The sequence below is a fragment of the Roseovarius pacificus genome (assembly GCF_900142665.1).
Lineage (GTDB): Bacteria > Pseudomonadota > Alphaproteobacteria > Rhodobacterales > Rhodobacteraceae > Roseovarius > Roseovarius pacificus.
On record NZ_FRBR01000008.1, the window covers coordinates 1 to 57110 of the forward strand.

The 57110-nt window shown below is 63.2% G+C and carries 51 protein-coding genes, 1 pseudogene and 1 other annotated feature (1 of these 53 running past the window's edge); of the genes and pseudogenes, 23 read left to right on the top strand and 29 right to left on the bottom strand.

All coding sequences use genetic code 11. The features are described 5' to 3' along the window. Positions 1–534: 534 nt before the first annotated feature. The gene (locus BUB53_RS13525) at positions 535–1017 is read right to left on the bottom strand and encodes a hypothetical protein (RefSeq protein ID WP_073035314.1); all 483 of its coding nucleotides are present in this window, start codon (positions 1015–1017) and stop codon (positions 535–537) included. A 54-nt stretch (positions 1018–1071) separates the two neighbouring features. Here BUB53_RS13525 and BUB53_RS22505 point away from each other — a divergent pair, with 54 nt between their 5' ends. The 6 genes from BUB53_RS22505 to BUB53_RS13560 all read left to right on the top strand — a co-directional run bounded on the left by BUB53_RS22505 (position 1072) and on the right by BUB53_RS13560 (position 9358). Next, positions 1072–1809, top strand: a complete 738-nt coding sequence (locus tag BUB53_RS22505; RefSeq protein ID WP_159437833.1) for a hypothetical protein — start codon at positions 1072–1074, stop codon at positions 1807–1809. A 197-nt stretch (positions 1810–2006) separates the two neighbouring features. Further along, a complete protein-coding gene (locus BUB53_RS13535; RefSeq protein ID WP_073035316.1) occupies positions 2007–2648 on the top strand; it encodes a hypothetical protein in 642 nt (213 codons plus the stop codon). A 963-nt stretch (positions 2649–3611) separates the two neighbouring features. Further along, entirely contained in the window at positions 3612–3995 is a 384-nt protein-coding gene (locus BUB53_RS13545) for a helix-turn-helix domain-containing protein (RefSeq protein WP_073035318.1), read from the top strand. 65 nt (positions 3996–4060) lie between these two features. Continuing rightward, entirely contained in the window at positions 4061–5086 is a 1026-nt protein-coding gene (locus BUB53_RS13550) for a hypothetical protein (RefSeq protein WP_073035319.1), read from the top strand. Between the two features lie 943 nt (positions 5087–6029). Next, positions 6030–7883, top strand: coding sequence for a tyrosine-type recombinase/integrase (locus BUB53_RS13555; protein ID WP_073035320.1), 1854 nt, complete (start codon positions 6030–6032; stop codon positions 7881–7883). Further along, positions 7883–9358 (top strand): hypothetical protein, encoded by a 1476-nt coding sequence (locus BUB53_RS13560; RefSeq protein WP_143163224.1) that lies wholly within the window; start codon positions 7883–7885, stop codon positions 9356–9358. The genes BUB53_RS13555 and BUB53_RS13560 overlap by 1 nt, the downstream gene beginning before the upstream one ends. A 325-nt stretch (positions 9359–9683) precedes the next feature. Here BUB53_RS13560 and BUB53_RS13565 read toward each other — a convergent pair whose 3' ends face one another. The 3 genes from BUB53_RS13565 to BUB53_RS13575 all read right to left on the bottom strand — a co-directional run bounded on the left by BUB53_RS13565 (position 9684) and on the right by BUB53_RS13575 (position 12473). Then, positions 9684–10499 carry a hypothetical protein gene (locus BUB53_RS13565; protein WP_159437834.1) on the bottom strand — a complete coding sequence of 272 codons (816 nt, stop codon included), beginning with the start codon at positions 10497–10499 and terminating at the stop codon, positions 9684–9686. A gap of 335 nt (positions 10500–10834) precedes the next feature. Then, positions 10835–11596: a hypothetical protein gene (locus tag BUB53_RS13570; protein ID WP_143163225.1), complete on the bottom strand. Its 762-nt coding sequence runs from the start codon at positions 11594–11596 to the stop codon at positions 10835–10837. 88 nt (positions 11597–11684) lie between these two features. Further along, positions 11685–12473, bottom strand: a complete 789-nt coding sequence (locus BUB53_RS13575) for a hypothetical protein (RefSeq protein ID WP_143163226.1) — start codon at positions 12471–12473, stop codon at positions 11685–11687. 339 nt (positions 12474–12812) lie between these two features. Here BUB53_RS13575 and BUB53_RS13580 point away from each other — a divergent pair, with 339 nt between their 5' ends. Then, on the top strand, positions 12813–13181 hold the full coding sequence (locus BUB53_RS13580; protein WP_229709552.1) for a prolyl oligopeptidase family serine peptidase: 369 nt from the start codon (positions 12813–12815) through the stop codon (positions 13179–13181). A gap of 165 nt (positions 13182–13346) precedes the next feature. Here BUB53_RS13580 and BUB53_RS13585 read toward each other — a convergent pair. From BUB53_RS13585 to BUB53_RS13645, 12 genes and pseudogenes are all read right to left on the bottom strand, one after another. Further along, positions 13347–14698 (bottom strand): IS3 family transposase gene (locus tag BUB53_RS13585; protein ID WP_143163227.1). Its coding sequence is split into 2 segments (ribosomal slippage): positions 13347–14362 and positions 14362–14698, totalling 1353 coding nucleotides; the frame shifts between segments, so codons are not numbered across the junction. 77 nt (positions 14699–14775) lie between these two features. Next, positions 14776–15683, bottom strand: a protein-coding gene (locus BUB53_RS22265; protein ID WP_143163228.1) for an IS630 family transposase whose coding sequence is annotated in 2 segments (ribosomal slippage) — positions 14776–15617 and positions 15617–15683 — 909 coding nt in all. Because the reading frame shifts where the segments join, the coding sequence is not laid out codon by codon here. 452 nt (positions 15684–16135) lie between these two features. Beyond that, the gene (locus BUB53_RS13600; RefSeq protein ID WP_159437835.1) at positions 16136–17611 is read right to left on the bottom strand and encodes a tyrosine-type recombinase/integrase; all 1476 of its coding nucleotides are present in this window, start codon (positions 17609–17611) and stop codon (positions 16136–16138) included. A 519-nt stretch (positions 17612–18130) separates the two neighbouring features. Further along, positions 18131–18562, bottom strand: coding sequence for a GNAT family N-acetyltransferase (locus tag BUB53_RS13605; protein WP_073035454.1), 432 nt, complete (start codon positions 18560–18562; stop codon positions 18131–18133). Between the two features lie 108 nt (positions 18563–18670). Then, on the bottom strand, positions 18671–18877 hold the full coding sequence (locus tag BUB53_RS22510; protein ID WP_143163229.1) for a hypothetical protein: 207 nt from the start codon (positions 18875–18877) through the stop codon (positions 18671–18673). Positions 18878–19467: 590 nt separating this feature from the next. Further along, on the bottom strand, positions 19468–22785 hold the full coding sequence (locus BUB53_RS13615; RefSeq protein WP_073035330.1) for a CapA family protein: 3318 nt from the start codon (positions 22783–22785) through the stop codon (positions 19468–19470). Between the two features lie 659 nt (positions 22786–23444). Next, positions 23445–23579, bottom strand: a pseudogene (locus BUB53_RS23205) (IS6 family transposase); the annotation flags it as partial. A gap of 22 nt (positions 23580–23601) precedes the next feature. Continuing rightward, positions 23602–24702, bottom strand: coding sequence for a molybdenum ABC transporter ATP-binding protein (gene modC / locus BUB53_RS13625; RefSeq protein WP_073035455.1), 1101 nt, complete (start codon positions 24700–24702; stop codon positions 23602–23604). After that, complete coding sequence (gene modB / locus BUB53_RS13630) at positions 24699–25391, bottom strand: molybdate ABC transporter permease subunit (RefSeq protein WP_073035332.1); 693 nt, start codon at positions 25389–25391, stop codon at positions 24699–24701. The genes modC and modB overlap by 4 nt, the downstream gene beginning before the upstream one ends. A 9-nt stretch (positions 25392–25400) precedes the next feature. Then, a complete protein-coding gene (gene modA, locus BUB53_RS13635; protein ID WP_073035333.1) occupies positions 25401–26180 on the bottom strand; it encodes a molybdate ABC transporter substrate-binding protein in 780 nt (259 codons plus the stop codon). A 67-nt stretch (positions 26181–26247) separates the two neighbouring features. Beyond that, positions 26248–26619, bottom strand: coding sequence for a winged helix-turn-helix domain-containing protein (locus BUB53_RS13640; RefSeq protein WP_073035456.1), 372 nt, complete (start codon positions 26617–26619; stop codon positions 26248–26250). Between the two features lie 43 nt (positions 26620–26662). Further along, positions 26663–27613 (bottom strand): GlxA family transcriptional regulator, encoded by a 951-nt coding sequence (locus BUB53_RS13645; RefSeq protein WP_073035334.1) that lies wholly within the window; start codon positions 27611–27613, stop codon positions 26663–26665. A gap of 81 nt (positions 27614–27694) precedes the next feature. On the opposite strand from BUB53_RS13645, the gene BUB53_RS13650 reads away from it, so the two are divergent. The 3 genes from BUB53_RS13650 (at position 27695) to BUB53_RS13660 (ending at position 30639) form a co-directional block, all read left to right on the top strand. Beyond that, positions 27695–28609 (top strand): 3-dehydrocarnitine:acetyl-CoA trimethylamine transferase BcoG, encoded by a 915-nt coding sequence (locus BUB53_RS13650; protein ID WP_073035335.1) that lies wholly within the window; start codon positions 27695–27697, stop codon positions 28607–28609. Between the two features lie 97 nt (positions 28610–28706). Next, complete coding sequence (locus BUB53_RS13655; RefSeq protein ID WP_073035336.1) at positions 28707–29219, top strand: lipocalin family protein; 513 nt, start codon at positions 28707–28709, stop codon at positions 29217–29219. A gap of 13 nt (positions 29220–29232) precedes the next feature. Next, a complete protein-coding gene (locus BUB53_RS13660) occupies positions 29233–30639 on the top strand; it encodes a carnitine 3-dehydrogenase (RefSeq protein ID WP_073035337.1) in 1407 nt (468 codons plus the stop codon). Between the two features lie 327 nt (positions 30640–30966). Here the strand turns inward: BUB53_RS13660 and BUB53_RS13665 are convergent, their stop codons facing one another. The 6 genes from BUB53_RS13665 to sfsA form a co-directional block, all read right to left on the bottom strand. Beyond that, positions 30967–32343 carry a TRAP transporter large permease gene (locus tag BUB53_RS13665; protein WP_073035338.1) on the bottom strand — a complete coding sequence of 459 codons (1377 nt, stop codon included), beginning with the start codon at positions 32341–32343 and terminating at the stop codon, positions 30967–30969. Beyond that, the gene (locus BUB53_RS13670) at positions 32343–33008 is read right to left on the bottom strand and encodes a TRAP transporter small permease (RefSeq protein ID WP_073035339.1); all 666 of its coding nucleotides are present in this window, start codon (positions 33006–33008) and stop codon (positions 32343–32345) included. Before BUB53_RS13670 ends, BUB53_RS13665 begins: the two co-directional genes overlap by 1 nt. An 85-nt stretch (positions 33009–33093) precedes the next feature. Further along, positions 33094–34095 (bottom strand): DctP family TRAP transporter solute-binding subunit, encoded by a 1002-nt coding sequence (locus BUB53_RS13675; protein WP_073035340.1) that lies wholly within the window; start codon positions 34093–34095, stop codon positions 33094–33096. Between the two features lie 331 nt (positions 34096–34426). Next, positions 34427–35668 carry a sigma-54-dependent transcriptional regulator gene (locus tag BUB53_RS13680; protein ID WP_073035341.1) on the bottom strand — a complete coding sequence of 414 codons (1242 nt, stop codon included), beginning with the start codon at positions 35666–35668 and terminating at the stop codon, positions 34427–34429. Continuing rightward, positions 35665–37422 carry a sensor histidine kinase gene (locus tag BUB53_RS13685; protein WP_073035342.1) on the bottom strand — a complete coding sequence of 586 codons (1758 nt, stop codon included), beginning with the start codon at positions 37420–37422 and terminating at the stop codon, positions 35665–35667. The genes BUB53_RS13680 and BUB53_RS13685 overlap by 4 nt, the downstream gene beginning before the upstream one ends. Positions 37423–37634: 212 nt before the next feature. Beyond that, the gene (sfsA, locus tag BUB53_RS13690; RefSeq protein WP_073035343.1) at positions 37635–38336 is read right to left on the bottom strand and encodes a DNA/RNA nuclease SfsA; all 702 of its coding nucleotides are present in this window, start codon (positions 38334–38336) and stop codon (positions 37635–37637) included. Positions 38337–38384: 48 nt separating this feature from the next. Here sfsA and BUB53_RS13695 point away from each other — a divergent pair, with 48 nt between their 5' ends. The 6 genes from BUB53_RS13695 (at position 38385) to BUB53_RS13720 (ending at position 43950) form a co-directional block, all read left to right on the top strand. After that, a complete protein-coding gene (locus BUB53_RS13695; RefSeq protein ID WP_073035344.1) occupies positions 38385–39107 on the top strand; it encodes a competence/damage-inducible protein A in 723 nt (240 codons plus the stop codon). Next, complete coding sequence (locus BUB53_RS13700; protein ID WP_073035345.1) at positions 39104–39829, top strand: GNAT family N-acetyltransferase; 726 nt, start codon at positions 39104–39106, stop codon at positions 39827–39829. Before BUB53_RS13695 ends, BUB53_RS13700 begins: the two co-directional genes overlap by 4 nt. Beyond that, the gene (locus BUB53_RS13705) at positions 39826–40398 is read left to right on the top strand and encodes a peroxidase-related enzyme (RefSeq protein ID WP_073035346.1); all 573 of its coding nucleotides are present in this window, start codon (positions 39826–39828) and stop codon (positions 40396–40398) included. Before BUB53_RS13700 ends, BUB53_RS13705 begins: the two co-directional genes overlap by 4 nt. Positions 40399–40403: 5 nt before the next feature. Then, on the top strand, positions 40404–41342 hold the full coding sequence (locus BUB53_RS13710) for an OmpA family protein (RefSeq protein ID WP_073035347.1): 939 nt from the start codon (positions 40404–40406) through the stop codon (positions 41340–41342). 93 nt (positions 41343–41435) lie between these two features. After that, positions 41436–41493 (top strand) — a sequence feature (sul1 is cis-regulatory element that is thought to sense ions involved in sulfur or methionine metabolism; They are found in Alphaproteobacteria). A 75-nt stretch (positions 41494–41568) separates the two neighbouring features. Beyond that, on the top strand, positions 41569–43059 hold the full coding sequence (locus tag BUB53_RS13715) for a SulP family inorganic anion transporter (RefSeq protein WP_073035348.1): 1491 nt from the start codon (positions 41569–41571) through the stop codon (positions 43057–43059). Between the two features lie 33 nt (positions 43060–43092). After that, a complete protein-coding gene (locus BUB53_RS13720) occupies positions 43093–43950 on the top strand; it encodes a universal stress protein (RefSeq protein ID WP_073035349.1) in 858 nt (285 codons plus the stop codon). A 353-nt stretch (positions 43951–44303) separates the two neighbouring features. Here the strand turns inward: BUB53_RS13720 and BUB53_RS13725 are convergent, their stop codons facing one another. The 4 genes from BUB53_RS13725 to fsa are packed head-to-tail and all read right to left on the bottom strand — an operon-like array spanning position 44304 to position 47347. Then, entirely contained in the window at positions 44304–45002 is a 699-nt protein-coding gene (locus BUB53_RS13725) for a CDP-alcohol phosphatidyltransferase family protein (RefSeq protein WP_073035350.1), read from the bottom strand. Between the two features lie 30 nt (positions 45003–45032). Beyond that, positions 45033–45950 carry a tyrosine recombinase XerC gene (locus BUB53_RS13730; protein WP_073035351.1) on the bottom strand — a complete coding sequence of 306 codons (918 nt, stop codon included), beginning with the start codon at positions 45948–45950 and terminating at the stop codon, positions 45033–45035. Continuing rightward, positions 45947–46654, bottom strand: coding sequence for a DUF484 family protein (locus tag BUB53_RS13735; protein WP_073035352.1), 708 nt, complete (start codon positions 46652–46654; stop codon positions 45947–45949). Before BUB53_RS13735 ends, BUB53_RS13730 begins: the two co-directional genes overlap by 4 nt. Before the next feature lie 39 nt (positions 46655–46693). Continuing rightward, positions 46694–47347 (bottom strand): fructose-6-phosphate aldolase, encoded by a 654-nt coding sequence (fsa, locus tag BUB53_RS13740; RefSeq protein ID WP_073035353.1) that lies wholly within the window; start codon positions 47345–47347, stop codon positions 46694–46696. 78 nt (positions 47348–47425) lie between these two features. On the opposite strand from fsa, the gene BUB53_RS13745 reads away from it, so the two are divergent. After that, positions 47426–49642: a primosomal protein N' gene (locus BUB53_RS13745; protein WP_073035354.1), complete on the top strand. Its 2217-nt coding sequence runs from the start codon at positions 47426–47428 to the stop codon at positions 49640–49642. 44 nt (positions 49643–49686) lie between these two features. Here BUB53_RS13745 and BUB53_RS13750 read toward each other — a convergent pair whose 3' ends face one another. Then, positions 49687–50340 carry a pyridoxamine 5'-phosphate oxidase family protein gene (locus BUB53_RS13750; RefSeq protein WP_073035355.1) on the bottom strand — a complete coding sequence of 218 codons (654 nt, stop codon included), beginning with the start codon at positions 50338–50340 and terminating at the stop codon, positions 49687–49689. A 61-nt stretch (positions 50341–50401) separates the two neighbouring features. On the opposite strand from BUB53_RS13750, the gene pdxR reads away from it, so the two are divergent. Continuing rightward, positions 50402–51838, top strand: coding sequence for a MocR-like pyridoxine biosynthesis transcription factor PdxR (gene pdxR / locus BUB53_RS13755; RefSeq protein WP_073035356.1), 1437 nt, complete (start codon positions 50402–50404; stop codon positions 51836–51838). 9 nt (positions 51839–51847) lie between these two features. Here pdxR and BUB53_RS13760 read toward each other — a convergent pair whose 3' ends face one another. Further along, positions 51848–52909, bottom strand: coding sequence for a YeeE/YedE family protein (locus BUB53_RS13760; RefSeq protein ID WP_073035357.1), 1062 nt, complete (start codon positions 52907–52909; stop codon positions 51848–51850). A 188-nt stretch (positions 52910–53097) separates the two neighbouring features. On the opposite strand from BUB53_RS13760, the gene BUB53_RS13765 reads away from it, so the two are divergent. The 3 genes from BUB53_RS13765 (at position 53098) to BUB53_RS13775 (ending at position 55681) form a co-directional block, all read left to right on the top strand. Then, complete coding sequence (locus tag BUB53_RS13765; protein ID WP_073035457.1) at positions 53098–54330, top strand: MFS transporter; 1233 nt, start codon at positions 53098–53100, stop codon at positions 54328–54330. 24 nt (positions 54331–54354) lie between these two features. Then, positions 54355–55227, top strand: a complete 873-nt coding sequence (locus tag BUB53_RS13770) for a 50S ribosomal protein L11 methyltransferase (protein WP_073035358.1) — start codon at positions 54355–54357, stop codon at positions 55225–55227. A gap of 109 nt (positions 55228–55336) precedes the next feature. Then, positions 55337–55681: a hypothetical protein gene (locus BUB53_RS13775; protein ID WP_073035359.1), complete on the top strand. Its 345-nt coding sequence runs from the start codon at positions 55337–55339 to the stop codon at positions 55679–55681. Positions 55682–55802: 121 nt separating this feature from the next. On the opposite strand, the gene BUB53_RS13780 is transcribed toward BUB53_RS13775, so the two are convergent. Next, on the bottom strand, positions 55803–55994 hold the full coding sequence (locus BUB53_RS13780) for a DUF1127 domain-containing protein (protein ID WP_073035360.1): 192 nt from the start codon (positions 55992–55994) through the stop codon (positions 55803–55805). Between the two features lie 219 nt (positions 55995–56213). On the opposite strand from BUB53_RS13780, the gene ruvC reads away from it, so the two are divergent. Together ruvC and ruvA are read left to right on the top strand one after the other, a co-directional pair. After that, positions 56214–56711 (top strand): crossover junction endodeoxyribonuclease RuvC, encoded by a 498-nt coding sequence (gene ruvC, locus BUB53_RS13785; protein ID WP_073035361.1) that lies wholly within the window; start codon positions 56214–56216, stop codon positions 56709–56711. Further along, on the top strand, positions 56708–57110 hold the 5' portion of the coding sequence (ruvA, locus tag BUB53_RS13790; RefSeq protein WP_073035362.1) for a Holliday junction branch migration protein RuvA. Its footprint extends 278 nt past the window's final position; the window shows 403 of its 681 coding nt (coding positions 1–403); the start codon lies at positions 56708–56710; its stop codon lies beyond the right edge, outside the window. The genes ruvC and ruvA overlap by 4 nt, the downstream gene beginning before the upstream one ends.

Here is a 57110-nt window from a genome sequence, read left to right on the forward strand (position 1 = left end):
ATCCGCGTAGATCACCACACCAAGCGACCTGAGAAACTCCGCCGTAGTCTCCATGGAGAAAATCCTTCCTGTTCAACAACAGGGATGACCTCGCACAAAACCAAACAGCAAAAAACGTGGGGCGCGGACACCGTTTACCAACTCCCCGAAATCGCCGGAGATTAAATTTGTGCCGCGCACAAATCCTTGAGGACGGTACCAATCTCTTTTCGAGATGTGGGCATTATGTTCTCATATCGTCCACTCTATAGTTAACGGCTGGGGTTCAATCCGCCCCGGTCCGTTCCGCCGAATTGTGCTCAAGTTCCCCAATGGCTCATGGTGCGCGATGGCGGTCTTTGGGTCGGCTGACAGTCAGTAGCGCAGGCGCGGGTCAAACACGACTGTCGGAAACGAATTTGCCGAGAGGCGCAAGCACCGCTCTGGTCGCATTGCTACCGGGATCTATCGGTCAGAAGCGTTCCGCCCGCACCGAGGGAGGCGAAGGCGGAGCGCTGTTATTTCGGGAAAGGCGTTTGAGACAGTATACCGTGCTCAGGAAACACCCGCGATTTTGCGTGCATCGATCTCAATTTTTGCGCGCTCATGCGCGGAGGCATCCAACGGCATGTCTTGGACTCTGAAGTCCGCCCGCAGCTTTTTCGCGGCATAGAGTTCAGCGGCAATGGTCTGACAAGGTGACAGGTGCACATCGCAGATGCTGCGATCGCCGGACCTAACATGTGCTTCCGTCACCTGCACCAGGAACCAATCCCGGGCTCCGCGCTCAAGGACCAGGTCTGTAGACTTCGCAGGATAACCATAAGAGCTTGCAGAGGGGCCAGCGGGCCGGCATTCGACCCGGGCCCCTTTCCATCCTGCCTTCGGCAGAATGCCCTTGAGCTTTTCTTCGGCGCGCGCGGCATAGTCCCCGAGCACTTCAGGGTTTGTCACGGTAAAGGACTTGGCACGTTTGTTCACCAGGTCCAAAGCCGTTTGGATCTTGGTCGTGTTGGTTTCGGAAAGTTTGATGCGCATCGTTTGGTTCCTTCATGTTCAGAGTTGGCATCGCCGCGATTGCAGCGGCTGAACATGAAATCGGAGCGCTTCCAGAAGATCGGAAGAAAAATCGAAAACTTTTCTGAAAAGCTGCGCCACTTCACGACCTTGCGGAAACATCGAAAATCCCGATCTGATCGCCAGCTTCAAATTTTCGCCAGATTCCGATGTTTTCAACGCCCTATGAAAAAGAAATCTGAAAGACATTCGAATCCTGGTGTTGGGCGCTCAGCACCGGTTGGTGCTCGAGTGGAATGCCCGGGCTGCGCGGAAGGATTCGTCAAAACACGCAGCAACAAGCTTTTCTGCAGTCGTGCCTGCGCGAAAGCCCGTTCGGCACGCCTGGCATTAGAAAACGCCGACGGTGAGTTCATTGAACGACGTCGGCGTCGGAAAGCCGACGAGAACGCGCGGCTTGTCGAGAGACTTGACCAATTGTCGGCGGACTACATCGAAACAGTCTTGCGCGGACAGAAGCCGGACGATGTCAATCGATTGATGGAAGATGTTTTGGTTTCAGCGCGAAGCGGCGGTCCGTTGCGATTGGCATTGCTGAACCGGCGAATGAATGGTGATCTGCCGCGGCCCTCAGGCCTTCAGCGCGGGCGCCGCGCGTACGCGGCACGCATAGCAGGACGTCGTTTGAAGTTCGTCGCGGCACTCAGGCACCATTGCAGCAAAACGCGTGGTGTTCCGCTCGCGCGTTACCTTGCGCGACCGACAAAAGTGCGTCTGACATCTTCAAGAACGCGCCGCGTTAAAAAGAGATAATTGTCTGATACTAATTAGGTATTCGTTCCTTCCCATCATGTATTGAGCCTGACCGCTGCGCGGTAAGAGCGCGCGGCGAGTGATGATTGCGCTTCTGCGTCGATGCTTTGGCGATCGACCCCGGGTGTGGCTCGTGCCACCCGGGGTCGCCGCTGCGCATCTTTGAGGGTGGTTCATCCCAACCGCAGGAGACATCCATGAAACTCTACAGCCCCAATGAATTCAACGTTACGAGCGCGTGGCGGAGCACAGCCTGCAGCGTTGCCAGTACTTTTCCGCGATACATTTCGAACAGAGGCAACACGCTCCATTGTCGCCTGCCGCAGTGCAATGCGGACCTGCCACGCCATGACGTCAAGCCTGGCGATGTTGTTTCCTTCCAATTTCCCCACCTGGACAGCGAGGATGAACGGCTTTCCGGGTGTTTTGCCGACGCGCGACCGTGCCTGGTTGCAGAGATCGATCCGGAGACGGACAGCGCCTTGATCGTCTACGGGACCGCCAGAAATACAAATGCCAACAGAGGATTTGAAATCTGGATCAAAAGGGATCTCGACGCGTGCGGTTTGAACCGACCCACGCGGTTCATATTCTCTCGGCGTTTCCGGGTGCCGCTGAACGATCCGCGCTTCAATGTTCGCGCGCAGGGAACCCCGGTTACCGGGCGCTTGCCGGAGGTTTTGATGTCTCGACTTGAGCGATTGCACGCTCTGGTTTCAGCCAGCTATGGCGGGAACGAAAAACTCCGCCATGTGCACGAATGGATCGGTTCCAACGAAGTCGATGATTGCGACATCGTGGCTCGACTGATGTTCCGACGGTCCCGAGCTGCGTCTTGAGGATCCGACGTGAGGTGAAAGCAATCGGAGGCCATTGCGGCCTCCGATTGCTTACGGAAGAAAGACCCGCCAAATTGCGATACCCGATCCGATTGCAGTAACACCGATTATTTCTTCGTCTCGCCGTCTTCGCCGGACGGCTTTCGCCAGTTTGAGGGGATTGGGAAAGTCTGTATGATCTGTTGCATGTTCATGCCTTGAGTGATGATGCATTTTAACGTACATCTCCTGAAAATCCAAATTATCGAATGGGCTCCGGGGGAATTGCTGGCAGAGATCATGACCACACGCGTGCTGGCCATGTTTCCTGGTGAAGCGCTTCACTTTCATTGCTCTGGAATTGGTTGCTAACCGCATGAAGCTGGTTGTCTTCAAACGTTGAGATAAAGCGCAGCGATAATCGTACGGCGACAGCAGCGCAGCCGCTCATTCGGCGCCAATGTTAGGCGCCCAGCACGCGAGTTGCACGATAGACGGGTGCCATTCTGCTGGTCAATTTCCGTTCTCGCCAAGAATTGGTGTTTCTGCTCCCCCAGAGCTCGACCCATCTGTTGGACAGGGCTTCAACCCTCGTCAGACCAACAAAACGGAAATCGCTATGAGCCCAAAGTACCCACACGTTCACGTGCCGCTCACTGGTGAAGACAGTTCAGCCCCGCCATAGTCTCGCGTTGTCGCCGTGCTGCGCGGCGTGCCGGATTGCCCCAAGCCGAATGTGACGAGTTTACGCGCGCCGCATTCTCCGGAACCTAAGACGACTTGGTTGCAACGGCCATGACATGGTTCAAGTGTTCATGACCACACTTCGTAATCGCCACAGGGAAGCAATCGTGCCGAAACCGTCCAGCTGGCTGGATCGACACGTCCGCAGTCTTGCCGTCCGTCTCCGGGCCGCGTTCTGGGCGTGGAATTTGAAACCTCTCCATCCGGGGCCTTTCTCCTGCGAAAGACCAGGAGAACCGGATGCGACCTTCGACCATTTTCGAACCTGACGCCCTTCGCCTGCTCAGTCGCAGGCGGCTGTTGCAACGCTGGCAGCACGGGAGCGACGCGTTTTTTTGGCGCGCGGAACGCGACGGGCTGCTCGTCCCGCGGCGTGACGGGCGCCGGATTGGCTATGCCGAAGCGGATGTGTTTGCGTTCGAAGGCGGTCAGCCGCCGAAGGGCTTGCTCGACGCATATCGTCTCGATTTGCTGACACCGGAGGAGGTCGCGGCGCGGTGCACGCTGAAGCGGGGAACGATCCTCGAGCGTGCCCGGCGAGGTGCGCTGCCGGGCCGGAGAATTGGCGCGGCCTGGCGCTTTGTTCCCGCCGAGGTCGCAAATTGGTTGCAGACGTGGAGCTGATGCAGGCGCCATAGCGAAACGTCACATCAAACTTTCCGAGTACACTTCAATCAAAGGACCAAACCATGTCGAAACACCCCAAGCATGTCAGTGTCGCCGAGCCGACCCTGATCATCTCCAACGCTCTGCATGTCGGAGCGACATACCGTGTCGCGGCCGACAGGCTCAACGCCGATGGCTATTTGCCGGACGACGATTTCCGTCTTGCGCGCGATGTCCAGGATATTGATCGGCGTCTGCCGGACTTCAACGCCGCCTACCTTCGCGATTGCCATGGTCATGTCATGGCGCTCCGGGATGAACTCTCACCCCTGGGGCGATCTGAAACGCAGACTCTGACGTCGCTTCTTGCAGTTCACGGCAAGCTCGTAAATGCAGCCGGCCAGGGTCCGCTCAATCAGTTCGAAGGCCTCGGCGGTCTCGCGATCGTTGAAGAGGATATCGCCCTTTTGTTCAAAAAAACAGGCACTGAGCGCGCGGGTGCCGCTGCGCGGGCGGTGATCGCATATGCCGCCAATGCCTGCGACACGGCCGTTCTCAGTCGCCGGCACCAGGAGTTCGACGGCCTTGCCGGCCCGGTCGCCGCGAGGTCGGGGCTGTCTTTCACCCGGGTCGTCCACGACCTCTGGCGTCACGGGAGCATCAAGGATGACGACCCGCGGCGGAAGCTCGATCCATCCCGTGTCAAATCACATCCGCTCTTTGACGCCCCTTCGGGGCAATTCCTGGAGGAAGCCTCCGCTTCAATGCGGGATATCATGCCCGAGTTGACCGGCGCCCGAGACCACCCGATCTGGGGACGGGCCATTATCGAGAACGATATCGGGGAGTTCCAGGCCGCGGCCGAGCAGATGCGTACTCGGACCAATTCGGGTCAGAAGGTCCAGACAAAAGTACATGCCCGGGTGATGATGGCCCTGGCAAGCATGATCGAGCGGGCCGGGCTCAATGTGTCACAATTGGCTCCGGCCTCCGGGGCCACAGCGAGCTTGTTTGCGATCTGCGCCAGCGCCTCAGCCCGAAGCCATGTCTATCAGAAGCGCGCCCGCGAGCAGGCCTCGCCGACAAGGCAATCCTCCGCACGTCATTGATCCCGGCGGACGCCGGGGCAGTGGCCACAGGCAACCGCGTCGACCGGGGCGGACATGAGGTCCTCAGATCTGTTTTCCACGAGATTGTGCACTGGCAGGACAAACGGCCATGAGAGAGAAGAGATCTCGAAAAAGAAATGCGCAAAATCAATTGCTTATAAATTTCTCGGGATTTCCAGTTCCGGAAGGGTGTCGCCGAACCCTTATTTTGAGTGTCGGCAGCAGCGAAGCGAGGCCAAGGCCTTGTTACACCGCTCCGGCGCATCCGACTGGGAGATAGGGCAACTGTCTTTCCGGGTTTGCCGCCGAACAGGCGGCTGAGAAGAAAATGGCGTATACCCGCACCGTTTCACGGACAGCGTGGGCAACAATGGACCGGATGTCCGGTACCGCGCGCCAAAACAGTTTGCCGCCGCATAGGCGGCTGAGACATCGTATGCGGTCGTGAGGCCGTGGCGGCTGGCCCGGGCAACGGGCTGGCACCGGACCGGAACGTCCGGCACGGCAAGCCAAAACCCATTGCCGCCGAACAGGCGGTTCGTGTTCCAAACGTCTGGGGCACACGACCTGGAAAGATGGTCTCCTTTTGCACTTGCGGCCCGCAGGTCTCGTTCCTGCGGGTCTTTTTTCGTGTTCCGACCCGCCAATTTGAAACCGGCCCTTCGCGGAGCTTTTTCCGTCTCATGACTTCGATGAAACCCCGGAGAGCCCCATGGAAAACCCTTCCGAAAGCCGACCTCACGGCGCGCAAATGGGTGCGTCCGCGAACCGCCCGTCTGAACGGACAACCAAGCGTTTGAAGGGCATTCAGAGCCATCTGAACGAAACGCCTATCCAGGTTTACGGGCCTTATCTGCACCCCCGTTCCGTTCAGCGAGGCGTGACTGAACGGACGGCGCTGCCGATGAACACTCAACCTTCCCGATGAACGAAAGGAAAACCGATGCAAATCGAAACTCTCCAACATGTCTACCAACTGCTGCCAGATATCTACTCGGAAACCTCGCGGGACGCGTATCGCGCCGCCTTCCGGCGCGCGGAGCGCCTGACGAACAAGAAGCTCTCGCAACTTGCGGCGGACGAGCGGGCGTGGGAGCAAGAGCTCTCGAAAATCGTCTGGGCCGGCGAATTCCGCGCAAAGACTCCGGAAGCTGCCGAGCGCGCGTTCGAGACCTGGGGCGGCAAGATCCCCGCGGCGATCCGACGCGCGCGCAAACATACCGGATCGGGTCCGGCCGGCGATCGCGACGCGCAGGGCGCTTGGGACCGGATCGCGGACTATGTGTCCGACGTGGAGAACTGCTTCGACGAGACGGGCCAGAGGATTCTGCCCAACATGTCGGGCCTGTCGATCGCAAATCTGCGCGCGCGGCTGGGGCACATGCGTCCGCAAACGGTGGACACCGAAGGTGCAATCGAGGCACTGAGGAAGCTCCCAGCGGACAAGACGGAGAGCTATCGGAATGCCGTGCGGTTTTTCAACCGCTTGATCCGCGAACAGAACTGTCACGCGCCCATCGCGGACCTGCTGCCGAATTCACCGGTGGGGACGTTGCCCACGCGGCGCGATGCGCCGATCGACTGGTCACTCTTCTCGCAAGAGTTCCTCGACGCTCGTGACACCGCGCTGGACGAAGCGGTGGGGACCGAGGCCGACAAGAAAAGCTCCCGCGCCGCCCGGATTTCCGCGCGGCGTCAAAACAAGCGTACGCGCCGGCGGCGCGTCTTCAACCCGGACGCAACGCGGAAAAACTACGTCCGGTCGCTGTCCTGGCTTGCACGTCATGCCGAAGCAGAACGCGCGGATGTCTACGATGTCAAAACGCTCGGTGATCTCGTCACGGAAGAACGCGTCGAAGCGGCGGTCAACCGCTTCATTGCGCGCAGCCAGTCGGACGAGGAGCTCCGCGATACGAAACAGACGAGTTCGCTCAAAAGCTACCTGTCAGCTCTCGTGTCGCTTGTGCGCCGCAACGGAATGGACGAGGACCTGGTCTTCGCGCTCGAGGATATCGCGGATGACCCGGACTATGTCTCGGATCGTGCGGGTGAGATGTCCGCGACCCGCGAGGAGTTCATCCGTCTTGTCGATCGCGACCCGGCGATCGTGCGAGCGATCGTCGCAGGTCCGGAGACGCTCATGAAGGAGTCCCGGCGGGGTTTCGATCGCTGGGAGCGGTCGCGTGACTCTCAGCAAGCCGAAACCCTCCATCTTTCGGTCGCGTCTGCCGCGATGGCCGTGCAACTGGCGCGGCCGCTTCGGACGCGCAACGTCAACGAGTTCGACGCGGGCGGACAGGGGGCGGATCTCATCGCCCCGCGCCGCGCGGGCGCCCAGGCCTGGATCGAGATCGATCGAACGAAAGTGAAGAACCGCCGCGCGATCGAGGGCCCGGTGCCGGAGTGGCTCTGGGCGGTTCTGGAAGCCTGGCAGGACGAAGGCCGGCCGCTCTGGATCGCGCGGCACAAGAAGACCGGATGCCGCGACACCGATGCCCTCTTTCCCGGAACGCGGGGCGGCTATCTCACGCGCTCGACATTCAACAAGTGCTGGAACCGGGGCATGTCGCGCCTTGGGCTTACCGGGCTCACGCCACACATGATGCGTCACGTTGCGGCCACACTCTATCTCGCGGTGCATCCCGGCGACTATCATGTCGTCGCAGCGCTGCTCTGCGACGAGTTGAAGACCGTCGAGCAATTCTACTCTCGGGGAGAGGGACGGGCGGCCGCCGAACTCTTCGCGCAGGTGCTGGAAGACCTGCATCCCACTTTGCGCTTGCGGGGGGCCGCGTGATGCCACGCAAGCCCAAAAGCCGCGCCGCGCGCGCCGATGCGCTGCTAGTCGCAATGCCCAGTGTCCCGAGGGACGTGGCCGAACGTCTGCGCCAGGCCGCGCTCGTCAAGGATCTTGCGCCGCGGGGCATGCCCGCGGCGCTGGAGCGCTTCTTTTCCCGCCTGGCGACGGAGGGCCGCGCGCCGGAGTTCGCACAGGCAGAGGACTTTGCCGCATCGGCGCAGAGCCGGACGGTGTTCCGCACGCTCTTGACGGCGCTGTCGCGGTTCGCGCCGGAGGTGCCGACCGCGGCGGCCGTGCCGGTCAAGCGCGACTGGGACGCCTGGCTCAACGGGCGGTACAACGCCCGCACGCCGCGTCCGCGCCGCTCGCGCCGCGAAGCCCTGAGGCCCGAGGATTGGCCCGAGCCCTGGCGCGATACCTTGGCGTGCCTCGAAAAACGCGTTCGTCGCGACGGGCGGCGGTATCGTCCCCTCGCGCCGAAAACCCGGGACGCGGTGGTCCAGGCGGTCGGTCTCCTTGCGCTTGCGCGGGAGAATGTGATCGCCGAAGGCTGTGAGCCTGGCAACGGGTTCACGCCAGAGCTCGCGGAGGCGTTTCTCGGCTTCCTCGTCGACCGTGTAAACCCGGCAAGTGGGGAGTTCATCCGGTTCGGGACAATCGCTGATTATTTCGAGCGCGTGATGCGTCTTGCCGCCCGGGCCGAACTCTACGAGCCGGACGGTGAAGCCTCCTTCGGAGAGATCCTCGCAGCTTGCCGCGCGGAGGAGGCTGAAGAGACCCCGGCAAAGCGGGCCGCGATGCGCGCGTTCCGCGAGACGCACGGGCTTGAGGGCGTTCTCGAGGCCGCCGTCGCTGCAAGCGAGGAGGCGCGCGATCTGCCCGGGCATTCGGACAAGGCGGCCCGCCTGCGGCGCAAGGCGGTCGTCTTCGCGCTTCTTGTCAACGGTGCGGACCGGCAGGGAGATCTGTCCGAGTTCCGGATCGGGCGGGAAATCGTGCGCCGGGCGGACGGATCCTGGGAGCCGGCGTTCCGGCAATCGAAGACGGCCCGCTGGAAAGAGAACGGTCCGCTCTGGGGGCTGACCGGTTTGCTCATCGATGCCCATGTGCTCGAGGGCCGACCGGCCTGGTGCATCGAGACCCGCATCGCGGAGCTCGATGGGTGCAATCTCCTGAGCCTGCGGCCGGAAGGCTTCGACACGTATCACGCGTCCAAGCTGCTCCGCGAGGCGTTCGAGATATCCGGGCATCTCATTCGGACAGCTGTCACCGACCTGCTGCGCCGCCATCGCCCCGATGCCGCCTGGGCCGTCCAGAGATTGCTGGGACACTCGGTCGAGTGGATGCAGGAAAGCTATCGCAGTGAGTTCGCGGAAGTTGCCAGCGTGGAGAAATACCATGCCGCTCTGGAAATGCTTGTTCGGAAAGAAACATCTCCGGCTTCGTCGCCAAGGCGACGAAATCGCGGGTGACGCAACGACGGGTCGCCGCTGTTCTCTGTGCAAGGCAGTGGCGAGCTGTTGGTCGTGCGATCGGATCTTGGGACCACCCGCTTAGGTGCCAGGGACGCCTTGCTGCGTTGATGGAAAAACTGCAACGCCGGGCGGGGCGCCGGTCTCATGGAAGATCGAAGTGCTGGCGTCGTTGGGGTCGGTCGGTAGGCGTAGATCGGCGTTTATCCGGCAGTGCCACTCCTGGCGCAGACAAAGCCACCATCGGCATCGAACCCTACGGGCTGGCCAAGCGCACGTTTCGCAGGGCAGGGCAGCCTCGGTCCAAGCGACGAAGCGCGGATACTCAGAACTTGCGGTCGCGATATGCGAGGACGACCTGATCTTCATGATCGAGGAACGCATGTTGGTAAGACATGTGAACGGTATATCCGTGCACCCTGCGATTATCGAACCACTTCTTTGCCTGCTCCCGTTCAGCGCGCATCGCCGCGTCGTTGTCCTCTGCGAAGGCTTCATACGCCGCCAGTCGTTTCAGGCGGGCATGCGCGCTTTCCTCGGCACGGGTGTGCAACTCGAGAGCGGCCACGGCGTTGAGGAGCTGCAGCGACATCGTTTCGTCGCGGGTAAAACGCCGGCAGACGTTGTCCAATGATTCCCACAGCTGTTCCAGTGCGCTGTCGGAGAGGTGTGCAAGTTCACAATTGCCGCGAGTCGCGCGGGCTTCGGCCTCCGCTTCCGAAATATGCTCGAGCAGCGGGCCAAGTTTACCTCGGACCGAGCGTGATCCGAGGACGTCGAGATCGCATGTGAAAGTCGGCGGATTTGTCCTTGGCCGGGGTTTAACATTTGAATCGAGCCTCATCTTGCGCACGCGCATGTTCTTGTAGAACACGACGTGTCCGAGACACGGCACGCAGTAGTGAAGCGGCGCAAGTCGCTTTCGGGCTTCGTACACCTGCCATTCGTCGTACTCCCGGTAAATGGGGTCGGCGGCCTTCTGCAGCTTCGATTTAAGGCGGTCGTACGTGTTGATAGGAGGGCATATCAGCATGTCGAGGTCCTTTTCTGGGCGGTGATGCACGGGATGTTGGTCTGTTTCGTGTTTCCCGGGATCGAAAACCCGCAGGTGGCTCCAACGCCAGCGGGGCGCCTGGACCACGGTCCAAGTCTCGCGGGCGCGGGCATCCGGGCGTTGCTTTGGTCATAGCGATTGGCGCGGAAATAAGACCCGGCCGGTCCGGAAGGCACCGCAACAGCGGCGACGTTGATGTCACGCGGAGCAGGGCCAGTCAGCGGAACGACGGGCAGGCGTCCGGACGTAGCGGATTTTTGCACGGAGATGGTCATCGAGGGCTCTTCTTCGTTCGGTTCATAAAGAAGAGGTCGGATCGTTGACTTCAGCCGGAAGAAATTTCCCGAAAAAATGAAAATTGTTTCGCAGAGCCCCGGAGAAGAACGTGCTGTTGCCCATCAAGAGCGCCACTGGCATCGGTTTCACGGGGAAGGACGGTCGGGCGCCGCCCTCAGGCGCGTGCCGTCTATCCGACGGGTGCGGTCGCGATACGCAAGGACAAGCTGGTCGATCTCCTCCATAAAACCAAAAACGGACGGCAGATGGACATTGCTGCCGCGCGCTCTCCGCTCGTCCAGCCAGGCTGTCGCGTTTCGGCGTTCTTCGTTCCTGATCGCCGCGTTTTCCGAGGCGAATGCCTGGCTCGCGGCCCCTCGTTTCATGCGCTGATGGGTGCTTTCGGAGAGCCGCGCTTCCTGCTCCAGCGATACGGCCGCACGCAGGAGCTGAAGAGAAAACCCGTCGTTTCCGTTGAACCAGGCGCTCGCGTCCTGCAGCGCGCGTGCGAGGCGCGTGAGTTCCTCATCTGGAACCTCGATCAGCTCCCAGTTTCCGGCGCTGGCGCGGGCTTCCACTTCGGCTCTGGCGACATGCTCGAGGAGCGGGCCGAGCGCGGACAGGTTCCGAACGAAGCACGCGCGGAAGACATCGAAGGCGCACTGGAAGACGCAGGTCTGCGGCACCTGGGGCCGATCCGTGTATTGAACGAGCGTCACCTGGCGCACGCGCATTGTCTTGAAAAACCGCACCCGCCCGACGCACGGCACGAGAAAATGAAACCGAGCAAGCCGCCGGCGTGCGTCGTTGACGGTCATTTTCCCGTACTCACGGCAAATCGGGGCTGCGGCTTTCAAGAGCTTGATTTCAAGCCGGTCGGGCGTATTGACCGGAGGACGTATCAGCATAATGGCAATCCCTTTGATCTCGGTTGTCGATGAGAGATTGGCTCATATCGAGTTGCCCGAAATCGAAAGACCGCGGGATGACGCAACGTCAGGCAGGACCTTGAACCCGGGTCCAGTGCTCACGCGCGCGCATTTCGCCGCGGGTCAATGCAACGGAGCTTCCGTTGAACACCGCAATGGGTGGCTTGTCCGCAACCCGGTGATAGAGACGCCCGGGAAACCACGTCGTGGCGTCATGAGAGATCTTGACGCGCATGCGGATCACCGCGTCGCTCGCGAAATCCACTTCCGGGCAGAACAGGTAGCCATGCGGCAAGACGCGAGAGAGCTTGCACGCGGCGCCGATCCAGCGGCGCCGGTTCTTTGACCAGGGTGACGTGCCGGGATCGAGGCCTGGTATGTAGAATTCCGGGGCGTTGGCAGGCGCGTGCATCGCGACACGCGTGTAGAAGAGCAGCTGTGCGGAGGACGAGACGCAGGACAGCATCGACGTATCGATCATTGCGAACTGGCCGTTCTTCGGCCGGCTAGTATACGCTTCGATCACCGCACGAGGGAAGCGGAAGCTCAGATCGCGGGCACTGGCGCCGAGCTGGAAGCTTTCGATCAGCCTCGCGTCGCCGAGTTCGGACATCGCGGGCCCAATCGCGCGCAGGTCGTTTGTCGACCGTGGGAAAGCGCAGGCGATGAGTTTCCGCGACAGCACGTCGAGGGAGCGCTGCACGGGGCGTGACATCGACGTTATTTTGAAAAACGGATGCTTGTCGGTGATAAAACACAAGGCGTGAAAGACACGAAGGGCATCGAGGGAGAGATTTGCGTGCTCGACAAGCGCGACTAATTCCGCGGGGCAGAGGTATTCGTTGGATTCGGACATGATGATCTCGGTTGCGTCGGTTTCTCCGGAGATGGATCCAAAGGCCGCCCGCACAAAATGCCGAACCGGCCGTGAAACCCGCCAACATGTCCGTATGATCTTCCCACATACCCGAAAGTTTTGTCTTTTTGCCCGGAAGAGCCGCGTGTGAATTCCGGGGTTTTGGCTTTGGTATCCGGAAATCTTTGCGACCTGCCCGAGAAATATGTGCAATATTCCGATAAATGTGCCGGTCCGGCCAGACAAGCCACGAAGATCATTCGGTTATCCGGCGCGAGAAACTCTCAGAATATAGAACCTCTACAGACCCCAAACAGAATGGATGGGTGGGGGGGTGTTATGCTTCGCTTCGATCGGTTCACCGGAAGCAAGCTATGGACACAGGAATTTGGCGATCCGGGCGTAGAGAAGGATTTTCGCAACCTGCCCGCCTACTCTCCGCTGCACAACGTTGGGAGTGAGTTGGACCACCCGGCCATCCTAGTTACCACGGGCGATACCGACGACCGCGTCGTGTCGGCGCATTCCTTCAAGTATGTCGCAACGCTGCAAGCGGCGGATATCGGTTCCGGGCCACATTTGCTTCGGGTCGAAACGCAGGCTGGGCATGGTGCGGGCAAGTCGACCGAAATGCTGATCGAGGAACTGGCAGACAAGTGGGTATTCGCCGCCCACTGGATAGGTCTGCACGTGTCCAGCCCAGACTGAAACGCGCATTTAAAGCGTTTTGCATTTAATCTGAGGCATATCCGGCAGCTTTGAAGAAGTTCCAGCATTCGTCTGGATTGAACATGTCACAGTGTGCGTCGTCAGATAATTTGGGACACCTGAGCGGTTTTCCGTTTGGAGGCTCTGGCTCATCCTTGATTGAGTTTATGCGTGTTCGGTTTGATGGCGCAAGCGCCGGGTGAGCATGGTTTTCCGTTTGATCTCCTCTCGCTGTTTTAGGATCTGCTCTGCGCGCCCGAAGTAGACGTCGGCGGGCGTTAGGTTTCCAAGGCTCTCGTGGTAGCGTCGGCTGTTGTAATATTCGACGAAGGCACTGATCTGGCGCTCGAGATCTCCGGGCAGGAAGTAATGCTCAAGCAGAACACGGTTCTTCATGGTCTGGTGCCAGCGCTCGATCTTGCCCTGGGTCTGCGGGTGGTAGGGCGCGCCTCGGACATGATCCATGCCCTTTTCGTTGAGGTAATCCGCCAAGTCCCCCGCGATGTAAGACGCGCCGTTGTCGCTGAGAAGTCTTGGCTTGGCGACCACGGTTGCGCAGTCACATCCCGAGGCCTCCAGCGCCAGGTCGAGCGTGGCGGTCACGTCCTCGGCCTTCATCGTCGTGCAAAGCTTCCAGGAGATGATGTAGCGGCTGTAATCGTCCAAGATGGTGCTGAGGTAGAACCAGCCCCAGCCCAGGACCTTCAGATAGGTGAAGTCGGTCTGCCACAGCTCGTTGGGGCGCGTAGTTTTGTCCCGGAACTCATTGGCCGCCTTGATCACGATATGCGCCGGTGCCGTGACCAGGTCTTCCGCCTTCAGGATTCGGTAAACCGATGATTCCGAGACAAAATACCGCTTCTCGTCGGTATATTTCACCGCCAGCTCACGGGGCGTCAGATCCTCATGTTCGAGTGCAAACTCGATAATGTCCGCCCGGCTCTCATCCGGGAGGCGGTTCCACACAGACCCCGGATGGGACGGCGTATCCTCAAGCGCGTCAAGCCCACCCTCGGACCAGCGGTCATACCAGCGGTAATAGGTCGTGCGTGGAATGCCGAGCATGGCCAGCGTCTGACGGGCGGGCAGATGCGAGGCTTCGACGGTGCGGATGATCTCCAGCTTTTCCGATGCAGGATACCTCATGCCTCGTACTCCCCATCCCCGATCATGCTTTTTTTGAGCAGACGGTTTTCCAGAGTCAGATCAGCAACGACCTCCTTGAGCGCGGCCGATTCCGAGCGCAGCTCCTTGACCTCAGGCGATGTCGCCTGGCGGGCAGTATCCCCCGCAAGGCGTTGCTTGCCCGCTTCGAGGAATTCCTTCGACCAAGTGTAATACAGGCTCTCGCTGATGCCTTCCCGGCGACACAGCGCGGCGATACTCTCCTCGCCGCGCAGACCAGCCAGCACGATCCTGATCTTCTCTTCCGCAGAATAATGCTTGCGCGTCTTGCGCTTGATCCCTTTGACCAGCTTGTCGGCTGCGTCCTTCGATGTTCCGGATTTCTTGTTCATCTTCGCCTCTTGATAGCTGCGATGAACCAGAAATCCTCCGTTACGAAAACCTCAAATCTGTCCCATAGGCGCTGACGTCAGACAATGTCACAGATGACGCCAAGAGCTTCGAACAAGGCATCAAAGGTCCTGACACCGACCCGCCTCAGGTGAGCTTTGAGTTTGGAGAAGGCCATTTCGATCGGATTGAGATCGGGGCTGTAGGCGGGCAAGAACAGGAACCAGCAGCCTCTCTTGCGCAGTGCTTCGGCAGCGCGCGGACTTTTGTGTGTGGACAGGTTGTCGAGGATGACGACGGTTCCGAGATCAAGCGCCGGTGCCAGTTGCGTCTTGATGTAGGTGTCGAAGGCGGGACCGTTCATAGCCCCTTTGATCACCCAAGGCGCGATCAGGGCGTCCTGCGTCAGTCCAGCGATGAAGGTCTGCGTACCCCATTTGCCGAATGGGGCTGTGCCGTACAGCCGCTCCCCGACAGGGGCACGTCCGCGCAGCCGCGTGAGGTTCGTCTTGACCGCCGTCTCGTCGATGAAGACCAGCCTGTGCGGTTCCTGGAGCATGCGAGGCTGACGGCGCATGATCCAATCGTGACGGGCCTGGCGGAGCGCGGGCCGGTCACGCTCGGCTGCGATCAGTCCTTTTTTATATGACAGTCCAGCCCGTTCGAGAGCACGGTGCAGCGAGGAAAGCTGAACATCTACGCCATGTGTTTCCGACAGGGCTGCGGCCAGCTCCTTGAGCGTGATGTCCGGTTCGGCCTGCACGATTTCCAGCAGAAATTCCCGATGCGGGGCGAGTTTGCCAAACTGACCAGCGGGGCGGCCCTGCGGCTTGGGAAGCGCAGTGCCATGGTCTCGATGCTCCGCTGCAAACCGAACCGCAGTCGCCGCGCTCACCCCGAAAAGTCGCCCTGCAGACCGGCCGAGTTTCCCTTGGCAACGTATGCGCAAATCCGTTCACGAAGATCCAAAGAGTAAGGCTTGCCCATGATCCACCTCCCAGAAGAAGTGAATCAAACAAACCCCCTCATGTGAATCCCAAATCGATTCAGATCAAACGCAAACCGCTTTAGGGTCGTGGCCTAAGCCATGTCCCGCTGGACATGCTGCCAGCTTGAATAATTTAAGCGTTTCGTCTTCAACTCGGGGCATCTGTGAAAGGCGAAACGCTTCAGATCACTCTCCCGGATGATTTATCCAGCAAGGCGCCAAGACAGTAATTTCGGCCAGGTATTTATCGACATGAGTGGATGCCGCCGATGTGTGGCGCCGGTGACGATGCGCCCAAGTCAACCAAGGCAAGTCCAACCCGGTCCAGGGGCGCCCCGCTGAGTGGTCCAGAGACAGGCGGCTGCAAAGAACGAATGCAAACCAGATTGTCTTCGCTCCCCGATAATCAGCGGAACCTAAGAGGTGGTAGTAGAGGCTGCAGTGCCACGTGTTATTCAGCCGTGGCCCAAGGAGAACGCTTTTTCGTTTGTTCGGGTGTTGAGCTTGCCTCATTGCAAGAAACAGAAAACCCGATCTGTGGCTCGCTGCAAATCGACCCGAGCGCACTTGCCAGCAAGTTCACGGCAACTCGTTCGTGGTCGACGACGTTCTGGAGTAGCTTTTTATCAATCAGATAGTTCTGTGCCGCCGCTGAGACTTTTTCACGACTAAGTGGGTTCACGTGGCAAAGAAGAGTGTCGATGATAGCTGGAGCGACACCCAGTTGCTGCAGTATTGTAGCGGCGGTTCGGCGGAGATCGTGACGATGCCATCCAAAGGTTCCGCTTGCGCGGTTTATCGTTTCTTGAGTGCGATCCCAGTTGCAGAGAAGTCCGCCCGAAGATGACGGGAATACCAAGTCGTCCGGCCTCCCGTAGGTGAGACTCGGGAGGGAATTGAGGAGGCTTATAGCCGCATCCGATAGTGGAATAGTCACAGTCCGGCGGTTCGCATGTCCACGGATTCCGGGCTTGCGTCTCGTTTTAACCTGCTTCGTCCAAGTTCCAGACTGAAGATCGAAATCCTTACAACGGGCTCCGGCGACCTCCTCGCGCCGTGAAAGCGTGAGCAAGATGAACCTGAACGCAATAGGCCCATAATCTGCTTGTGGAGCTAGCTCGGGTCGCAATTGGGCGGGCGCAGGATGGATAAGAAATGGCATCACTTTGGCAAGTTCGGTTTGGCTAAGAACCCGTTCTCGCACTCCTTCAAGTGTTGGATCATCTATCGATGGATCGTAGATTTTCGATAAGTCCGGAAGCTCCAGACGCTGTTCGCGACCGGCACCTTCCTTCGTGAAGCGGCCACGGTGGCAGGCCCAGTCGAAGACAGGTCGAAGGTATGCCAGCGCCCGAGCTGATGTTCCATTAGCAGTTTTTTTACCCTTGCGTGGCCGCTTCGGCGAATAGTGCTTAACAGCTTTGGAGAAATCGGATGACTTCAATTTTGTTAACGGCTTATTAAGGAGTGCTGAGAAGACATTCTCGATTGCCGACCTAGCTTCAGGTTTGGATCGACCAAAGCGGCTGCCCGCACGCCAAGTCGACTTTGTCAAAGCAAAGATAGGTTCGACTTCATCGAGCAGATTGGTGAGGGATAAGCTTTCAGTTTCGAGTTGTGCTTTGGTAAGGCGAACCTTTTCTCGAGGGTCGTGGCCCCGCCGGATATCCGCAAGATGGTTCATTGCTATTGTTCTGGCGTCTTTCAGCGAAACAGCGGGATAAGATCCGATCGTGATCTGCATCTTATCGCCGGCCATTGATCGAGTTTGAAGAGTAAATGTTTTCTTGTTCTTTGGCGTTATTCTCAGCACAAGACCGGTGATCTTTGAGTCTCGGATTTCGGCTCTCTTACCCGAGTTGTTTTTGAATCCTCGCACAAATACATCGGTTATTTCCCGAGGTGTATTGGAGTTTTTGTTGGTCATTTTCATGCTCCTCGTTTCCAGCGAGGAGGAAGTCGGTCCGTTTGCACTCTTCACAAAAAAAATTCTGCTGGGGTGGCGCTGGGGTGGCAAAATCGCTGCGCTTGGGTGCGATCTGCTGAAACACGATGATATACGCACGACCCTATCTTCAATCAGGTAGGTCTTTGGAGATAAAAAGTTTTTTCATCTCTTCCAGTCTCATCCCATCTCTAGGTTTATCTGGTGGTAGAAGGATGCTTGCTGCATCATAATCCGCGTGTCGGGGGTTCAAGTCCCTCCTCCGCTACCACTATCCCAAACGGCGAAAAATACTTTAAAAACAAAGGCTTTGACGTCTTTTGGGGTCGCGGATTCTGCCGTTTCTGTAGGGTGTTATGATACCTCGAATTACTCGAAATTCTGGATTCTAGCATACATTGGAGTGGAAAAAGTTGGGGGCAGGGGTGGGCTGCGCGACTCAGTTTCACCGGTTAAGGATACGGGTAAGCGTGCAGCGGCGAGTTAAAGCTGTGGCGGGCGTCAAATCCGGCGGCTCATCCTGAGCGCCGAGTTCTGAAATCCAATCGCCTCATAGAATGCATGGGCTTCCTTGCGGGCGATGCCTGTGGTCAGTTCAATCGTGTCGCATCCGGCTTCCCTCGCAAGCGAGACCGCTGCATTTACCAACGCACGGCCTATCCCCTGCTTTCGCTTCGACGGTTCAACGACGAGAGTAGAAATCCGGGCTATTGGCTCTGGGTAGAAGAGTAAGGGGGCGACATGAATCGCCAATAAGCCCACAGGCGTCTCGCCCTCTTCGGCGAGAAACACGTGGTCGATTTCACCGCTGATCAAGGCCCAGCGGCGTTCTATTTCTTTCGGAGTGTGGTTGAAGCCCATGCCGATCATCAAGCGCGCGATACAGGCGGCGTCGTTTACGTCAGCTAAGCGTATCGCGAATGTAGGACACATGGCGAATATCCCGATCTGCATTTGCCGAACAGCATAGTAACAGGGCTGAGGTTTGAACACCTCAGCTTATATATGTGTCACGACAAGCCGTCATTTTCGTCGACCGCGTTAGCGGTCCCGCCGAGTCCGGCGGGTAAGATGATCGTCAGCCCACATTAGCAGTTCCCGTTCCATTGCTTCTTTATCGCCCCGTAGCGGATCGCTGCTGTCTTCCCGGAATCCTGCGGGCGTCATCCCCTGCTGTTCCCTCAGTTCTTCGAAGTCTTCGCGCCGCATGCCGGTTGGGTGCGGTGCCGGTGGTGATTTGTAGGTCATGCGTTTCGCCTCCTTATGCGTTCCGCCACAATGCCCGCAGCGCTGCCGACGGCCCATCTACAGCCAGGCGTTTCAGTGCGTTCTTGGCTGTCTGAGGATGCCACTTCCTGCCTCTTGGCGTCTCGACACCTGCGCAGCATAAGCGGCCCTCTGGCGCGCCGCTCCAGATCCGAATAGCCCGGTGACGTCAGGCCGCGCTGATTTTGCAGGTTCATGGCGCTCTCCTCTTCGTTGCAAATTCGGAGCAGAGACTCTAATTCGGGTTTGTCGTCAGCTTGCCAGATGCTTGTGCCTGAACTCCTGACAACCATGGGCCGGTGGGGCATCCCAGCCGGTCCCTTTTATTGTCGCCGGCAGATCAAAACTCCCGAGCGGCGCCGCGCCGGTCGAAAGGCGGTCCTGGCGGTCCAATGTCCCTTGAGCCGTTCGAAGATCACAATCAGGCCCGTTTCCGAGTCGACCCGCATGTACTTGCGATCAATGACCAGTGCTTTGCCGCCGCCTTTGCACTTCTGGAATTCGGACCTCTGCGACACCAACCCAGATTTCGCCGGGATCGCGGATCGCGGATCGCGTCGGCAAGGCGGCATTCAATCGGGACGTCGCACGGGGATGAGCCTCGGATAAAGGAAGCAGTCCGTGTTTGGCGACCGGCCCACCACGCGGACCTCCAGCTGGAGCGGTGCGGAACTGATCCGTGCGAGCGGCGGAGGGCGAAGGCCGAAACAATCGTAGTAGATTTGGCCCGGTTGCCAGCGGCTGGTGGGCTGCATCCAGTCGCAGGGATCATGCTCGCTACCAGGCCCCCATTCGGAGCCGTCCTCGGCCCGCCCGCGCGGGATGGCGATGTAACTGAGCCGCAGGTCTTCGGAGAGGGGGCCGGGGCTGGACCACCATGATTCGACCCAGAGCATCTGGCGGCCGGTAATGCATGGCGGTTTCACTCGTAGTCCAAGGAGCGTCAGGCCGCCGAGCGTCACCGGCGCGAGGCGCGCGTCTCCGGGCACGAAGGCGGCCTGCCCGAGGTCGGGAGCAGGGGAGTAGGCGGCGAGACGGTCCGGGCGGTAGCGGCGTCGGGACTTGACAACAGGTGGGAGCCTGCCGGTTTTTTCGTCCGGGGACGTCAATTTAACGAAGGCCCGATCCCCGTGTCGGGTGAGCGAGGTGCCGAGATTCTGGCAGGCAGTGTCATATCGGTCAATGGCTTGCTCTGCCATCTCTCCTTCGAGGCGCTGACTGAAGCCGTAGCCGATACCGACAGGCAGGTATTCAACCCAGTTCAGGCAGGTTTTGCCGAGGCCGAGGCGAAACAGGCCGCCCGTCCGGAACCAGGCTCGCGGGGCCTCGGAGAGCAGGGAGCCAGTGCCATGGATGATCGGTTTGGACTTGTAGAGCTCAATCCCGTGGAGGTGGGGGCCGATCGAGCCGAGCACGCCGTCCGCGCCTGCATCGATGAGCGCATGGGACAGGGCGCGGGCATTGCTCTCCGGGGTCGGAGTGGTCCGTGCACCCCAGTGAACTGAGACGAGGACAATATCGGCCTTGTCCTTTGCCTGAGCGATCCGCCCCGCCATCACTGTACGCCATACGTCGCGGTCCTGCGGAGAGAGGTAGGCGGTGCCGGGGGCGCTTTTGCCGGCGGCGAACCTATGCTGAGTTGTGTCGATGCTAAAGAGAGCCACGCGTGTCTCGCCCACGGTGCAGATCGTGGGGCAGAAGGCGTCTTGTTGCGTGAGGCCGCTGCCGGTGCTGGCGATGCCGAGCGCGTCGAGGATTTCCTTCTGCTGGAGCAGCGCCGTGGGCCCGTAATCGCCACTATGGGCATTGGCCACCGTGACGGCATTGATCCCGGCAGCGGTCAGGATGCCGAGCATTTCGGGCCGGGCGCGGTAGTAGAAGGGGCCCTCTTCGCCCTTGTTGACGCCTTGTTTGCCAAGCGTACTGACGACGCAGTCGAGGTTTGCGACGGAAAGGTCGGCTTGGCCCAGTTCAGGGATGTCGAGGACGTTGTCTGTGCCCAGCTGGGCGGTCCGCATATGTTGTCGCCGGCCGAGATTGATGGCGCCGCCCCAGACGAGGGTGGCATCCGCTGGCATGGGCAACTCATGCGGGGGAGGTGTTTTCGGGCGGATGCCCGGGGACGCGGCGATCGTATCTTGCGACGGTGTCTCGCCACGCAGGTAATGCTTCAGGAAGGCTACATAGCCTGAGAGATAGTGTTCGACATCGTCGATGCGGACGCGGAATGCATGGTGGCGGATAAAGAAGCTGCCGAGGATGCGTTGCGGGTTCCGGAAGTACATGGCGACCTCGGGCCAGAAGAACCCGTTTAACAGGTACCGGGCGCGGGTTTCCAGCGCGCGGTAGAACTTGTCGCGGTCGATATGTTTCAGAAGGTGCTGATGCGCTTCGCTGCGTTCGAGGCGCTGTATCATCTTGTGAGCCGCCATCATCAATTCGAGCAGGGTCGGAAAGGTGGTGATCCTGTCGATTACGAAATCGAGGTGATTGGCGAAGTTCTGAAGGCCGAAGCGGAAATACCGCTCCTCGGGGCGGTGGAGCGTCAATTCATTGACACAGTAGCTGAGCCAATGGTCGTGGGTGCGCCAATGTTCCTGCGCGATGAAATAGTCAAAGGCCTTTTCTACGACCGTCAGCCAACGCGGATCTTTTGTCAGGCCATAGAGTCGCATGAGGCCGAAGGCCGCCTCACCGTCGTAGTAGATGATCCGAAAGCGCTCCTTGACGCTGAGATCATCCTCGTTGAGGACATGCATCAGCTGTCCCGTCTCGGGGTCCTGTATGCGGGCGATGCCCTGCGCCAGCTGTTCGAGTAGCGTCAGGTAGCGCGTGTCTTCGGTAAGCTCCGTATAGGTGACCAGGGCCAGAAGGCAGACAGCGCTTCCGCCAAGCTTCACCTCGTTGTTGATGTCCTGAAGATAGGCAACCTTTTCCCCGTTGGGCAGGGTATATTGGCGGATGAATCTCTCGGTCAAAAGATGCAGGGCGCGGTCGATTGCTATCTTGAGGCCCGCGTCGCGCGTGACCTCCCATGCTTCGAGCATGGCATAGATTGTGCTGGCGTGCCGGAGTGTGTTGTAGGCGTTGATCTCGCGGTCGAAACACGGATGCATGCCGTAGACGAACTTCCCGTTGGCGTCGACCTGGGCCGCAAGGAAGCGGCTGGATTGGTCCACTATGCTTTCGACGGTGGCGGTATCGAGCGAATCGATTCTGCGGCGCCCGGTGTCGCGGCCTTCCGTGCCGCCGCTGAAACCGTGTAGCGGTATGGGGGGGCTGTCCGGCTGTATGAGGAAGGCGTCGGTGGAAAAGAGGCACACCGGATCGGTGGATGCGTCAGGCAGATGGAAGTCGTCGCCGAAGCGCCGGCGCCCATAGATGCCTGAATTTTTTCCGTTGAGCCCGCCATTGGGACGGTCGTTGCCGAGATAGAGCATCGCGTTGGCGTTCAGCTCCTGCTCCAGAAATGCCTGCGAGAAGTCTGGATCGAACGCGAGGCCGTAGCGAAAATAGTTGCGTTTGCTGCTGCGGATCGCGAGCTGACACTGACCCCAGTTCAGGGCCCATGTGCGGGTGACCCAGTCTACGCGAAGCCAGCGGATGACCGGGTTCGAGTCAGCTTGGGTGCGCCGCCATGTCTCGAATTGATCCCATATCCCGTTTAGGTCGGCGCTGGTGAAATGCACAACCAAGGCACGTTTGGTGCCGGTCCCCATTGAAAAGAACACACGCAAGGGCGCGTCGCGTTCCGCCGATCCTGCCGCGTAGGTCAGGGCCGCGCGTGTCTGGGGCAAGATCGTGGTGAGAGGAGCCTCGGGATGCGCAGCGAGTGGAGAAGCCGGGGCCCCGATCTGTGACCCGCCCCGGCAGGAGTTCTTTTTCGCCATTCAGCACACCCTTTGCACGTCTCTGTTTTCCGAACAGAACGAAACGTTCTGCCGGTGGCCCCATATCTGGAACGCTTTGAAACTATGGTGAAGGAAACCGCACCGTCTATGCCATATCGCTGTCCGAATGGCTTAATGCTGCCCGGCGATGCTGCGGGTATCCCGTGTCGCGGGTCTTCACGGCTTGTCAGATGAACTCTGTGCCTGAGCAAAATGGGCTGTGCCCTTGCAAATCCGGACGTCTGGTAGCGAACCACCGCTCCTTGACGATCGGAATACCAAAAGGGCTGCCAATAGCAGGAGTGACGACATCCCGCCGAGAGTATACGCCAACAATAACATCCAGAGGCCGGCTCCCATAACAAATGCTGTCACTGCGGTGATTGTCGCACAGACCATCCCAATCAAGACGATCCCCGAAACGGAGGGGGCATCGGAACCTGCATAGTCATGGCTCTCGTGCGGGGGGGTGGGCACGTCATACTCATAAAACATAGTCATAGGTCACCTCGCTGGATATAACTAATGTATGTATCAGCATTCATTAGTTATTTTACACAAACTAAAGTATGTTTCAAGAGCCTCGACGCCATCGGATTGATCTCAAGCGTGCTGTCGGACAGATTCCAGCCGCTCTCAGTTAGGTCAGACGCCGTCCATTATACCGCGCAAAGACCGCGCCACCCGGCGAGAGCGGCGGCGCGGTTGAGCTTGAAAACCTGTCGGCTGGAGAGGCTGCGTTCCTCATTGAAGCGGTTCAAAACCGAAGCGTGGACGGTGGCGATTTTCTGCAAGCGTCATAAACCGGCAGACGCTCTACCGGCTCTGCCGCGAAAGCTCCATACCGCCCACGTCCTCGGGGGCGATGGCGACGGTTTTGACGATGGCGTGGCAGGTCACACCCGGCTCAAGCCCCATCGCCCTGGCTGAGCGTTGCGTCACCCGCGCCAGAACCCGGCCCGCCGGGGTGGCCAGCGAGACGATGGCCCCCGGCCCTGCGCCGGGGCGGATCTGTTCGATGGTTCCGGGCAGGATGTTCAGCGCCGACAGGCCCTCGGGCCTCTTGCGGGACAGCACCACCTCCTGCGCCGCGATGCGGATGCGGATCGGCTGGCCGATGGCATGGGGCACGCGCGGCAGGAACAGCGGCACGCCCCCCGCATCCAGCTCCGACAGCCCGTCCTCGTGATGCGCCGCCACGGTGGCGGCCAGCACCGCGCCCGCCGCCCGTGCGCCAAGCGGCGTCAGCATCGGATCGCCCAGAACCTCGGCGGCGGGCCCCTGACCGGCCACGCGCCCGTCCTGGAGGGCGACGACGGTGGTCGCCAGCCGGGCCACCTCGGCGGCGGAATGGCTGACATAGAGGATCGGCACCGACACCTCGTCGCGCAGCCGCTCGAAATAGGGCAGGATCTCGGCTTTGCGGTCCTCGTCCAGCGCCGCCAGCGGCTCGTCCGCCAGAATGATCGCCGGATCGCTCAACAGTGCGCGGCCAATGGCGACGCGCTGCTTTTCGCCCCCCGACAGCGCGCCGGGACGGCGCTCCAGCAACGCGCCGATGCCCAGCATATCGACCACCTGATCGAAACTGCTGCGGCCCGTCTTGCGAAACCATCGCCCGTATTTCAGGTTCTGCCGCACGCTCAGGTGCGGAAACAGCCGCCCCTCCTGAAACACATAGCCAAGCCCCCGGCGATGCGGCGGCAGGTTCACGCCCCGCGCGCGGTCCAGCAGGGTCTGCCCATCCACGTCGATCCGCCCCTCGTCGGGCGTCAGCAGCCCGGCCACCGCGTTGATCACCGTCGTCTTGCCCGAGCCCGAGCGCCCATACAGCACGGTCAGCCCCGGCGGGGCCTCGAACGCGACATCGAGTGCGAACCGCCCCAGATCGTGTTTGATCCGCACCGACAGCGTCATGTGCCCGCCACCCGGTTCGCGGCGCGGCGCGCCAGCCACTCGGAGATCAGCAAGGCCCCCATCGCCACCACCACCGACACGATGACCAGCCGCATGGCCGACCCCTCGCCGCCGGGCACCTGCAAAAAGGCATAGATGGCCGACGGAACGGTGCGGGTTTCGCCGGGGATGTTCGACACGAAGGTGATCGTCGCGCCGAATTCGCCCATGGCCTTGGCAAAGCCCAGAATGCTGCCCGCGATGATCCCCGGCAGGATCAGCGGCAGCGTGACGGTCGTGAAGACCCATGCGCGCGATGCGCCCAATGTGGCGGCGGCCTGTTCCAGCTTCGGGTCAACCGCCTCGATCGACAGGCGGATCGCCCGCACCATCAGCGGAAAGCCCATGACCCCCGCCGCCAGCGCCGCCCCGGTCCAGCGAAAGGCCAGGACGATGCCGAAGTCCTGCAACAGCCCGCCCACCGGCCCCCTTGTGCCGAAGGTCAGCAACAGCAGGTAGCCCGTCACCACCGGCGGCAGGATCAGCGGCAGGTGCACGAGCCCGTTCAGCACCTGCTTGCCCGGAAAGGACCACCGCGCCAGCGCATGCGCCACGAGCACTCCAAGCGGCAGCGCGGCCAGCGTCGCCCAGAACGACACGCGCAGCGACAGCGCCACCGCCTCCCATTCCTGTGGTCCCAGCCAGTTCATTGCCGCCGTTTATTCCGTCACGACGACAAACCCTTGCCGCTCGAAAGCGGCCCGCGCAACCGGCCCGCGCAGGTAGTCCAGAAATTCCGCCTCGGCCCCGGTATCGCGGCCCGCGATATCGGCTGCGGGATAGACGATGGGCGGGTGGCTGTCCTTGGGAAAGGTGGCGACAACGGTCACGTTGTCATCGGCCACGGCATCGGTGGCATAGACGATCCCGTAGGGCGCTTCCCCAAGGGAAACCAGCGCCAGCGCGGCGCGCACATTGTCGGCCTGCACCACCTGCGGGGCAACAGTTTCCCACAGGCCCAGATGCTCCAGCGCGGCCTTGCCGTAAATCCCTGCCGGAACAGCATCGACCAGCGCCATCGCCAGCTTGCCGTCCGCCAGAAGGGCAGGCAGGTCCATATCGGGGCCGACCTCGACCTCGTCGGCATCCGTGCCATGCGCGATCAGGACAATGGCATTGTTCAGCAGATCGAACCGCGTGCCCGGCTCCAGCAGACCGTCTTCTTCAAGCGCATCCATCCAGCCGGGATTGGCCGAAATGAACACATCCGCCGGGGCGCCTTGCTGAATCTGACGCGCCAGCGCCGAGGACCCGGCCAGCGAAACCGACAGGTCATGGCCGGTCTCGGCCTCGAACCGTTCTTCGATTTCGGCCATGGCGTTGGTCATGCTGGCGGCCGCGAAAACCGTGATTTCCTCGGCCAGCACAGTGGCCGGGGCGCAGATCGAAAAGGCCAGTGTCCAGCCTGCAAGGCGGCGCGCCGATGTGAACAGTCCCATGTGATTCCCTCCGGAGTTTCGTTATGTCTCATCGGGAATAACGGGGTGGGGGATTATAAGGCAAGCGTTATTTCCCCTCGGGAATATCGCGCAGCATCGCCTGCAATCTTGCAATATGGTCGGCCCCGGCCTTCCGCGCGGCATCTTCCAGCCCGCGAAACTCGGCCAGAACGGCCTGTCCGGTCTCGGTCACCTCCGCCCCGCCGCCCTTGGCGCCGCCCCGCGTGCTTTCGACCAGAGGTTCGCGGAACATGGCGTTCATCGTTTCCACCAGCTGCCACGCGCGCTTGTAGCTCATGCCCATCTCGCGCCCGGCGGCGGCGATCGACCCGGTCCGCGCGATCCGTTCCAGCAATTCGGCCTTGCCCGGCCCCAGCATCTCGCCGGGGGCGAAATGCAGGCGCAGGCGGAAACGGGGGTCAGAAGGCTGGTCGGTCATGCGCACGATCTTGCGCCGAAACACCGGACAGGACAAGTCACAGCTACCCTCCGTCCCGCAGGTCCGAAGGCGTTACCCCGTATACCTGCCGTACTGCACGGCTCAGCGCGGCAGGGCTGTCATATCCGCTGCGCAGGGCGATCTCGGCCACGCTCAGCCCGGTCGTCTCCAGCATCCGCCGCGCCGCCGCCAGCCGCAAATGGCGATAAACCATGCCGGGCGGCGCACCCAGCCGGGCGCGAAACCGCCGGTCCAGCGTGCGCGGCTGGCACGACAGCGCCCGCGCCAGCGCGGCAAGGGGCAGGGGGGCCTCGACATGCTCGCGCATCAGCGCCAGCGCCCGCTGCACCAGCGGATCGCTGACCGCCTGCCGCTCGCGCCCCGCTTCCAGCGGCGGATCGCCCTGAATGAACAGCGCCTCGGCATCCAGCCGTACCGACAGGCCCAGATGATCCGCGATCAGCCCCATCGTCATGTCCATTGCCGACATCGCCCCGGCGCAGCTCCACCACGGGCCGTCGCGGATGACGCGGGCGCGTTCGGCCTCCACATCCAGAAACCGCTCGGTGAACGCATCCAGCAGATCCCAGTGCAGCGTCGCCCGCCGCCCCGCCAACAGCCCCGCCGAGGCCAGCAGCCACGGCCCCGCATCCAGCCCCACGACCGTGCGCGCCCCGGCCACCGCCGCCCGCAAGGCGCGGCGCGTGGCGGGGGTGTCATGGCAACGATGATCGTAGCCCGACAGCACGAACAGGTAGTCCACCCGCCCCATCTGTGCCAGCGCCGCATCGGGCAGCACCTGCAACCCGCTCGACGACAGGGCAGGCGCGCCCTCCATCGTCACGATCCGCCAGTCGAACGCCTCCCGCCGCACCAGAGTGTTGGCCGCGCGCAGCGGCTCAAGGCAATTGGCAAGGCACAGGTTGGAAAACGCATCGAACACCAACAGGGCGATACGCACCGGGGATTGCGCGGGTTTGGTCCATTTCTGCATGATATTTGTCTTTTATGGCAAAATGCGCAGCCCCGCCATCGCGATACGCTTCCCCGGACACACCGTTTCAGGGAGGCCCCGATGCCGCTTGCCATGACCCGAGAGGTTTTCATTACCTGTGCCGTCACCGGCTCGGGCGCAACGCAGGACCGCAGCCCGCACGTCCCCCGCTCACCGCGCCAGATCGCCGACAGCGCCATCGCCGCCGCCAAAGCCGGGGCGGCCATCGTGCATTGCCACGTGCGCGACCCCGATACCGGCGCCCCCTCGCGCGATCCGCGCCTGTTTCGCGAACTCACCGACCTGATCCGCGCCTCCGATACCGACGTGGTGCTGAACCTGACGGCGGGCATGGGCGGCGACATCACCTTTGGCGGGGTGGAACAGCCCCTGCCGCTCGATCCCGCAGGCACCGACATGGCCGGCGCCACCGAACGCGTCGCCCATATCGCCGACTGCCTGCCGGAAATCTGCACGCTCGATTGCGGCACCATGAATTTCGCCGAATCCGATTACGTCATGACCAACACGCCCGGCATGTTGCAGGCAATGGGCCGTATGATGACCGATCTCGGCGTCAAACCCGAGATCGAGGCCTTCGACACCGGCCACCTGTGGTACGCCAGACAACTGGTGGCCGACGGCATCCTTGCCCCCGACGCGCTGGTGCAACTGTGCATGGGCGTGCCCTGGGGAGCGCCGGACGACCTGAACACCTTCATGGCGATGGTCAACAACGTGCCGCCCGACTGGACCTTCTCGGCCTTTTCGCTGGGGCGCAACCAGATGCCCTATGTGGCGGCCTCGGTGCTGGCGGGCGGGCATGTGCGCGTCGGGCTCGAAGACAACCTGATGCTGGATCGCGGCGTTCTGGCCGAAAACTGGCAACTGGTCGAACGCGCGGCGGGGATCGTCGAAAACCTCGGCGCGCGGGTCATCGGCCCGCAAGAGGTGCGTAAGAAACTGAACCTGACCAAACAGGCCCCCAGCGGCTGAGCGCGGATGCCCCGATCCGCCCTCGCCCCGATTGGGCGTTGCCCATGGCCGGGCCATCGCGCAGTCTGGCGCGACACCCTGAAAGGAAGGTTCCCCCATGATCCGCCCCGCCATCGCCCTTGCCGCGCTGACCCTGCTGACGGCCTGCGCCACGACGCCCACGCCCTCCTACCGCAACACCGATCAGCCGCTTTCGGTGACCACCCGCCACGATGCCGCGCGTCTGGCCGGGGAATGGCGTGTACGCGCCGCAACCCCCGGTGATGCCTCCCTGACCGCTGTCACCTACCGCCCCGGCGGGCAAGAAGCCTTCGCCCTGACCCGCCGCATCTGCAACGAGTCCGGCGCATGCGAACCCCGGCGCAGCACCTACCCCGCCAAACCCCTGGGGCCCAACCGCTGGGCGCTGCGCGCCGCGGACGGGGCCGAGTGGCAAATCTGGGTGGTCTGGGTCGATGCCGATTACCGCACCGCCGCCATCGGCACGCCCGACGGGCGCTTCGGCTGGGTGCTGGACCGCGCCGCCACCGGCGGCGAGGACAGGATCACCGCCGCCCGCGAGATACTCGACTTCAACGGATACCAGAGCGGCGCCCTCATCCCGCGCTGACAGGAGACGGACAATGACCAAAACGGCAGCGATCATAGGCGGCGGCGTCATCGGCGGCGGATGGGCCGCGCGCTTCCTGCTCAATGGCTGGAACGTGCAGGTGTTCGACCCCGACCCGCAGGCCGGGCGCAAGATCGGCGAGGTTCTGGATAACGCCCGCCGCGCCCTGCCCATGCTCTACGATTGCGCCCTGCCGGACGAAGGCGCGCTGACCTTTCACGCGTCCATCGCCGAAGCGGTGAACGATGCCGACTGGGTGCAGGAAAGCGTCAGCGAACGGCTCGACCTCAAGCACCGGGTCTTTGCCGACGTTCAGGCCGCCAACCCGGCGGTGCCGATCGGCTCGTCCACCTCGGGCTTCACGCCCTCCGAACTGCAACAGGGTGCGGCGGACCCCGCGCGCATCATGGTCACACACCCGTTCAACCCGGTTTACCTTCTGCCGCTGGTTGAACTCGTGCCCTCGCCGGCCACCGACCCGGAGGCGGTGGACAGCTGCAAGGCCATGCTTACCTCGCTTGGGATGTACCCGCTGCGCGTGCGCAAGGAAATCGAGGCCCATATCGCCGACCGCCTGCTCGAATCCGTCTGGCGCGAGGCCCTCTGGCTGGTCAATGACGACATCGCCACCACCGAGGAAATCGACAACGCCATCCGCTACGCCTTCGGCCTGCGCTGGGGGCAGATGGGGCTGTTCGAAACCTACCGCATTGCCGGGGGCGAGGACGGCATGCGCCATTTCATCGCCCAGTTCGGCCCGACCCTGCACTGGCCCTGGTCGAAACTGACCGACGTGCCCGACCTGACCGATACGCTGATCGACAGGATCGCCACGCAGTCCGATGCGCAATCCGGCCACCTGTCGATCCGCCAGCTCGAACGCAAACGCGACGGCAACCTCATCGCCATGATGCGCGCCCTGCGCCAGCAAGACAACGCCACGGGCCGCCTGATCAATGCACACCAACAGGCCCTGCGCGCGCCCCTGTCCGACAGCGCGCCCCTGATCAGCCAGGATCGCGTGATCCCGGTGGACTGGACCGACTTGAACGGCCACATGAACGAAGGCCGCTACGGCCAGATATTCTCCGACGCCGCCGACGCGGTCCTGGCCCATGTCGGCGCGGGCGAGGATTACATCGCCTCGGGCCTCAGCTATTTCACCGTCGAGACCACGACGAAATACCTGGCCGAAACCCATGCCGGCGAACGGGTCCGGGTGCAGACCCGCATCACCGAAGGGCAGGGCAAGAAACTGCGCTGCGCCCACGAACTGATCCGCGCCGCCGATGGCGCGGTGCTGGCCAGTTGCGACCAGCTGATGATCCATGTCAGCCTGCAAACCCGCCGCAGCTGCGCGCCGGGCCCCTCCGTGGCCGACCGCGTCGCATCCCTGGCCACCCTTCACGCCAGCGGCTGAGCGCGCACCGAAAAAGATTTCATGCCTCCGGCGGGGATACTTCCGGCAAGAAGAAAAGGGGGGCTGTTACACCCCCCTTCCGAAAAAGGTCGTACCTTTCTCCTTGCACGGTCATCGGCGTCCCCGCCTGTACCACACCCACCACGTTACGGGGCGCTGGTTAAAAAGCGGTTACCGGGCTTTCTTCTTGCCAAAAATACCCCCGCCGGAGGCATCCGGCATTTCAGCCCCGAACAGCGGGAGCGGTCTGCGCGAACCGGATAGCCGGGCAAAGACAAGGCCCCGGCGGCAATCGCCGGGGCCTCGGCCCGAAGGTCCGTGAGCGGGTCACTTCGTTATGATTTCCGGCCCCATGAAGGTGTTGGGCAGGAAGGTCGAGATCGCGGGGATGTAGGTCACCATGATCAGGAACACGAACAGCACCGCGAGGAAGGGCAGGGCAGCGCGCACCACGCCCATCATCGGCATGCCCGCCACGCCCGAGGTCACGAACAGGTTCAGGCCCACCGGCGGGGTGATCATGCCGATTTCCATGTTCACCACCATGATGATGCCCAGGTGGATCGGGTCGATCCCCAGTTCGATGGCGATCGGGAACACCAGCGGCGCGACGATCACCAGAAGGCCCGAGGGTTCCATGAACTGCCCGCCGATCAGCAGGATCACGTTGACCACGATCAGGAACATCACCGGCCCGAACCCCGCGCTCAGCATGGCGCGTGCGATCTGTTGCGGGATCTGCTCGTCGGTCAGGACGTGTTTCAGGATCAGCGCGTTGGCGATCACGAACAGCAGCGTCACCGTCAGCTTGCCCGCCTCGAACAGCGTATGGCGCGTGTCGGCGTGGAAGAACGCGGTGATCAGCGCCTGCGGCTTGCGCCAGAGCGACAGGTTGCGCCCTTCGCCCCCGGTCGCCAGCGGCCCCATGTCCTTGTAGACGAAGCTGGCGATGAAGAAGGCATAGACCGCCGCCACCGCCGCCGCTTCGGTCGGGGTGAAGATGCCGCCATAGATGCCGCCCAGGATGATGACGATCAGGAACAGCCCCCAGGCCGCATCCCGCCCCGAGGCGAAGATCTCGCCCCAGCCCCGCCATTCGCCCTTGGGCATGTTGCGCAGCCGCGCCATGATATAGATCGCGGTCATCAGCATGAAGCCCGCCATCAGCCCCGGAATCACACCGGCCAGGAACATCCGGCCCACCGATACCTCGACCGCGGCGGCATAGACCACCATCACGATGGAGGGCGGGATCAGGATGCCCAGTGTCCCGGCATTGGCGATGACGCCGGCGGCGAAGTCACGGGTATAGCCCACCTGGCGCATGCCCGCGATCACGATCGTTCCGATGGCCACCACCGTGGCCGGGCTCGAGCCCGACAGCGCGGCGAACAGCATGCAGGCGAAAACCCCGGCAATGGCCAGCCCGCCATGCAGATGCCCCACGCAGGCGATGGAAAACCGGATGATCCGCTGCGCCACGCCGCCCGTCGTCATGAAGGACGAGGCGAGGATGAAGAACGGGATCGCCAGCAGGGTGAAATGCCCCTCGAACGCCTCGAACAGCGTCTGCGCGATGGACGCCATCGAGCTTTCCGAGAACCACAGCAGGAACAGGGTGGAACTCAGCCCCAGTGAAACGGCGATTGGCACGCCGATCAGCAGCAGCCCGACCACCATGAAGAACAAAAGAACCACTTCCATCAGTCATGCTCCCCCTGCTGGGCGCGGACGTTGTCCAGCTCGTCCTCGACCTCGTGACTGGCGACCAGACGGTCCACGTCGCCCTTCAGGATGCCCACCGCCGCCTGCACGAAGCGGATCACCAGCAGCAGCATCGACACGGGCAGGACCACATAGGGAATGGCCTTGGGAATCTTCTCGTAGCTTTCGCCGTAATTGATCAGCTCTTCCAGGAACCGGAACGGCGCGATCATCGGGATGTCCTGCACCTCGTACCAGCCCTGGCCGCGCGCGTTCCAGTCGAACCCGGTGGGGAACCAGCGGCCCGTGGTGGGCGGCAGTTCGGCAAAGACCGACCAGTAATCCCAGGCCCCCTTGAGCAGCATCAGCGAAAACACCAGGCAGCACGCCACCGAAATCAGCGCCAGACTGCGCCGCACCGGCGCGGACACCATGTTGAGGATCGCGTCCACCCCCAGATGGGCGTGTTTCTTCACCGCATAGGAGGCGCCCAGCAGAACCAGCCAGCCGAACATGAACACGGTGACCTCGAGCGCCCAGAGAATGTTTGAATTGAACAGGTAACGGGCGACGACATTGGCGAAGGTCACCATCGTCATCAGGCCAAGCAGCACGGCGATCACCGTCTCCTCGATCCTGTCCGTCAGGCTGTGCCCGGTCTGCATTGTTCCCCCTCCCAGCTGTGGTTGCAAAAAGGGCGGGCCATGCGGTTATGGCCCGCCCCGGTGACTGCGCTGAAACGCAGCCGGCTTACATGCTGGCGTTGATCGACTGGGCCGCGTCGATGTTTTCCTGGCCCACGTCGTCCTTGAACTGGTCCCAGACGGGTTTCATCACATCGACCCACTTGGTGCGCTGTTCGTCGGTCAGCTGGCGCACTTCGCCACCGGCGTCGACGATCGCCTGCCTGGCCTCCTGGTTCACCCTGGCCGACTCGCTGTTGCGCGCCTCGGTCACTTCGCCAAGGATGGTCAGGAACTGCTCGCGCACATCGGCGTCCAGCCCTTCCAGCCAGTCGATATTGGTCACCACCAGATAGTCGATCACGCCGTGGTTGGTTTCGGTGATACCGTCCTGCACCTCGAAGAACTTCTTGCCGTAGATGTTCGACCAGGTGTTTTCCTGCCCGTCCACGACCCCCTGCTGGAGCGCGCCGTAAACTTCGGAAAACGCCATTTTCTGCGGGCTGCCGCCGATGGCTTCCATCTGCGCCACCAGAACGTCCGAGGACTGCACGCGGAATTTCAGGCCGTTGGCGTCCGACGGCTCCAGCAGCGGCTTGTTGGCCGACATCTGCTTCATGCCGTTGTGCCAGTAGGCCAGCCCCTGCAAGCCGCGGCGCTGCATCGAGTCAAGCATCGCCTGGCCGTTGTCCGAGGCCTGGAACGCGTCCACGGCGTCGATGTCCTTGAACATGAAGGGCAGGTCGAACAGGCGGAACTGCTTGGTGAATTTCTCGAATTTCGACAGCGACGGCGCGGCCAGCTGCACGTCGCCCTGCAACATCGCTTCCAGCACCTTGTTGTCGTTGTAAAGCGTCGAGTTCGGATAGACTTCCATGCACATCGTGCCGTTCATCTCGTCGTTCACGCGCTGTTCCAGCAGCGACGCGGCGATCCCCTTGGGGTGCTTGTCGGTGTTGGTGACGTGGCTGAACTTGACGACGATCTCGCCATCGTCGCAGGCCGCGCTTGCGGCGCCGGCGGTGATGGACAGGGCCACGGCCGTGGCGGCGGCGGTCAGGAATTTCATGTCTGTCTCCTCCCATGTATTGAGACGGTTGCAATCGGCGCCCGTTACGGCGCGACGCGCGCATCGTTCCGTATGGCGGATATTCGCTCAAGTCATAACGCACAAAAAATGGTGCGTTTTGAAACTTCGTGTTAAATCAATGGCTTGACGTGTACGTCGGGAGACGAAGGAAATGCTGCGCGGCAGCATTGTGCGGGAACCCGCACAGTGACGCACCACGTTGTGCGAAAATCCGCACAACGAGTCGGGGGCGATCCGGCCATGCGCGCTGGCCTTTGGCCGCAATCTCGCGCAAAGAGCAGGCCAAATCCTCCGCAAGAGCCCCCACGCCTCACCCCCGCCGGTAATCCTCGGGCTTGATGCCATAGCGCGCCAGCTTGTCGTAAAAGGTCTTGCGCGGCAGTTTCAGGGCTTTGGCGGCTTCCGAGGCGCGCCCGTTCTGCCGCCCGAGCGCCGCCACCAGCAGCGAGCGTTCCACCCGCGCCATCTGTTCGGCCAGCCCCAGTTCGGCGGCGGCCTGGCTTTCCTCGGGCATGCCCAGAACGAACCGCATCGCCGCGCTCATCAGCGAGCGGGCGTTTCCCGGCCAGTCCTGCGCCATCAGCGCGGCCAGGTGATCGGGCGAGATTTCGGGCACCGGCAGCCCCGCCTGTTCGGCGGCCTGCGCCACGTATTGGCGGAACAGCACCGGGATATCCTCGGGGCGTTCGGACAGCGCCGGGATGCGCACCGGCATCACGTCCAGCCGGTAATACAGTTCGGCATGCATCCGCCCGGCCTGCAATTCGGCGGCCAGATCGGCGGTGGCCCCGGCAATCACGCGGGCCTCGGGGCCCTGTTCGATCCGTTCCAGCAAAGCATACTGCGCCGGACGGGGCAGGGCGGCGATCTCGTCCAGAAACAGGCTCCCGCCCCTGGCGGCGCTCAGCGCCTCGTCCAGCGCCCCGACCTCCAGCGCCGCCGCCGGGCGCTTGACGAACGGGCCCCCGGCAAAGGGCGACATCAGGTGCAGCACCTCGGCCACCCGCGACACGCCCGCGCCGGGCGGGCCGGTCACCAGCACCTCGGCCCCGGTCCGGGCCACGGCCCGGATGCGCCTGCGCAGGTCCTCGGCAATCCGCGAGGTGCCGTGCAGCATCCGCGCCGCCGGGTCGCCGGTTTCAAGCTGCACCTTCAGGTGGCGGTTCTCCAGCACCAGCGCGCGGGTTTGCAAGGCGCGCTGCAACACCGGCAGCAGATCGTCCGCCGCACAGGGCTTTTCCAGGAAATCGAACGCCCCTTGCCCCATCGCCTCGACCGCCATCGGGATATCGCCCTCGCCGGTCAGCAGGATCACCGGCAATTCGCCATCCACCGCCTGCGCATGGCCCAGCAGGTGAAACCCGTCGCGCCCCGGCATGCGGATATCCGACAGGATCACCCCCGCGAACCCGGCGGTGATGTGATCCTTGGCCTCGATGAACGACCCGGCGGCGATCACCTGGAGGTCGGCCAGTTCCAGCGTCTGGATCAGCGCCTCGCGCACCGCCGCGTCGTCATCGACGACCAGCACCGTTTCGGGTGTCGCGCTCATGCTGCGGCCTCCTTGTCGGGCCAGCGTTCCAGTTCCACCCGGAACACCGCGCCGCCTCCCGGCGCGTTGCGGCCCTTGATCTCGCCGCCGAAACTCTGCACCAGCCCGTAGGAAATGGACAGCCCCAGCCCCATCCCTTCCGAGGCCCCGACCTCCTTGGTGGAATAGAACGGATCGAAAATCTTCTCCGGCTCGTCGATGCCCGGCCCGGTATCCGCCACTTCCAATGCCACCGGATCGCCCCGATGCACGGCAATCGTAATCCGCTTTTGCGGGCTTTCGGCCATCGCGTCCGCGGCGTTCGAGATCAGGTTGACCATCACCTGCCCCAGCCGCACCTCGCCGCCCTGCACATGCACCGCCGCCTCGGGGCGCTGCCAGTCCAGCGCGATCCCGTCGCGCGCCAGCCGCGCCTCGGTCAGTTCCAGCGCCTGATCCACCACCGCCACGATATCGACCCGGCCCACCGGCTCGTTCTCCTGCTTGGCGAAGGCGCGCAGGTTGCGGATGATCCGCGCCGCCCGCGCCGCCAGATCGCCGATCCGGTTCAGGTTCTCGCCCGCCTTGTCGGCCTTGCCGCGCGCAAGGAAGGTCGCGCCGTTTTCCGCGAATTGCCGGATCGCCATCAGCGGCTGGTTCAATTCATGGCTGATCCCGGCCGAAATCTGCCCGAGCGCGCTCAGCTTGCCCGCCTGTACCAGATCGTCCTGCGCCTTCTTCAGCGCCGCCTCGGCCTCCTGCCGCTCGGCCACCTCGCGGCGCAGCGCAAGGTTCGCGCCCGACAATTCGGCGGTGCGCTCGGCCACGCGATGCTCCAGCCGCTCGTTCGCGCGGGTCAGGATGCGCCGCCGTTCGGTGGCCAGAAACAGCAGCCCGCCAAAGGCCAGACAGATCACCGCGAACACGCTGGCCTGCAACCCCGCGACCCACCGCGCCTGCCGCACATCCAGCAGGGCGTGCCCGATCATGCCGATCACCGGCAGATCCTGCGCCATGTGCAGCGCGCGGGCGGGCAGGTAATCGCCCCAGTCCATTTCCCAGACGTCATGTCCCGACACCGTATCGGCGTCGAACGAGGGCATGTTCGCCCCGCCTCCGGGTTGCAGCCCCGTACCCTCGGGCCCCGTCTGCCAGAACAGGATTTCCGAGCGGTTCGACACGAAAACCTCGCCCCGTGCATCGGTAAAGAACACCGGAGGCTGCCCGCCGATCCAGTCCCATTCCAGTTCCGCGATCTCGATCAGCACAACCAATACGCCGCGCACGCCCTCACCGGGGCCAAAGGCCGGGGCGGCATAGACATAGGCGCGCTGCCCCACCGGCCCGTAGCGGCCATAGCCCTGCCCAAGCGCCCCGTTCAGCGCCCGCTCGAAATAGGCGCTGTCGCGCAAGCTGTCCGGCACATCGCCCGCCCGCGCCAGAACCCGCCCGTCGGGCGCGGCATAGAACAGGCCCATCGCCCCGGTCTTGTCGGCGGCATCCAGCAACAGCGCCCGCGCCTCATGGCCCGGCGCATCGCCCTCGCTCAGCGCGATCAGCGTGGGATGCTCGGCCATCAGCACCGCCAGTTCCTGATAGCGGCGCAACTGCCCGGTGAACCGGTCGGCGGCCAGCGCCAGATCGGAGGTCGCCTGTTTCTCCAACTGATCCAGCGCCTGCCCGTACCCATAGCGCCAGATCCCGGCGGCACACAGGCCCACCGCCAGCATGAACAGCGCGATCACCGCGATCCGGGTACGTGTTTCAGATGTCATATCGGTGTTTTAGTCCGCCGTACCCGAAAGAGGCAACATCGCTCGACCGCTTCCCGGATAGCGCCCGTCACGCCCTTGTCCCAGGCGCGAAACAGCGCCGAAGGCGATGCGCGGCTTGTCAAATGTCGCTCCGCTCCCGCATGGGCAACCTTGGGAAAGCGCGCGATCGTTCCCCGGTCCAACCCCGGCCCCGCCCCTTGACCAGCGCCGCCTCAGCCCATCGCCACCGCGCGGCCCAGCGTGATGCCCTCGGGGCTGATCACGGTGTCGAACGCCAGCGCCTCGACCCCCGCCGCGCGCGCCGCCCCGAACGCCGCCGCATAGGCCGGGTCGATATCCTCCGCCAGCCGGAACGCCCGCGCATCCGTGCGCTGGATCAGATAGAGCATCACCGCGCGATGCCCCGCCTGCGCCATCGCCACCAGTTCCGCCAGATGTTTCGCGCCGCGCGCCGTCACGCTGTCGGGAAACTCGGCCATGCCCGCCTCGCGCATCAGCGTCACCGATTTCACCTCGACATAGGCGTCGCGCCGCCCCGCGCCCTGCAACAGGAAGTCGATCCGGCTGTTCTCGCCGTATTTCACCTCCGGGCGCACGCTGTCATACCCTTCCAGCCCGGCAACCTCCCCGGCCACCAGCGCCGCGCGCAGCGCGCGGTTGGGCACCGATGTATCGACCCCGGTGAAATGCCCGGTGTCGTGTTCCACCAGACGCCAGCCGTATTTCAGCTTTTTCTTCGGATCGTCATTGGGCTCCACCCAGATCCGCAAGCCCGGTTCGGCCAGCCCCATCATCGAGCCGGGATTGGCGCAATGGGCCACCGCCTCGCGCCCGTCCTCCAGCCGGATATCGGCCAGAAAGCGTTTATAGCGCCGGATCAGCGTGGCGGGCTCAAGAGGGGTTTGAAAGCGCATGGCGACAGGCCTATACCGATCCTGTCACCCGTTGCAAGGAGCGCTCCCATGCCCAATCCCACCGCCGCCATGCTCGTCATAGGGGATGAAATCCTGTCGGGGCGCACGCGCGATGCGAACATGAACCACCTCGCGCGGGAACTGACCAGCCACGGCATCGACCTGCAGGAGGTGCGTATCGTCAGCGACGACGCCGGGGCCATCACCGCCGCCGTGCAGGCGCTCAGCGCCGCATACGATCATGTCTTTACCTCGGGCGGGATCGGCCCGACCCATGACGACATCACCGCCGAAAACGTCGCCCGCGCCTTCGACCGGCCCATTTCGGTGCGCGCCGATGCCCGCGCCATCCTGCAATCCCATTACGACCGGCAGGGGCTGGAACTGAACGAGGCCCGCCTGCGCATGGCCCGCATTCCCGACGGGGCCACCCTGATCGACAACCCGATCAGCGCCGCGCCGGGCTTCAGCATCGAAAACGTGCATGTCATGGCCGGGGTGCCCTCGATCTTCAACGCGATGCTGGCGGGGCTCTTGCCCACGCTGACCGGCGGTGCGCCGGTGCTGTCGCAATCCCTGCTGGTGTACCGGGGCGAGGGCGATATCGCCGGTCCCCTGGGCGATCTGGCCACACGTTACCCCGATCTGTCCATCGGCTCCTACCCGTTCCAGCGCGACGGCGTGTTCGGCGCGCAGATCGTGGTGCGCGGGCAGGACGGTGCACAGGTCGATGCCGCCATGTCCGAACTCAACAGGATTTTCCCCGCATGACGCCCCAACATCTCTATGCCGTGACCGACGCCACATGGCCCGCCGCCGCAACCGAAACCGTCGGTCCCTGGACCGTCCGTGACGGGCAGGGCGGGGGCAAACGCGTCTCCGCCGCCACCGCGCGGCAGCCGGTCACGCCCGACGATCTGCCAATGGCCGAATCCGCGATGCAGGCGCTGGGCCAGACCCCGCTGTTCATGATCCGTCAGGGCGACGAGGCGCTCGACGCCATGCTGGCCGACCGGGGCTATGCGGTGATCGACCCGGTCAATCTCTATGTCGCGCCCGTGGCCGATCTCGCCGTGCCGCCGCCGCACGCCACCACCTTCGCCATCTGGGAACCACTGGCGATCCAGCGCGATATGTGGGCTGAGGGCGGGATCGGCCCCGCGCGCCTTGCGGTGATGGAACGGGCTGCGCCCCCCAAAACGACGATCATCGCCCGCGACGGCCAGCGGCCCGCCGCCACCGCCTTTGTCGGCATCCATGACGGCACCGCCATGATCCACGCGCTCGAAGTCACCCCCGAATGCCGCCGCCACGGCATCGGCAAACGGGTCGTGCAACAGGCCGCTCTCTGGGCGCAGCAGAACGGCGCCAGCCATGTCGCGGCCCTCTGCACGCAGGCCAACACCGGGGCCAATGCGCTTTATGCCGCCTTGCACATGGCGCTCGCCGGGCAGTATCACTATCGCATCAAGGAGGAGGCGAACCCAACATGAGCGATACCGACAGACCCACCGCGCTCGACCTGCCGATGGTCGATCCGCTGCCCGCCGAGACTCGGAAATATTTCGATATCTGCCAGGACAAGCTGGGCATGATCCCCAACGTGCTGCGCGCCTACGCGATTGATATCGACAAGCTGAACGCCTTCACCGGCATGTATAACGATCTGATGCTGGCCGACAGCGGCTTGTCCAAGCTGGAACGCGAGATGATCGCGGTGGTGGTCAGTTCCATCAACCGCTGCTGGTATTGCCAGGTTGCCCACGGCGCGGCCGTGCGTGCGCTCTCGGGCAAGCCCGAACTGGGCGAGGCGATGGTGATGAACTGGCGCGCCGCCGGTCTGGACGCGCGGCAGACCGCCATGCTGAGTTTTGCCGAGAAGATCACCAAGGCCAGCTCCGAAACCGTCGAGGCCGACCGTCAGGCGCTGCGCGATGTCGGCTTCTCGGATCGCGACATCTGGGACATCGCCAATGTCATCGGCTTTTTCAACATGAGCAATCGCGTGGCCAGCGCCACGGGCATGGTCCCCAACGCCGATTACCACGCTCAGGCCCGCTGAGCGCGATGCTGGCGCGTCTCGCCCTGCTGGTCGGCCTCGTGCTGCTGCCCGTCGCCGGCCATGCGCTGGACCTGTCGATTCCCGGCAACGCCAGCCTGACCCGCGAGATCAGTCAGGACAGCGACAGCTACCGCCTGCCTCTGGGTCCGTTCGAGGACGGCACCCTGCGCACCCTGCGCATCGAGGGGCCAAGCGTTCAGCAGGCCTGGCGGATCGAAGGGCAGGGCATGACCACCGCCCAGATATTCCTCCCCCTGCGCGACCAGATCGAGGCACAGGGCTTCGATATCCTGTTCGACTGCGCCGGATCGGCCTGCGGCGGGTTCGATTTCCGTTTCAACACCCGCGTCATGGCCGCGCCGGATATCTACGTGGACCTGCTCGATTACCGCTTCCTCTCGGCGCGCAAGGACGCACAGGGCGAGGCCGCCGCCGAATATGTCTCGGTGCTGGTGTCGCGCTCGGGCAGGATGGGCTATGTGCAGATCATGCAGGCGGGTCAGGCGGCCTCCGCCGCGTCGGTCGGCACGGTCACCGCCCGCCCCGCACCCGCCCCCGTGGCCACCGGGGAACTGGAGCAGGCGCTCCTGCGCGACGGGCATGTGATCCTCTCCGATCTCGTTTTCGAAACCGGAGCGTCGGACCTGTCCGACACGGAGCATGCCTCGCTTCAGGCGCTGGCGGCCTTCCTGCGCGCCGACCCTGACCGCCGGATCGCGCTGGTGGGCCATACCGATTCCGTCGGCGGGCTGGACGACAACATCGCCCTGTCGCGCCGCCGCGCGGCCTCGGTGCTGGAACGGCTGGTCAGCGCCCATGACGTGCCCCGCACGCAACTGGAATCCAACGGTATCGGCTATCTGTCCCCGATCATGGCCAACACCACCCCCGAGGGGCGCGAGGCCAACCGCCGGGTCGAGGCGGTGCTGCTCGACACCGACTAGGCCGCAGCGCAGCAAATCCGTCACGTCAATCATCCCCCCGTGTCACACAAGGTTGCGCTTTGCGCGCGGATTTGTATGTTGCGCCGCAGCGAACACGGAGCCGGGTGCGATCCCCGGCTGGCTCTTCCGGCCGCCGATCCGCCGGACAACCTGACACGAACCGCGCCACACCGCGCCGTACCACAGACCGCCCCGCCGGGGACGGCCAAAGGAAACGCTTTTCACCATGATGTCCCTGCACAGCTACCGCCGCGAATGGACCTCCAACATTCGTGGCGATCTCCTCTCGGGTCTCGTCGTCGCGCTGGCCCTCATCCCCGAGGCCATCGCCTTTTCCATCATCGCGGGCGTCGACCCCAAGGTCGGGCTCTACGCCAGCTTCTCCATCGCCATCATCGCCGCCATCACCGGCGGGCGGCCCGGCATGATCTCGGCCGCCACGGCGGCCACCGCCGTTCTGATGGTCACGCTGGTCAGGGATCACGGGCTGCAATACCTGCTGGCCGCCACGGTTCTGGCGGGACTTTTGCAAATCGGCGCCGGATTCCTGCGGCTGGGCTATGTCATGCGCTTTGTGTCGAAATCGGTGATGACCGGCTTCGTCAATGCACTGGCGATCCTGATCTTCATGGCGCAACTGCCCGAACTCGACCCGTCGAAAGTGCCGCCGCTGACCTATGCGCTGGTCGCGGGCGGGCTGGCGATCATCTACCTGTTCCCCCGCATCACCACCGCCATTCCCTCGCCGCTGGTCACCATCGTCGTGCTGACCGTGCTGACCGTGCTGATGGGCTGGGACGTGCGCACCGTGGGCGACATGGGGCAACTGCCCGACACCCTGCCGGTGTTCCTGATCCCCGATATCCCGTTCACCTTCGAAACCCTGCAAATCATCCTGCCCTATTCCATCGCCGTGGCGGTGGTGGGCCTGCTCGAAAGCCTGATGACCCAGCAGATCGTCGACGACCTGACCGACACCGGCAGCGACCGCAATCAGGAATGCATCGGGCAGGGGCTTGCCAACACCTTCACCGGCTTCATCGGCGGCATGGCGGGCTGCGCCATGATCGGCCAGTCGATCATCAACGTGAAATCCGGCGGGCGCGGGCGGCTTTCGACCTTCGTCGCCGGAATTTTCCTCCTGATCCTCTGCGTCGGTCTGGGCGATATCGTCGGCATCATCCCGATGGCGGCGCTGGTGGCGATCATGATCATGGTCTCGATCGGCACGTTTTCATGGTCCTCGATCAAAAACCTGCGCGATCACCCGCGCTCGTCCTCCATCGTGATGCTGGCCACGGTGTTCTTCGTGATCTACACCCACAACCTCGCCATCGGCGTTCTGGTCGGCGTGCTGCTCTCGGGCATCTTCTTTGCATGGAAGATCGCGCAACTGTTCCGCGTCCGCTCCGAGATCACGCCCGACGGCACCCACCGCACCTATTATGTCGAAGGCCAGCTTTTCTTTGCCTCCTCCGAGGACTTCATGAAAGCGTTCGATTTCCGCGAAGCCCCCGACAAGGTCACGCTCGACCTCAGCCGCGCCCATATCTGGGACATTTCTTCGGTTGCGGCGGTGGACATGGCCGTGCTCAAGTTCCGCCGGGAAGGGGCCGATGTGGAGCTCATCGGCATGAACGAAGCCTCGGAAACCATCGTCGATCAGCTTGCCGTCCATGACAAGCCGGGCGCGATGGATCAATTGCTGGGACACTAATCAATTGCTGGGCCACTAAGGGAGAGCCGGACAATGACAACGAACACACTGATCGCCCTGGTGGACGGCTCGGCCTATTCCGAAAGCGTCTGCCACCACGCCGCTTGGATCGCCGGGCGCACCGGCTCCAGGGTCAAGATCTATCACGTCATGGGCCGCCGCGACACGACCGAAAAACAGGACCTGTCCGGCGCGATCCGCCTCGGCGCGCGCTCGCGCCTGCTGGAAAAGCTGGCCGACCTCGACGCCGAACGCGCCAAACTGGCCCATGAACACGGCCGCGCCATCCTCGAAGACGCCAGGGCGATTGTCGAAGGCGACGGCGATATCGAGGTCGAAACCCGCCTGCGTCAGGGCGATCTGGTCGAAACCGTCACCGCCAAGGAAGAAACCGGCGACATGATCGTGATCGGCAAACGCGGCGAGGCCGCAGGCCTGGCCGCCGAGCATCTGGGCTCCAACCTCGAACGCATCGTGCGCGCCAGCCACAAACCCGTCTTCGTGGCCAACCGAGCGTTCAAGGCGCCGCAAAAGGTTCTGGTGGCCTTCGATGGTGGCGCCTCCTCGCTCAAGGCGGTGGATTACATCTCGCGCAGCCCGCTCTTTGCCGGGCTGCATGTCACGCTGGTCTTCGCCGGGGCCGAAACCGATGCCATGCGCAAATCGCTCGATGACGCCGCCGCCACCCTGCGCGCAGGCGGGTACGAGGTCGAAACCCTCATTCAGGGCGGCGAGCCGGAAAAGGTGCTCTCGGCGTTGACCGGGGATCAGGGGTATGACCTTCTGGTGATGGGGGCCTATGGGCACAGCCGCGTGCGCTCCCTCCTGATCGGCTCCACCACCACCGAGATGATCCGCTCCTGCAAGGTGCCCGTGGTTCTGATGCGCTAGATCGGGGCAGCGGGCCTGCCAAAGGTCGCTGAAAAGGGAAACGGCAGGTTCGCGCCCGACCCCGAGGGTGGGCATGATGCAGTGTGCGCAGACGTTGCTTCAGAATACCAACGTCGTGATGTGTGCAAACCGTGGAACAATTCGCGCCCGCCCTGGGGGGCGGGGTCGGGCGCGAACCGGATCGCAGGCGATCCGGGGGCTTATTTGGCCAATGCCACGCATTCGGGCTCAGGTTTCGGCACCGCCACAGGCGGCCCTGATCGGCCCATTGCGCCCCTCATGGACGCAACTCTCCCGCACACCCCCGGTTTTCGTACAAAACCCGCGTACACTTCGTACAAAACGTACGAAACTCAGCCCCCCGCGCGCTGCGGAATCAGTTGCTGCGCGATGCCCGCGAACAGCAGGTAGACGCTGGTCACCACCAGCCCCCAATGCGCCCAGCTTTCGGGGTGAAAATCCACCCACGCAGCCCATCCTGCGAAAAACGTCCAGGCAAACGCCATCGGCAGCGATATCGTCCGCCAGCGTTTGGTGCGGACCGGATGGATGAACTTCAGCGGCAGGAACATCGCCACCGACACCAGAGTCACCAGCACCAGAATGATCCAGATCGGGGGTTTGACCGCGAACAGCACCAGCACCAGCATGTTCCAGCAACCGGGAAAGCCGGAAAACGATTTGTCTTTTGTTTTCATGCCTGTATCTGCAAAATATAGGGCGCTGGTATAGGTGATGATGATGATCGCCACCCATCCTGTCCACCCCGGCAGCAGGTCGGAGCGAAAGAGCGCAAAGGCGGGGATGAACACATAGGTCAGGTAGTCGATGATCAGGTCCAGCAACACCCCGTCGAAACGCGGCGCGTTCTCCCACACCAGATAACGGCGCGCCAGCGGCCCGTCGATGCCGTCCACCGCAAAGGCCACCACCAGCCACAAGAACATCAGATCCCATTTTTCATCGACGGCGGCCAGCATTGCCAGCATGGCGAAAACCGCGCCGGTCGCGGTCAGCCAATGAACCAGTAACGCTTTGAATTGTCTCGTCATTCTTACCTCTTCATGCCACAGCGCGCGGGGTCATCGCCCTTTGGGATGCGCGTTGCGGTACACGTCCATCAACCGCGCGCTGTCCACGGCAGTATAGGCCTGTGTCGTCGAAAGCGACGCATGGCCCAAAAGTTCCTGAATGGCGCGCAAGTCCCCGCCGGCATTCAATAGATGCGTGGCAAAGCTGTGCCGCATCGCATGCGGCGTGGCGCTGGCGGGCAGGCCCAGTTGCGTGCGCGCGGCCTGCGTGACCTTCTGCACCGCGCGCGGGCTCAGCGCCCCGCCCCGCACCCCGCGAAACAACGGCCGATCGGGCGTCAGGTCATGCGGGCACAGCCGCACATACTGCTCCACCGCCGCGCGCGCCGGGGCGATGACCGGCACGATCCGCTCCTTGCCGCCCTTGCCGGTGATGCGCAGCGCCTCGGCCATCGGCAGCACGTCCGCCCTCAGCCCGAGCGCCTCGGAAATCCGCAGCCCGCACCCATAGAGCAACGTCACGACCGCCTGATCGCGCGCCGCGACCCACGGGTTTTCGCTTTGCATTTCAAGGGTTTCGATTAAATCCTGCGCCGCGTCCGGGGCCAGCGGGCGGGGCAGCTTGCGCTGAAATTTCGGGGCCCGCGCCGACAGGACGGCAGTGGCATCGAACCCTTCGCGCTCGGACAGCCAGCGATAGAAACTCTTGACCGCCGACAATTTGCGCGCCAGCGACCGCGCACCCACGTCCTTGCCCCGCGTAAAGGCCATCCAGCTGCGCATATCCGCCACGCCGACCCGCGCCAAGGCGGACAGCCCCTGCGCTTCGCCCTTGTGTTCGGTGACAAAGGCCAGGAACCCGCCGACATCGCGCCCGTATGCTTCCAGCGTGTTGTCCGCCGCACCCTTCAGCGCCTTCTGGGCGTCCAGCCACCCCTGCAAAGCATCGCGGGCGGCCGGGCTGATCATGACAACCAGCGGCGCATCGCCCGCTCGAAGACACCGGCGAAAAACGCCAGCAAATCAGTGCCTTGCTGCGGGCTGAACTGATGCGGGTCTTCGGCGCCCATGGCCAGCATGCCGGGCAGGCGCCCCTCGCCCAGATCCAGCAACAGGCAGGCTTCGGAGCGGATGAATTCGGCCTGCTGGCCGTAAATCCGTTCATCGCCCTCATGAATCTGGCGCAGGGTCACCTGCCGGGGGTCGCCATTGCGCCCGTCCATCAGGTAATCGGTGATAAAGCCCGGCTCGGCCACCGACAGGACATCGCCCAGCTTCTTGACCGCGGGATCGTCCTTGTCCTGAACGGTTTCCAGCACCAGCTTCATGCTGTCCACGCGCAGGATCTGGGCCACCTCGGCCCCGAGGTCGCGCAGGAAATACTCGAACTCGACCGGGTCCAGCATCCGCAGAATGGCGCGATGCACCTGGTTGGTGCCGGCAAGGTTCTCATAGGCCGCGGCGATGACCGAACGGTGGGTATCCTCCAGCCGGTCCAGCCGCGCCTCCAGCCGTTCCATCGCGATCCCGCGCAGATCGACGATATTGCCCCCCATGGCGCGCTCGTTCGCCGCGATCAGGGCATGCATAAGATCTTGATCTTCAAGAATAACGTCGGGCTGCGCGATGATCTTTTCGCGCAGGGTGTCGTCCATCTGTGGCTTGCCACTCATCACCGGCCTCGGTCTTGTTTTCAGGCTTTATAGCACGGGTTACAGAATTTTCTGCCCCGTTTTTTCCCAATCCTTCATGAAGGCGTCCAGCCCCTTGTCGGTCAGCGGATGGTTGGCCATCTGCTTGATCACGGCGGGCGGTGCGGTCATCACGTCGGCCCCGATCTGCGCCGATTGGAACGCATGGTTCACCGTCCGGATCGAGGCCGCGAGGATCTGCGTTTCAAACCCGTAATTGTCGTAGATCTGGCGGATATCCGCGATCAGTTCCATACCGTCGAGGTTGATGTCGTCCAGACGCCCGATGAACGGGCTGATGAAGGTCGCCCCGGCCTTGGCCGCCAGCAGCGCCTGGTTGGCCGAGAAACACAGCGTCACGTTCACCATGTTGCCTTCGCCCGACAGCACCTTGCAGGCCTTCAGCCCGTCCCATGTCAGCGGCACCTTGACCGCGATATTGTCGGCGATCTTGGCCAGCTTGCGGCCCTCTTCGATCATCGCGTCGGCCTCCAGCGCGACAACCTCGGCGCTGACCGGGCCCTCGACCATCCCGGCGATTTCCCTGGTCACGTCCAGAATGTCGCGGCCCGATTTCAGAATCAGCGACGGGTTGGTGGTGACGCCGTCCACCATGCCCAGTTCGTTCAGTTCGGCAATGGCCTCGACTTCGGCGGTATCGACAAAGAATTTCATATCAGCGGTCCCTTGGTGCGGGTTGGGGTTTTTCATCCCCGGCTTTACCCCATAGAGTGCGCTGCCGAAACCCCTGTCATGGAGCGATCAGAGTTGCCGTCACCCGCCAAGGATTATTTCGTCGAGGGCGACCTCGTGGGCGTCATGACCACGCAGCCGTTTGACCGGGTGCTGGATTATCGTGCCCCCGAAGGCGGTTGCCATACCGGCGCCTTCGTCGAGGTGCCGCTTGGCCCGCGCAAGGTGATCGGCGTGGTCTGGGGGCCGGGGCGGGGCGATTTCGACCGCGCGAAAATCCGCCAGGTGATCCGCGTTCTCGATGTCGCGCCGATGCGCGCCGAGATGCAGGCGTTTTTGCATCGCGCCGCCGATTACACCCTCACGCCGATGCCCGCCATGCTGCGGCTCGCTACCCGCGCGCCGGGGCTGGCCAACCCGCCGTCGATGCAGAAAATCTATCGGGCGGGGCAGGGCACACCCGACCGGATGACGGACGCGCGCAAACGTGTGCTTGCCGTGCTCGAGGACTTCGGCGGCCTTGCCTTTACCCTCGGTGAATTGTCCCAACAGGCCGGGGTCACCACCTCCGTCGTCAAGGGGCTGGTCAAGCAGGGCGCCGTGCTTGAGGAAGACACCCCGCGCGACCTGCCGTATCCCCGGCTCGATCCCGACCGCCCCGGCAAGGCCCTGACCGACGATCAGGCCGCCGCCGCCGACAGCCTGCGCGCCGGGATCGCCGGCGGCGATTACGGCACCACCCTGCTGCGTGGTGTCACCGGATCGGGCAAGACCGAGGTTTACCTCGAAGCGGTCGCCGAAACCCTGCGCCAGCAGCGGCAGGCGCTTGTCCTGTTGCCCGAAATCGCCCTGACCTCGGAATTCCTGACCCGGATCGAGGCCCGGTTCGGTGCGCGCCCCGCCGAATGGCATTCGGGCGTCACCATGACCGAACGCCGCCGCACCTGGAAAATGGTGGGCGAGGGCGGCTGTCAGGTGGTGGTCGGCGCGCGCTCGGCCCTGTTCCTGCCGTTCCAAAACCTTGGCCTGATCGTCGTGGATGAGGAACACGATACCTCCTACAAACAGGAAGACGGTGTTCTTTATAACGCCCGCGACATGGCCGTCCTGCGCGCCAGCATCTGCGGCGCGCAGGTGGTGCTGGCCTCGGCCACGCCCTCGCTGGAAAGCTGGGCCAATGCCGAGGCGGGCAAATACAAGCGGCTGGACCTTACCGCGCGCTTCGGCGCGGCGGTGATGCCCGACATGCGCGCCATCGACATGCGGGCCGAAACCCTGCCCGCCAGCCGCTGGATTTCCCCCAGCCTGCAATCGGCGGTGAATGCCCGTATCGCCAAAGGCGAACAGGCGCTGTTGTTCATCAATCGCCGGGGGTATGCACCGGTCACGCTCTGCCGGGCCTGCGGGCACCAGATCGGTTGCGATCATTGCGATGCGCGCATGGTCGAACACCGCTTTCAGAAACGCCTCGTCTGCCACCAGTGCGGCGAGACGAAACCCATTCCCACCGTCTGCCCCGCCTGTCAGGCCGAAGATCGCCTTGCCGCCGTCGGCCCCGGTGTCGAACGCCTGACCGAAGAGGCGCAGGCGTTGTTCCCGCAGGCGAAAATCGCCACGCTCAGTTCCGATCTGTTCGGCTCCGCCCGCGCGCTCAAGGACCAGATCAGGGAAATCGCCGAGGGCGACACCGATATCGTCATCGGCACCCAGCTGGTGGCCAAGGGGCACAACTTTCACCGCCTCACGCTGGTTGGTGTGATCGACGCCGATCTGGGCTTGCAGGGGTCCGACCTGCGCGCCGCCGAGCGCACCTTCCAACTGATGCGGCAGGTGGCGGGCCGCGCCGGGCGCAGTGACAAACCGGGCACCGCCCTGTTGCAGACCTTCCAGCCCGAACACCCGGTGATCCGCGCCATCCTGTCGGGCGACGAGGAAGGTTTCTGGCGTGCCGAGGCCGATGAGCGCCGTCAGGCCGGTGTGCCCCCCTTCGGGCGCATGGCGGGCATCATCCTGTCCTCACCCGACGCGCAGGAGGTGTTCGATTTCGCCACCGAACTGGCCCGCCGCGATGCTCCGGTGCGGGCCGTCGGCGCGCAGGTCTTCGGCCCCGCCCCCGCGCCGATCGCCCGTATCCGGGGGCGGCACCGGGTGCGCCTTCTGGTCAAGGCCCCCAAGGGCGTGGCGCTGCAAGGGGCGGTGGCGCAATGGGTCGGCCAGTTGAAACCGCCGAGCAACCTGCGCCTCAATGTCGATATCGACCCGCAGAGCTTTTTCTGAGCGGTTGCGCCCTTCTGCGTATCGGCCCTTCGCCCGATACTGCCCTATCCGATCCGAAACCCCGTCACATGACCGGGCATTTCGACCCCGTCCAGATTGCGCGGGTCCGGGATCGGGTCGCCCACCTGCATCTGCACCGGGATCACCCCAGCCCAGATCGGCAGGGCGTAATCTTCCTCGTCGTCGCCGGGATGGCCCGTGCGGACCTTTGCGCTGCCCTCGGTGATCTCCATCCCCAGAACCGTGGTCGCCTTCAGGTCCTGCGCATGATCCGGGCGCAGGGTTTCGTACCGGCCCGGAAACAGGCCGTTCACGAAATTGCCCAGCTTCTCCAGCTTTTCCTGCGGGTCTTCGACCTTGAACGCCGTACCGAACAGCGTCACGGAACGGGTGTTGAGCGAATGATGCATCCCCGAGCGCGCCAATACGAACCCGTCCAGGATCGCGACGCTCAGGCAGACCTCGGCCCCCCTGGAGTGGCGCAATGCCCGGCTGGCCGAGGACCCGTGCCAGTACACGTGATTTCCTTCGCGCCACTGCATCGTCGGCGTCACATAGGGCTTGCCGTCGATGGTATAACCCACGCTGCACATCGGCTGCGCGTCCAGAATGGCGTTGATCGTCTCACGGTCGAAATGGCCGCGCTCGTGCAGGCGGCGCAGGCGCGAGCGTTCGGTGATCTCAAGGGTGTCTGGCATGTCGGCTGTCCTCGGGTCTGTCTTGCAGGTCAACGGATAGCCGGATATTGGATATTCAGAAATGTCCAATATTGTAAAAATAAATCAGTCCAATCTGGACGCCGCCCTGCTGGGCATCGCGCTGGAGCGCACTGCGCCGGACAGCTTGCAGGCGCAACTGACCGAAGGCCTGCGCCACGCCATACTGAACGATCCGGGCACCTCCGGCGCGCGCCTGCCGGCCAGCCGCAAACTGGCCGGGGAACTGTCGGTATCTCGCACCACGGTCCAGATCGCCTATGACCAGCTGATCAGCGAAGGCTACCTGACATCGCGCAGGGGCAGCGGCACCTTCGTGGCCGACAACCTGCCGCACCTCTCGCCGCCCGTGACCAAAACCGCCGGCTTGCGGCCAGAGGCACAGCCCTGGCGCCCGTTCCACACCGGCGTCCCGGATCAGGCGTTGTTTCCCCATCAAAGCTGGGCGCGTCACCTGGAACGGGCGTGGCGTGCGCCTGAAAACGCGCTGCTGGCGCGGCCGGACCCGATGGGGTGGTATCCCCTGCGTCAGGCGATTGCCGATCACCTGTCGGCCTGGCGCGGATTGCCCTGCGATCCGGGGCAGGTGCTGATCACCTCGGGCGCATGGGAAGCGTTCGAACTGATCTGCCGCGCCCTCCTGCCGGGCGGCAGCGCCGTGGCCCTCGAAGACCCCGGCTGGTCCCCCCTGCGCGAGGTGCTGGACGCCTGCGGCGCTCGCGCCTGCCCGTTGCGGACAGATCACGAGGGGCTGAACCCCGCGGATATCCCCACCGGCGTCGCGGCGGCAATCGTCACGCCCTCGCGCCATTACCCCACCGGCGCAACGATGCCGCTCGCCCGGCGTGCCGCGCTGCTGGACTGGGCGCAGCAAACCGGCGGGCTGGTCGTCGAAGACGATTACGACAGCGAATTTCGCTACAAGGGGCATCCCCTGCCGTCGCTCGCCGGGTTGGACGGGCTGCGGCACTGCATCTATATCGGCAGCTTTTCCAAGCTGCTCAGCCCGGCCTTGCGCATCGGCTACGCGGTTCTGCCCCAAACGCAAGTGGACCCCGCCCGACACCATCTTGCACGGACAGGTACGCGCGCCTCGCTGATCCCGCAACCGGCCCTTGCCAGCTTCATGACCAGCGGAGAGTTCGCCACCCACCTGCGCCGCATGCGCCGGATTTATGCGCGTCGTCAGGAATACCTGCTGTCCGAACTGGCCCCGCTGTCCGATCTGCTCGATCTTTCCCCCGACCCGGCGGGCATGCACCTGTGCGCGCGGCTGACACCGAAACTGGCGGGCCGGATCACCGACCGGCACATCGCTGCGCGGGCGCAGGAACGGGGCGTTTTCCTGCGCGCCCTGTCGTCGCATTCGGTTCTACCCGATCCGCCGCAGGGGCTGTTGCTCGGCTATGCCGGACATGACGAGGCCGCGCTCGGCGCCGCCGCGCATACCCTTGCCCGGTTGTTGCGCGATATTGCCTGATGCCTCCGCTCAGGCCGGTTGCCGCACGCCGCGCTGATCGACCAGAACATCGGTCACCATCGCGCCGATCCACATGCACAGCAGCGCCAGCCACGCGGTTCCGGCAAAGACCGATCCGCCGGTCACGCCGTTGCCGATGGCGCAGCCCCCGGCCAGCATCCCGCCGAACCCCATGAAGGCCGCCCCGGTCAGCGCGCGGCGCATGTTGGCCTCGTCCTCGAAGCCCTGAAACCGGAACTCCCCGGCCAGCCACGACGCCAGGAACGATCCGACGAACACGCCCGGCACAAGCCCCACGTCGAATTCCAGGATCGCGGTATTGTCGAGGAAAAACATCAGCGTACTGGCCGACGGGCCGGTGAACGTGGCGCTTTCCACCGGCACCGGATCGAAGGCCACCTGCGACAGCGCATAGGTCGACACCCAGCCCACGGCCACGGCGAACCCCACGCCCGAGGCAAAGATCAGACGCCAGGCGCCGATCTTGTTGCGCGCCGCCACGACCAGCGCCAGCGCCGCCACCGCAATGCCGAAGGCCAGCCCCGACATCGGCGGCAGGCCGAGCGCCGCCAGAAGGTCCATGTTGTGCCCGCCCGAGGTGACCCAGAGCGCCGCCAGCGAATCCCGCGTCGAGGCCAGCCACCCCGACAGGCTCATCTGCGCGACCACGGCAAACACCAGCCCCGACACGACCGAACGCAGGTTGCCCGTGGCCGCCAGCACCAGCAGGCGCCCCGAACAGCCGCGCGCCAGCACCATGCCCACGCCGAACAGCAAGCCACCGATCACCGCCCCCGACCAACTGCCGGGGATCGCCATGATGCGCGCCTCCTCGGCCCGGAACAGGCCCAGGTACTGCGCGCCCTGCACCCAGACCACGGCAGTGGAAAAGGTCAGCAGCCAGACCGCCACCTTGTCGCCCATCCTGCCACGGGCGAATTCCACCGTCGCCGCGCGCAGGCAGAACCGCGATCGCTGCGCCGCGATGCCGAAGATCACGCCGGTCAACAGCCCCAGCAGGGCGGCCGCCGGAGCCTCGCCGATCCGCTCCACAAGTGTCAGAATGTCCATGTCGCGCGCCTTTCCCGTTCTGGGTGGGTGTCATCGCATGCAAAAGACTGAATGTCTTTGATTCAGATCAGGATACCACATCCGCCGCATCACATGCGGGAAATCCTATGTTTTCCGGGCCGGTCTTTCGTCCCGAAAAATGCCGCGCGCCTCTTACCAACCCTGAAATATGGGCGTACACGATCTGCATGAGAAATCCTGTCCCCCTGGCCGAGGCGCGGCATCTGCCGCTCTGGCGCCGCCCCGTGACCTTGCTGTTCCTGATGGCTGCGGCCATGCCGGTGGCTTTCGCCACATGGTCGGCGCTGCTCAATAATTTCGTGATCGAGGCCGCGGGGTTCGACGGTTCCGATATCGGCTGGCTGCATACGGTGCGCGAGATACCGGGCTTTCTGGCCGTCGGGGTGATCGCGATCATCATCTTCATGCGCGAACAGGTGCTCGGGCTGGTCTCGCTTCTGCTTCTGGGGGTGGCCACCGCCATGACGGCGCAATTCCCCTCCCTTGGCGGCATCCTGACGATTACGATGCTCAGTTCCATCGGCTTTCACTATTACGAAACGGTCAACCAGTCGCTGCAACTGCAATGGATCGACAAGCTGCGCGCGCCGCAGGTCCTGGGCTGGCTGATCGCCGCCGGGTCGGGCGCGACGCTGGTGGCCTATGTGCTGATCGTCATGACGTGGGAGGCGTTCGACCTCAGCTATAATACCGTCTACCTGCTGGCCGGGGGCTTTACCGCGCTGGTCGCGCTGTTCTGCCTGTTCGCCTATCCGCAGTTCGAAGCCCCGAACCCGCAGGTCAAGCGCATGGTGCTGCGCCGCCGGTACTGGCTCTATTATGCCTTGCAGTTCATGGCGGGCGCACGGCGGCAGATATTCGTGGTGTTCGCCGGCTTCATGATGGTCGAGAAATTCGGCTTCGAGGTGCACGAGGTCACATCGCTGTTCCTGATCAATCTCGTGGCCAACATGATCTGCGCGCCGCTGATGGGGCGGGCCGTGCATCGCTATGGCGAACGCGCGACCCTGCTGTTCGAATATTTCGGTCTGGCATTGGTTTTCATGGCCTATGGCGGCATCTACATGTTCGGCTGGGGTGTGATGCTGGCCTCGGTGCTCTATGTCGTGGATCACCTGCTGTTCGCGCTGGCGCTCGCGCTCAAGACCTATTTCCAGAAAATCGCCGATCCGGGCGATATCGCCCCCACGGCGGCGGTGGCCTTTACCATCAACCATATCGCGGCCGTGTTCCTGCCCGCGCTTCTGGGGTATCTCTGGCTGGTCTCCCCGGCGGCGGTCTTCGTTCTGGCGGCCGGCATGGCCTGTGTCTCGTTCATGCTGGCGCTGCTGATCCCGCGCCACCCCGAACCGGGCCACGAAACCAGACTCAGCCGCGCCGTTCCCACACCCGCGGAATAACGCGCCAACGAAAGGAGAGGGCCGATGCCCACCTATACCGCCCTGACAACCCTTTCCGGTAAGGACAAGGCCGAGGCCCTGGCCGAAGGTCTGGAAACGCTGGACCCGAGCCCGACCGGCGTCGGCACCTTCGAGATGGAGGACGGCTCGGGCCTGTGGGAAGTGGGCGGTTATTTTGACGAGGCCCCCGATCAGGCCGGGCTGGCGCTTCTGGCCACGATGCACGGGGCCAGGCCCTTTGCCGTGTCCGAACTGCCCGAAACCGATTGGGTCGCCAAGGTGCGGCGCGAACTGGTCCCGGTCGAGGCGGGGCGGTTCTTCGTCTACGGCAGCCACGACGCCGACAAGGTGCCCGAGGGGGCCGAACCCCTGCTGATCGAGGCCGCGATGGCCTTTGGCACCGGGCACCACGGCACCACGCTGGGGTGCCTGCGCGCGCTGGACCGGCTGGTTTCCGGCGGGTTCGTGGGCCGTTCGGTGATCGACGTGGGCTGCGGCACCGCCGTTCTGGCCATGGCGGCGGCGCGGATATGGCCGGGGACCGTGCTGGCCAGCGATATCGACGAGGTCGCGGTGGACGTGGCCCGCGCCAATGTGGCCGCCAACGGGCTGGAGGGCCGGGTGCAGTGTTACGAGGCGACGGGCCTCGATCATCCGACCACCGCCTCCGCCGCGCCTTTCGACCTGATCTTCGCCAATATCCTCAAAGGGCCGCTGATCGCCCTGGCCGATGACGTGACCTCATGCCTGGCGCCCGGTGGCATGGTGATTCTCTCGGGCGTCCTGAACGAACAGGCCGACGAGGTGATCGACGTTTATACCCGTGCTGGAAACAGTCTTGTCCATCGCGAAGAGATTGGCGACTGGACAACGACAACCATGTCCAGAAATACCTGAAAACAAAGAGGAATTAAGGGAATCTTGTGGCACATGCCCAGGTTTTGCCTTACTTTCGACTTACACTTTTCATGAACTTTGCTGGATACGCCAGAACAGGACGGTACCTATGAGTGGAACGGTTGAAGCATTCGATAAACGCCTGAAACGCATCGAGAAGAACAAGGCTCGCATGCGCGAGGGATATGTCGGTCAGGTGTCGAAAGATGGCCTGATTGTTTTCCGTCCCAAACGGCGCCGGACCGTATTTTCGGTCCGGGGTCTGGCTCTTGTCGTTCTGGGCTTCGTTGCATTCAAGGCGCTGATCATGGCGCATCTCGGTCCGAACACGTATCAGTCGCGCATCGACGCGCTGAGCGAAGGCACCGTGGTGGAACAGGCCGGGGCATTCCTGATGCAGCCCGATCCTGCCACGCAGATGGCCGCGGCAAAGTTGCGTACCTATCTGAACTAGTACTCTCGTTACCACTCTCTCAGGTTACGAAGAAAGCCCTGCGCCATGGTCCCGGCGCAGGGCTTTCACTTTGTGGTGGCCTTGAAAATGGCGCGGGCCGCCGAACGGCCCGCCCGAGTCCTCAGACGGAACGCGATACCGATTGGATGTCGCTGCGGCTCAGGCCGATGTCGTCCAGTTCGCGGTCGGTCAGTTGCGACAGCGCGGCACGGGTGACGCGCGCGTCGTTCCAGGCGCGGACAGCGTTGAGCAGGCGGGCGACAGCGTGGCGAAAACCGCCAGCATGCGACTGGGTGGAGACGATTGCAGCCATGACGATAGTCCTTCTTTGTCTTGCGGTGCGGGATAACCTTGTCTGCCGTGCAGGTATGAGGAACCACCGTTTCGAACAAGCCGCCATTTGCGCATAGTCCCTATGCAGGGTCTGCATGGCGAAAAGCCCTGCATATGCGCATTCCTCTTGGTCTTTGTTCCCGTTTCGTGCTAGTGCTGGACCAAAGCAAAACGCAAGCAGTACGGCAGGGTCAGGCAGATGCGGGTAGTGGGAATCGATCCGGGGTTGCGAAACCTCGGCTGGGGCGTGATCGACGTGAACGGCAGCCGGCTGTCTCATGTGGCCAACGGCATCTGCCATTCCGAGGGCGGCGATCTGGCCGCGCGCCTTCTGTCGCTGCACCATCAGCTCACCGAAATCTTCCATCGTTTCGCGCCACAGGCCGCCGCGGTCGAAAAGACCTTCGTCAACAAGGACGGGGCGGGCACCCTGAAACTGGGGCAGGCGCGCGGCATCGCCATGCTGGTCCCGGCGCAGTTCGGCCTGTCCGTGGGCGAATACGCCCCCAACTCGGTCAAGAAGACCGTGGTCGGCGTCGGCCACGCCGCGAAGGAACAGATCGCCCATATGGTGCGCGTGCAACTGCCCGGTGTCGATCTGGCCGGCCCGGATGCCGCCGACGCGCTGGCCATCGCCATCTGCCATGCCCATCACGCACGCATCCCGGCGGCCATCGCGCAAAAGGTGCGGGCATGATCGGGCGTCTGGCGGGCCGCATAGATTACCGCGCCACCGATCACGTCCTGATCGACGTGCGCGGCGTGGGCTACCTCGTCTATTGCTCGGACCGCACCTTGCAGGCCCTGCCGCGCGTGGGCGAGCATGTGGCGCTCTACACCGATCTCGTGGTGCGCGAAGACCTGTTGCAGCTGTTCGGCTTCACCTCGCTTCTGGAAAAGGAATGGCACCGCTTGCTGATGAGCGTGCAGGGCGTTGGCGCCAAGGCGTCGCTCGCAATCCTCGGCACCCTCGGCCCCGAGGGCGTGGGGCGGGCCATCGCGCTTGGCGACTGGAACGCCGTCAAGGCGGCCAAAGGCATCGGCCCCAAGACCGCGCAGCGCGTGGTCAACGAACTCAAGGACAAGGTGCCCGAAA

Excerpts from the sequence above, each read along its gene's own strand:
- BUB53_RS13525 (WP_073035314.1), bottom strand. The coding sequence starts at position 1,017 with ATGCGCATCAAACTTTCCGAAACCAACACGACCAAGATCCAAACGGCT.
- BUB53_RS22505 (WP_159437833.1), top strand. The coding sequence starts at position 1,072 with ATGAAATCGGAGCGCTTCCAGAAGATCGGAAGAAAAATCGAAAACTTT.
- BUB53_RS13535 (WP_073035316.1), top strand. The coding sequence starts at position 2,007 with ATGAAACTCTACAGCCCCAATGAATTCAACGTTACGAGCGCGTGGCGG.
- BUB53_RS13545 (WP_073035318.1), top strand. The coding sequence starts at position 3,612 with ATGCGACCTTCGACCATTTTCGAACCTGACGCCCTTCGCCTGCTCAGT.
- BUB53_RS13550 (WP_073035319.1), top strand. The coding sequence starts at position 4,061 with ATGTCGAAACACCCCAAGCATGTCAGTGTCGCCGAGCCGACCCTGATC.
- BUB53_RS13555 (WP_073035320.1), top strand. The coding sequence starts at position 6,030 with ATGCAAATCGAAACTCTCCAACATGTCTACCAACTGCTGCCAGATATC.
- BUB53_RS13560 (WP_143163224.1), top strand. The coding sequence starts at position 7,883 with ATGCCACGCAAGCCCAAAAGCCGCGCCGCGCGCGCCGATGCGCTGCTA.
- BUB53_RS13570 (WP_143163225.1), bottom strand. The coding sequence starts at position 11,596 with ATGCTGATACGTCCTCCGGTCAATACGCCCGACCGGCTTGAAATCAAG.
- BUB53_RS13575 (WP_143163226.1), bottom strand. The coding sequence starts at position 12,473 with ATGTCCGAATCCAACGAATACCTCTGCCCCGCGGAATTAGTCGCGCTT.
- BUB53_RS13580 (WP_229709552.1), top strand. The coding sequence starts at position 12,813 with ATGCTTCGCTTCGATCGGTTCACCGGAAGCAAGCTATGGACACAGGAA.
- BUB53_RS13600 (WP_159437835.1), bottom strand. The coding sequence starts at position 17,611 with ATGACCAACAAAAACTCCAATACACCTCGGGAAATAACCGATGTATTT.
- BUB53_RS13605 (WP_073035454.1), bottom strand. The coding sequence starts at position 18,562 with ATGTGTCCTACATTCGCGATACGCTTAGCTGACGTAAACGACGCCGCC.
- BUB53_RS22510 (WP_143163229.1), bottom strand. The coding sequence starts at position 18,877 with ATGACCTACAAATCACCACCGGCACCGCACCCAACCGGCATGCGGCGC.
- BUB53_RS13615 (WP_073035330.1), bottom strand. The coding sequence starts at position 22,785 with ATGGCGAAAAAGAACTCCTGCCGGGGCGGGTCACAGATCGGGGCCCCG.
- modC (WP_073035455.1), bottom strand. The coding sequence starts at position 24,702 with ATGACGCTGTCGGTGCGGATCAAACACGATCTGGGGCGGTTCGCACTC.
- modB (WP_073035332.1), bottom strand. The coding sequence starts at position 25,391 with ATGAACTGGCTGGGACCACAGGAATGGGAGGCGGTGGCGCTGTCGCTG.
- modA (WP_073035333.1), bottom strand. The coding sequence starts at position 26,180 with ATGGGACTGTTCACATCGGCGCGCCGCCTTGCAGGCTGGACACTGGCC.
- BUB53_RS13640 (WP_073035456.1), bottom strand. The coding sequence starts at position 26,619 with ATGACCGACCAGCCTTCTGACCCCCGTTTCCGCCTGCGCCTGCATTTC.
- BUB53_RS13645 (WP_073035334.1), bottom strand. The coding sequence starts at position 27,613 with ATGCAGAAATGGACCAAACCCGCGCAATCCCCGGTGCGTATCGCCCTG.
- BUB53_RS13650 (WP_073035335.1), top strand. The coding sequence starts at position 27,695 with ATGCCGCTTGCCATGACCCGAGAGGTTTTCATTACCTGTGCCGTCACC.
- BUB53_RS13655 (WP_073035336.1), top strand. The coding sequence starts at position 28,707 with ATGATCCGCCCCGCCATCGCCCTTGCCGCGCTGACCCTGCTGACGGCC.
- BUB53_RS13660 (WP_073035337.1), top strand. The coding sequence starts at position 29,233 with ATGACCAAAACGGCAGCGATCATAGGCGGCGGCGTCATCGGCGGCGGA.
- BUB53_RS13665 (WP_073035338.1), bottom strand. The coding sequence starts at position 32,343 with ATGGAAGTGGTTCTTTTGTTCTTCATGGTGGTCGGGCTGCTGCTGATC.
- BUB53_RS13670 (WP_073035339.1), bottom strand. The coding sequence starts at position 33,008 with ATGCAGACCGGGCACAGCCTGACGGACAGGATCGAGGAGACGGTGATC.
- BUB53_RS13675 (WP_073035340.1), bottom strand. The coding sequence starts at position 34,095 with ATGAAATTCCTGACCGCCGCCGCCACGGCCGTGGCCCTGTCCATCACC.
- BUB53_RS13680 (WP_073035341.1), bottom strand. The coding sequence starts at position 35,668 with ATGAGCGCGACACCCGAAACGGTGCTGGTCGTCGATGACGACGCGGCG.
- BUB53_RS13685 (WP_073035342.1), bottom strand. The coding sequence starts at position 37,422 with ATGACATCTGAAACACGTACCCGGATCGCGGTGATCGCGCTGTTCATG.
- sfsA (WP_073035343.1), bottom strand. The coding sequence starts at position 38,336 with ATGCGCTTTCAAACCCCTCTTGAGCCCGCCACGCTGATCCGGCGCTAT.
- BUB53_RS13695 (WP_073035344.1), top strand. The coding sequence starts at position 38,385 with ATGCCCAATCCCACCGCCGCCATGCTCGTCATAGGGGATGAAATCCTG.
- BUB53_RS13700 (WP_073035345.1), top strand. The coding sequence starts at position 39,104 with ATGACGCCCCAACATCTCTATGCCGTGACCGACGCCACATGGCCCGCC.
- BUB53_RS13705 (WP_073035346.1), top strand. The coding sequence starts at position 39,826 with ATGAGCGATACCGACAGACCCACCGCGCTCGACCTGCCGATGGTCGAT.
- BUB53_RS13710 (WP_073035347.1), top strand. The coding sequence starts at position 40,404 with ATGCTGGCGCGTCTCGCCCTGCTGGTCGGCCTCGTGCTGCTGCCCGTC.
- BUB53_RS13715 (WP_073035348.1), top strand. The coding sequence starts at position 41,569 with ATGATGTCCCTGCACAGCTACCGCCGCGAATGGACCTCCAACATTCGT.
- BUB53_RS13720 (WP_073035349.1), top strand. The coding sequence starts at position 43,093 with ATGACAACGAACACACTGATCGCCCTGGTGGACGGCTCGGCCTATTCC.
- BUB53_RS13725 (WP_073035350.1), bottom strand. The coding sequence starts at position 45,002 with ATGACGAGACAATTCAAAGCGTTACTGGTTCATTGGCTGACCGCGACC.
- BUB53_RS13730 (WP_073035351.1), bottom strand. The coding sequence starts at position 45,950 with ATGATCAGCCCGGCCGCCCGCGATGCTTTGCAGGGGTGGCTGGACGCC.
- BUB53_RS13735 (WP_073035352.1), bottom strand. The coding sequence starts at position 46,654 with ATGAGTGGCAAGCCACAGATGGACGACACCCTGCGCGAAAAGATCATC.
- fsa (WP_073035353.1), bottom strand. The coding sequence starts at position 47,347 with ATGAAATTCTTTGTCGATACCGCCGAAGTCGAGGCCATTGCCGAACTG.
- BUB53_RS13745 (WP_073035354.1), top strand. The coding sequence starts at position 47,426 with ATGGAGCGATCAGAGTTGCCGTCACCCGCCAAGGATTATTTCGTCGAG.
- BUB53_RS13750 (WP_073035355.1), bottom strand. The coding sequence starts at position 50,340 with ATGCCAGACACCCTTGAGATCACCGAACGCTCGCGCCTGCGCCGCCTG.
- pdxR (WP_073035356.1), top strand. The coding sequence starts at position 50,402 with ATGTCCAATATTGTAAAAATAAATCAGTCCAATCTGGACGCCGCCCTG.
- BUB53_RS13760 (WP_073035357.1), bottom strand. The coding sequence starts at position 52,909 with ATGGACATTCTGACACTTGTGGAGCGGATCGGCGAGGCTCCGGCGGCC.
- BUB53_RS13765 (WP_073035457.1), top strand. The coding sequence starts at position 53,098 with ATGAGAAATCCTGTCCCCCTGGCCGAGGCGCGGCATCTGCCGCTCTGG.
- BUB53_RS13770 (WP_073035358.1), top strand. The coding sequence starts at position 54,355 with ATGCCCACCTATACCGCCCTGACAACCCTTTCCGGTAAGGACAAGGCC.
- BUB53_RS13775 (WP_073035359.1), top strand. The coding sequence starts at position 55,337 with ATGAGTGGAACGGTTGAAGCATTCGATAAACGCCTGAAACGCATCGAG.
- BUB53_RS13780 (WP_073035360.1), bottom strand. The coding sequence starts at position 55,994 with ATGGCTGCAATCGTCTCCACCCAGTCGCATGCTGGCGGTTTTCGCCAC.
- ruvC (WP_073035361.1), top strand. The coding sequence starts at position 56,214 with ATGCGGGTAGTGGGAATCGATCCGGGGTTGCGAAACCTCGGCTGGGGC.